The sequence below is a fragment of the Synechococcus sp. 'PEA 65AY6A-5F PE A' genome (assembly GCF_047462575.1).
Classification (GTDB): Bacteria; Cyanobacteriota; Cyanobacteriia; order Thermostichales; family Thermostichaceae; genus Thermostichus.
Genome location: NZ_JAOALE010000021.1, coordinates 1 through 50497, shown reverse-complemented (window position 1 = coordinate 50497; position 50497 = coordinate 1). Strand labels below are relative to the sequence as shown.

Sequence of the window (50497 nt, the reverse complement as noted above, 5' to 3'; positions counted from 1 at the left end):
AGGGGTACAACAAGGAGCTGGCTAGGCTCAAGACTCACAAGCTGCCGGGGTTTTGATTGCAAAAGCTTGGTCGAATTACGGAAAAAAGAAACCGGCGGATGCGGGATGCAATCCACAAAGCTGCGCGCAAGGTCATTGACTTCTGTTTACACCACTCAATTGGGAGAATCGTCTTTGGTTGGAACAAAGAACAAAAACAAGAATGCGGCTTTAACCAAAACTTTGTTTTCATTCCAACAGGTCGGTTCAAGGAGCGTATTGCGCAATTATGTCAGCATTATGGCATGGAGTTTATTGAGGTAGAGGAGGCGTACAGCTCGCAGGCAAGCTTCCTAGATGGAGATGAGCTACCTAATTATGGTGAAAAACCCGACGGGTGGAGACCCTCTAGGCTGAGGCGAATGCTGCCACCAACCTACTTAAGAAAGTCAGCAGAACCTTGGGGCTTTGCGTGAAGGAACTGTCTAGAGGCGCTTTGACAACGCCGTTACGGGTTCTTTTGTGGACTGCGTAAGAATCCCCCGCCTTTAGGCGGTGGGAGTGTCAATTCTGGCTTTCCCGAACTCCTCTTCTTCCACCAAAATCACCGGGATGGGGCTGGTCTCCAACACCGCTTGCGAAGTGGATCCCAGCAATACTTGCTCCCAGCCGCGCTGGCCCCGCTTGCCCATGACTATATCGGTAACCTGACGCTCCTGGGCTAGGCCCACGATGGTCTCTGCCAAAGGCCCGGAGGCCAGGCAAAATTCGTGGCGAATGTCGGCCAAGAGGCGCTGGGCCAGCTGCCGCAACTGTTCTACTCTCTTCCCCTGCGGCTCGTCGGTAACATGGAGCACAATCACTTCCCCGTCCAGCCGCCGCGCCAGATCCGCTGCCTTGCGCAGCACTGCCTCGGCCAAGGGAGAAGTATCGACGGCTGCCAAGAAGCTCACCTTGCCCTGGCTGCCCACCTTGGTGGGATCCACCTCCCCTTTTTCCAGCAGGCGAGGGGCAAAGACCTGGGTCAGCCAAGCCCCTAGGGGTGCTGTGGCCAGAATCGACAAGGCCGCTATGGCCAGGATGGTCTCTCCGCCAGGGATCCCTTGGGCCAAGGGGATGCCGCCGATGGCCGCCTGCACCGTGGCCTTGGCCATGTTGCCCGGCAGCAAAAAGAGCCGCTCCCGCCAGTTCCAGTTGCTCCCTACCGTGGAAAGCCACCAGCCCAGGCCCCGGCCCAACAGCAGGCTCAGGGTCAAAAGCAGCAAGCCGGGCAAGAGCAGGGATCCCAGTACCTGCAGATCCAAAGAGGCCCCCAGCAGGACAAACAGCACGATCTCCGCCACCGTCCAGAGGGCGTCGAACCCAAGCCGCAGCCGCCGCGCCAGCGGCCCATCCAGTTGGACGAGAAAAAACCCCAGGGCCATCACCGCCGGGTAGCCGGAAAAATAGGGCCACACCTGCGACGCCAACACCAGGCCCAGCGCCAGGCAGGCTGCCAGCAACACCTCTTGCGTGCTGTTGCGCGTCCAGTTCTGCTGCACCAGGAGCGCCACCAAAAGCCGCGCCCCCAGGTAGCCGATGGCCACCCCCAGCAGGATCTCCATCCCCACCTGGAACGGCAGCCACTGCAGCGGCGACAGCTCCAGGCCGAACAGGCGAAGGCCCTCTGGAGATCCCTGCCCCAAAAAGCTCAGCAACAGGCTAAAGCCCAACAGCAGCAGCACGTCGGAAAGGGCGCTGCCGGTCAAAATGGCGTCCGGGATCCCTTTGGCCACCCCCCAGCCCAAGCTCTTGAGGCGCAACATCCCCGGCACGATCACCGCTGGCGACTCCGCCCCGATTACACAGCCCAAAAGCAGCCCCGTCGCCCAGTCCAACCCCAGGATCCAGCGGCTCAAGAGCGCCACCGCCAGCGCCTCACAGGCTGCCGGCAAAAACCCCAGCCGCAGCGCCACGGATCCCTGCTGGGCCAGCTTTTCCCGATCCAGCCCCAGCCCGGCCTTCATCAGGATAATCGTGACGGCCACCAAGCGCAGATCCCCGGCTGCCGCCAACAGCTCTGGGGACAAGACCTCTTGCAACAGGATCCCGACCAGGATCATCCCCACTAGCGGCGGCATTCCCAGCCGGCCCAGGATCTGGCCGACAAAAAAGCCCATCCCCAAGATCCACAGCCAACTGCCCAGCATCAACAAAACCTCTCTCCTCGCCGTCCGCGTGTTGAAGGGCAGCCCAGGGAGAAAAAGCCGTTCGCGTTTCTGCGGGGTGAGAACTCAACATCAAAGACTCCCACCCCCTGGATCTGCCCAGAAGAGTAGGAGTCATCAGCCCCAGCTCTAAGTCTTAGAGAAACTTTATCCCTAGGATCTGCCTGAGGCGGTTGCGGCGAACCCCATCGCCCGTTGCCGGGAAGGACCAAGCAGCCTGCCCGCAACACATGTGCCCCTTACCATATCACGCCCCATCTTCCACCGCAACCAAGCGATAGGGGTGATGGGAACGGCCAATGGAGCCATAGAAATCGCTGCAGACATTGTGGGTAAAGCGATCGCTGAGGCCGCGGGTAACCTGCTGCACCACCTGGCTGCCCACTTTCTGAACCAACTTGCGCGGCAGAACCTGCAAAAACTTGGGCAAATGCAGCCGGATATTCAGCTGGAGATCCCAGTGGACGCGGGTGGTGGCCAGGGATCCCGGTAGTTCTTCCAGCCGGAAGCTGGCCCGACAATCCACCCAGTAGGGCAGGGCGGCATCCCCCGGCAGCTCAATGGAAGTCAGCCGAAACAGGTAATCTTCCTCTGGCCAGATCTTCACCCCAAAGCTGGGCTCCAGCTCAAACCCTAGGCCGCCCATGCGGAAGAACTGCAGCCTGTAGGTTTCAGCAGAGAGGGGCTCCACTCGCAACGGCTGGAAGCAGCGCTGGATCCACTGGCCATGGCCGCGCAGGTAACGGGCCAACGTCTCCCGATCGGTTTCCAGATCCACCTGGCCCCGTCGCCCGGCCTGCAACTCCAAGGGGGTCTTAGCTGGGGGCTGATCCATCTCCTCCAAAAGCGGCTCCCCTCCCTTGGACAGAGCACCTTCACTGAGGGGAACGGCGGGCTTGGAGCTGGCGATAGACATCCCGAATATCCACCTGATGATGAGCAAGAGCCACGAGGCAGTGGTACCAGAGATCCGCCACCTCGCGGGCCAGGGCTGCCTTGTCTCCCTCTTTTGCCGCCATCACCACTTCAGCCGTCTCCTCGCCGAGTTTTTTCAGGATGGCGTTGTCTCCCTTGGCCAGCAGGCTGCTGGTGTAGGAATCGGGCCGGGGATCCGCCTGGCGGGCCTTGACCACGGCAAACACCTGCGACAGGGTATCGGCGGCCGGCATGGGATCCCCTTCCTTCTCGGGGAGAGTGCGGAAGAAGCAGCTTCGCGCCCCTGTGTGGCAGGCCGCCTCTCCCACCTGCTCCACCAAGATAACCAGCGCGTCGCTGTCGCAGTCGTAGCGGATTTGCTTGACCCACTGCACGTGGCCAGAAGTTTCCCCCTTGGGCCACAGCGCCTGGCGGGAGCGGCTCCAGAACCAGGTGCGGCCCGTTTCCAAAGTTTTCTGCAGGGACTCCCGGTTCATCCAGGCCACCATCAGCACCGTCCCATCCAGGTAGTCCTGCACGATGGCCGGGATCAAACCCTGTTCGTTGTAGCTGAGGTTGTCTAGATGGGCGATCTCCGCCGGCAGAAGAGTGCGGGGCAGATTTGCTGAAGCAAGAGAGGCCGAAGCAACAACCATCAAAGGCGGCAGAAAATCAGAAAGGTTAAAGATTCCTGAAAGCAGGATAGCAGAACTCGCCCCAGAAAGGATATCTCTCACTCCCCCCAGATCCCAACCCCGCTCGGCCACTTTCACGCGCAACAGTCGCGACCAGCCTGGCTTCTGCCGGGAGAAACTTCACCCTGCAAACCAGGGGGGCCTAGCCTGGCTTTGGCCTCAGCTTGAGGTTAAATCGCTGCGCTCACCAACTCTTTGCAGCTATGGCTGTGGGGAGTATGTCAATCCAGAGCCGCTCTCGGCAGCAGCTTCCGGGTCGGCTTGCGCTCCAGAGGCCAAGTTGGCCGCTCCAGACGGGTATCCACCAACACAGAGGCTGGGGCGAGATTAACCCGCTCCAGTAAGCGTTGCAGCAGTTGAGCATCGATGGCATCCACCCTAAGGACTCCGTCCCACGGACGCGATCGGGACAGGGTTGCCGTTCCCGCCACCAGGGGAGTGGGGGTTGTTTGCGGGGATCCCGTCTCACCGCCCCCAGCTAAGGACTCCGTCCCGCTGACGCGATCGGTCAACAGCAACTCTGCCACTGCCTGGGCCACCTCATTGCCATACACCCCATCGGGGCCAGAGGGGAGCAGATCCAGCCGTCCCTGCTGAGCGGCCAGGCGGCTTAAGCCCAGTTGCACCGCCACCACGGCCGGGCCCCGCTCCCCCCGCTTGAGGGTGCGCTGGCCGGCCAGGATGCTCTCCAGCTGCGCCTTGGCCACTTCCTGGTCGCCGCTGGGGAGCAACTGCACCAGCCCCTCCAGCCGGCTGCCGGGAGAGTTGGCGCTTGCCTGCTGCTGGGGATCCTCCCTCCACAAACGGGTTAGGTCGTAGAGCAAAATGGCATGGGGCACCGGGCGGCTGGGCTGGTTGGGGCCGGCATGGCCAGTGGCCAGAATTTCTCCTCGGTAAACCAACGAAGTGCTAAAGCCAGAGTCCAGCAGCACCGCCTCGCGGATCCCGATTTTGGGCAATAGGCTAGCCAGGATGGCGGCGTTGACGTGGGTTTTGGTAACTCCGATTACCACCTGATCCTGGTCGTCCACCCCAAAAAAGGCGCGGGGTCGGAACTCGGCGGCGCTAGAGAGGCGAAACGAGTCAATCTCCGCTGGCGAAAGGGCCCGGCCATCCTTGACCAGCCACAAGCCCGCCACAAACAGGTCCGTGACATCCGGCATGAGCTGGCGAAGGTTGTCGAGCTGAGTCATCGTGTCGGGATCAAAAGGCACAAAGCGCAGCCGATCCCTGCCCAGCAGCACCAGGGGGCGACCGCGCACCACCTTGTCGTCTTCGGGGCGACCGGGGATGAACGTCTTGTGGTTGGCGGCCATCACCGGTCCCACCATGACGTTGCTGGCGGAGTTGATCCAAGGAATGGAGAAGAAGCTGCCGTTGATGCCGGCATCGGCCTGGTAGCGCTGGGCCAAGGTTCTCACCTCGTAGCGCCGCTCCGCGTGCACCGTGGCTGCCCGTCCGCCGCGGATGGTGAGGATCCTCACCCCGTCAATGACCTCATCGGTCGGGGCCAGGGGCTGAGTCACATCCAGCCAGTAGTCGGGGCTGCGGCTGAGGGTGAAGGTGCGGGCGCCGATGATGGCCTCGGTGATGCGAAACTGGTTAAAGCGCCGTACCTCCAGCAAGTTGGGCGACTGTCCCGTAAAGCCGGGATCCATCGTAAAGGCCATCCAGTAACCCGCCTCGGCCAGGTATTGCTTTACCCGCTCGTCCCGATTGCCTTCCGGATAGGCGAAGTAGTGGATGGGGTGGCCCAGCTCCTCTTCCAGCTTGGTCTTGCAGTCAAACACCTCTCGCCGCAGGCGGGCATCGTCTAGCACCCGTAGGTCAGGGGGATGGTTGACGGTGTGGGCAGCAAAGTCGATCAACCCGCTGGCATCCATCTCCCGCATCTGATCCCAGGTGAAGTGATCTTTGCTGGTGGGCACGCCGACAAAGCCGGTCTGCACAAAGTAGGTGGCGGGGTAGTTGTACTCCTTCAAAAGCGGGTAGGCGTTTTCGTAAAGCCCAAGGTAGGCGTCGTCAAAGGTGAGCAAAATGGCCTTTTCCGGCAAGGGATCCCCATCTCGCAGGTGTTTGTAAAGCTGGTCGATGTGGATGGGAATCAGCCCCGCCTGCTTGATGGCTTCAAAGTGCTGTCGCAGCTCCGCCGCCGTGGTGTCAAACCAAACCTCTTTGCGGCCGGCCACCACATCGTGATACATGATGGCGGGCACGTAGGAGAGGCTGGCCAAGGGATCCAACGCAAAGGGATCCCGCTGCAGTTGCGGCTGTTGGGGGAGGGGCGGGCGCTGTCGGGCTGCCTTGGCCTCGGCCCGAGGCGCTGGCAACTCGGCTGGGGGTGGCAGCAGCCCCGACAGGCGGCTCACCCAACCAGGATGGGCAGTGGCCCAGGCCACCAGGGCTCCCGTCCCAAATCCCAGCACTGTGGTCAACAAAGCCAAGAAGCGGAGCAGCCGGAAGCGCAACTGGGTTGGCGGTCGCTGCGCAGAGCTAGAAAGACTTCGGCCCAGGAAGGGGGATCCCCTTTTTGCCCTAGGAACTGGATGGCCGCCCCGGCGCGTCGGCGGCTGTCGAGACGTCATGTCCTCCTCCTCACCGGCAAAACCAACGTCAGCCTACCACCCCCATCTCCTGGTTGGGGATAGGGAAGCCCTTGCCCGTGGTTCCCTCCAAAACGCCCAGGGATCCCTTTCCTCGCCCAGGTAGCACCCCAGCCCATAGAAGTGGCAGCAGAGCCAAAGCCCACCGCCCCAGATGCCTTCCAGGCAAGTTAGTCGAGGTTGCTCAACAAATTGGACTCCGTAATGCTGACGATCTTGCCCCCCCTTTGGGTAATCCGCTTTACTTCTTGAGAAAGGCGGCTGAAGGGCACTTTGTACTCGACAACGCTTTTGCGCACGCCCCCTCCCACCAGACCGGCTACCTTGATGGTGAAGATCTTGCCGCTGTTGGGCAGGGACGAGGCTGCCGAAGGGGCAACCTGAGCAGGTTTGGTCGCTGGAGCCGCTTCCGCTTGCGGTGCAGCGGCACTCTCCCGCTCCAGAAGCAGCCGCCAACTGCGAGGATAGGCGGGAGCCAGACGATAAACCACCTTGTAAGAGCCGGTTACATGGTCATCTTCCGACTCCACCCTCACCACTGTTCCTGCTGGGATATCCAGTTTGGCGCCCTTGGACATGATTTTAATTCCAGGCCAATTGGTGGGCACATCCGTCAGCAGCTCAACTTCAAAGGACTGATCCCCCAACAACAACTTGGCCATGTGAATAACTCCGTTTTGCTCATCAGCAGGCGGCAGCCGAAGATCTGTGGCCGACCACGGCTTCACCGCTAGACATTTTACCGTTGCGGCTGCACCCCCTGAAGCTTCCCGCCGGCATCTGTCATCGAAAGTGGGTTTGTTGTAGATTTGTTAAGAAGTTGTAGTTGTCCCGAAGGTGGAGGGATCCCTATGCTGAGTGTGGCTCTGTCCGATCTGTCGGCAACTTCGGAGAGGTTGACGGCTGCCTTGCAGCCGGTGGCCCAGTTTTTTGCCGGCTTCAACCTGCCCCAGCCAATCGTGCAATGGGGACATCCTTTGATGATGGGCATTGTGGTAGTGGTCATGGGCAGCTTTGTCGGCCTGACCGGCTGGCGGGGGCGGGTCTTGCGCCTAGCAGCCGAGGGATCCCTGCCGGAATCGGCCCAAAAGCCGCTTTGGGATCACCGCAAGCTGGCCCCTTGGATGGCCACCTTCATTGCCCTAGGCTACACCGGCGGCCTTCTCTCCTTGGTCATGCAGGGCCAGCCCCTGCTGAGCAGCCCCCATTTTTGGACGGGATCCCTGGTGTTGCTGCTGTTGGCAGCCAACGGTGCCCTGTCCCTAAGTGGCTTTGGGGGCAACCGCGAGGCCCTGCGCACCACCCATGCCTACTTAGGCAGCCTCATCCTCTGCGTGCTCTTCGCCCATGCTTTGCTGGGACTGAAGCTGGGCCTATCTCTGTAGGCGATCCCGGCTTTCTTCCTTCCAGTGCCTGGGGTGGGGGCGTTGCTCAGCGAAGTAAGCAGAACCTTAGGGCTTTGCCCTAGAGAACTGTGTAGGGGCGTCTTGACAACGACTTGATGAGTCCGCTTGTGGACTGCGTAGGAATCCCCCGACTTTAGTCGGGGGAGTGTTTCGGGACAAAGAGACGGCCCCAGAAGTTGTAGCCGAGGGATTTTTCTGGAACTTCAAGGGAGATGAGGCTCTGTTCCCGCTGGTTTCCGAAGCCTAACGAATTCGTCTAGCCCACTTTTCAATCCCCTACTTCCAGTTCATACCTCCCTGGCGGAACCTCTGCCCTACCAGATTAGCGCCGTCTATGAAAAAATGCTGACGCGGCAGCCGCTGCGCTTTTTGCTGGCTGAAGATCCCGGCGCCGGCAAGAGAGTTATGGCGGGGCTCTTGATTCGCGGCAATCTGCACCGTTGTCTCATTGTCTGTCCTGGCAGCCTAGTGCTGCAGCGGATTGAAGCTGCGCGAACGGGAAATTTGTTTCAAGAGATCCCTTTGCTGATTGCCCGGCTGGATAAACTGAGCCGAGATGAGGCGCTGCAAGAAAAGCTGAAGGCAACAGATTGGGATTTGATTGCTGTCAATGAGGCTCACAAGCTCTCGGCCTCTTTTTTCGGCGGAGAAGTCAAGGAAACCAAGCGCTATAAGCTAGGTAAGTTGCTCTCCCAGCTAACGCGCCATTTCTTGCTAATGACAGCTACCTCCCACAATGGTAGGGAAGAGGATTTTCAGCTCTTCCTAGCCCTTCCGGGCGGGGATCGCTTTGAGGGAAGATTCTCAAGAAAGTGATGGCAATTATTGCGGAACAACCAGACTTCTACCTGTGGCAGTATCAAGAACTCTTGCGGGAGGGCTTAGCGATTGATGTGAGTACCGTCACGATACACAATCTCTTGAAAAAGCAAGGAATGACTCTAAAAAAAGACTTACCGCAGTGCGAGAGACCAAGAAGAAGAGGTGCAAAGAGAACGACTAGCTTATAGTCAAGAAGTCAGGGATATTCCAGCGGAGGATTTGATTGCCCTCGACCAGACAGGGGTGTGGGAGGGAATGAAACGGGGAGTAGCTCGGAAAAGAGGGCCTATGAGCAGGAGACAGGCACTGGCTAGAGCAGTTCTGGGCGGCTTAGCTTGTGTCGGCTTAGGTTTTGGGTGTGGTCGCGGCCCTTGGCTGCGCCAGTTGGGCACCCCTTCCTCTGACGAAGCCCGCGCCATCGCGATTGATGCCCAGGGAAATGTTTGGGTGGCAGGGGTAACCGAGGGAAACTTTTTTGGCCAAAGCTCGGCGGGGAGCAGCGATGTTTTCTTGCGCAAGTACACAAGAGGATAGCTTGGTAGCCCCGTACTTGAGTGCGGGGCGGAAAAGCCCTTGAGCAACTTTAGTTGCTTCTTTGTTATAGTTAGTACAGAGCTTCTCCAGGAAAACAACCTACTGCGGTGCAAAACCCGCGCGGCAATAACTAACCTGGAGGAACTTAAGTCCGAAGTAAGCAGAACTTTGAGGTTATGCCTCAAAGGACTGTCTAGGGGCGTCTTGACAGCGCCTTCGCGAGTCCATTTTGGGCTGCGTAAGAATCCCCTGGGTGGGAGTGTCAACCAGGGAACTTTCCCCGGCCAGACCAGCGCCGGCGGGCAGGCTGCTTTTGTGCTTAAGTACGGTCGCTAAGCTGAGGTGTACGCTGAGGAGAAGTTACTGGCGGAGCGCTTGGCGCTGGCTCTATGCATCGGATAGCCGCTTTGCCAGGGGGATGGGATCCTTCGCAAGGCGGGGTCGTTTTCCTGGAGCAGGATCCGGCCCCCATCGTTGTCCTGTCGGCAGCCGACACGGATCTGACGGCCTTGAGCGCGGCGATGCGGCTGCTGCCGGCTGATTTTCCAGCGGTGCGGGCGGCCAATTTGCTGCAGTTGCAACAGCCCCTGAGCATCGACGACTACGCCGAGAAAGTGTTGCGGTGGGCCCAGGTGGTGCTCCTTCGCCTTTTGGGGGGAAGGGCCTACTGGAGCTATGGCCTGGAGGTGGCCAAAGAGGTAGCGGCAGCAGCGGGATCCACCCTGATTGTGATCCCTGGGGATGACCGCCCCGACTGGGATTTGGTCAGCCACTCCACCGTGCCCCTAGCGGTGGCAGACCGGGTGTGGCAGTACTGGCTGGAAGGGGGGGCGGCCAATGTGGCGGCCTGCTTGAAACTCTTGGCCAGGGAGTTCCTGGGGCAGGAGTACGCCGTGCCGGAGCCGCAGGTGCTGCCCCGCCTGGGGATCTACCATCCCCCCCTGCCCAGGGATCCCCACGCCCCCAAGGTGGGGATCCTGCTCTACCGGGCCCATGTTTTGGCGGGGAATACGCAGCCCATAGATGCCCTGGCCGAAGCCCTGCAGGAGCGGGGGTTGCAGCCGCTGTGTCTTTATACCTACAGCCTGCAGGAGCCGGACTTGCCCCAGGCCATGCGGGAGCACTTCGGCGGCCAAATTGAACTTTTGTTGAACACCACCAGTTTTTCCCTCGCTCGGCTGGAGAGCGAGCAGCCCGATGTTCGCCTTTGGCAGGAGCTGGATGTGCCGGTTGTGCAGGTGGTCTTGAGCAGCGGGTCGCGGGAGCGCTGGGAGAACGCCACGCGAGGCTTGGGGGCGCGGGATCTGGCCATGAACGTGGTGCTGCCAGAGGTGGACGGGCGCATCCTCAGCCGGGCCATCTCGTTCAAGACGGTTCAACAGTGGGATCCCCACCTGCAGACGGAGATCATGGCCTATGAGGCCGTGCCGGATCGGGTGGCGTTTGTGGCCGAGCTGGCGGCCAACTGGGTAAAGCTGCGGCGCACCCCTGCCGAGCAGCGCCGTCTGGCCTTGATTTTGGCCAACTACCCCAGCCGGGATGGGCGGCTGGCCAATGGGGTAGGGTTGGATACACCGGCAAGCTGCGTCGAGATCCTCAAAGCCCTGGCGCAAGCCGGCTACCGCGCCTGTCCACTGCCCCAGAGCGGAGATGAGCTCATCCGCTGGCTAACCCAGGGCCAAACCTATGATCCGCTGGGATCCCTACGCCCGGCGCGGCAGGTGCTGCCGGCTGCCCTCTATCGGGAGTGGTTTGCCCAGTTGCCTGCCGCTGTCCAAGGCGATCTGCTGCGGCAGTGGGGGGATCCGCCTGCCCACGACATCCCCATTGTCGGCCTGCAGTTGGAGCACGTTTTTGTCGGGATCCAGCCGCCGCGGGGCTACGACCGGGATCCCTCTTTGAACTACCACGCTCCGGATCTGGTGCCACCCCACGAGTACCTGGCCTTTTACCTGTGGCTGCGCCAGGTGTTCGGCGTCCACGCGGTGGTGCATGTGGGCAAGCACGGCAACCTGGAGTGGCTGCCCGGCAAGGGATCCGCCCTTTCCGCCACCTGCTACCCAGAAATTGCCCTAGGGCCTCTGCCCCACTTCTATCCTTTCATCGTCAACGACCCCGGCGAAGGATCCCAGGCCAAGCGGCGGGCCCAAGCGGTGATCCTCGACCACCTCACCCCGCCCCTGACCCGCGCCGAGCTCTACGGCCCCTTGGCAGAGTTGGAGCGGCTGATGGACGAGTACTACGAGGCCCAGCAGATGGATCCGGGCCGCTGCCCCCTGATTCGCGCCCAGATCCAAGAGCTGGTTCGCCGAGAGCAGCTGGACTGGCAGTTCAACCTGGAGAAAGAGGAAGACTGGGGCCGCCTCGATGGCTACCTCTGCGAGCTCAAAGAATCCCAGATCCGGGATGGGCTGCACATTTTTGGCCGCACCCCCACTGGCGAGCAACTGGTGGATCTCCTGTTGGCCCTGGCCCGCTACCCGGGCGCTGGCCAGTTGGGCCTCACCCAGGCCATTGCCCGCGATTGGGGATGGGACTGGGATCCCCTAGCCGTTGACCTGACAGAGCCCTGGCCGGACAAACCGCCGGCTTAGTTGCAAGAAAAGGCTCGTTGTCTCGATCCCCAACCCCCCTCTCCCTCTGGGAGAGGGGCCGGGGGTGAGGGGTTGACGTTTTAATAGCGAGTTAATAGCGAGATTGGAAGTTGCGCCGCCGCTCGCCGCCGTTACCAGAGCGGAAACCGGAGGTGGGGCGTTCTTCCCGCGGGCGAGCCTTGTTGACCTTGAGGTCGCGGCCCATCCATTCCGCGCCATCCAGAGCGGCAATGGCAGCCTGCTCTTCGGCCTCAGAGCTCATTTCCACAAACCCAAAGCCGCGGATGCGGCCCGTCTCGCGGTCGGTGGGGATCTGCACCCGCTTCACAGAACCGTACTCGGCAAACACAGCGGTCAACTCCGCTTCCGTCACCTTAAAGGAAAGGTTACCTACATAAATCGACATCGACGATCTCCGAAAGAGAGAGGAACAAGCGAGATATTCGGAGAGCCGTCTGCCAATACAAAACGTGAAAACCCGTCCAGACCGGAAGAACCGAACGCTACAACCGACATTTATCTCGAGCTAAGCCTTATCGTAACACAGAGATGGGGAATGGCCACTGCAATTTCGCAAAAATAGCCGGTGCCATTAAGCTCGAGGCTACGAAAGTCGGCTGCCCAGGGCAAGAGCCGCCAAGGAGAGCGCTCCCCACTGCTCTAGCCCAACTTTTCCATGCGGGCTTGCAAAAGCTGCATCTGGGCCTCCAGCTCCGCCAGTTGCTCGCGGCTGGCCTGCACCACTTCGGGGTTGGCCCGGCTGAGGAAATTGGGGTTCTCCAGGCGGGCGCGGATCCCTTGGGCTTCTTTTTCCAGCTTGGCCAGATCTTTTTGCACCTTGGCCCGCAGCGCCTCCACATCCACCAGCCCTGCCAGGGGCACCAGCACCTGCACTGTGCCCACTACGGCAGCCGCCACCTGCTTGGGATCCCTGGCCAGGGATCCCGTGATTTCTAAGGACTCCACCTTGGCCAGCTCGCGGATGTAGGCCTGGGCGGTGGTGAGGATCCGCTGCTCGTCCGGATCGGCGGTAACCAGAAAGGCGGCGATGGTCTGATGCGGCTTAAGGCCAGCCTCTGCCCGCAGGTTGCGCAGGCTGCTGATGGTCTGGATCACCAGGCCAAACTCCCGCTCCAGTTGCGGGTTAACCCAGCTGGGGTCGGGGGTGGGATAGGGCTGGACGGAGATGGAGGTGGCTTGGTTGGCCTGGGTGAGGAGCTGCCAGACTTCTTCGGTGATATGGGGCATCCAGGGGTGCAGCAGCCGGAGGATGGTCTCCAGCACGCTGGCCAACACCTGCTGTGCCGTGCGCTTGGAAGCGAGGTCTTCTCCCCGCAGCCGAGGTTTAGCCAGCTCGATGTACCAGTCACAAAAGTCGTCCCAAATTAGGGAATACAGAAGCCGCGCCCCCTCGCCCAGGCCGTAGGCTTCTAGCTCTTCAATAACCTGGGTGGCCGTGGAGTGCAGCCGCGACAGGATCCAGCGATCGGCCAGCTCCAGCGCTTCCGGGACAGGGGATCCCAGTTGGGCGGGGGTTTGCCCCTCTAGGTTCAGCAGCACAAAGCGGGAGGCGTTCCAGATCTTGTTGGCAAAGTTGCGGGCCGCCTCGACGCTGGCGCTCTCGCCAGTCTTGCGGTCGTAGGCCAGGCGGATATCCTGGCCGGCCCCCACCACTTCTTTAACCAAAGCGTAGCGCAGGGCGTCGGTGCCGTACTTGTCCAAAAGCTCGATGGGATCGATGCCGTTGCCCTTGGACTTGGACATTTTCGCCCCGTGCTCGTCCCGCACCAGGCCGTTGATGTAGACATCTTTGAAGGGGATCTGGCCGGTAAACTGCACTCCCATCATGGCCATACGGGCCACCCAGAAGAAGATGATGTCGAAGCCCGTAGACATCAGGGAGGTGGGGTAGTAGCGCTTGAAGTCCTCCGTCTCCTCCGGCCAGCCCAGCGTGGAAAAAGGCCACAGCGCCGAGCTAAACCAGGTGTCCAACACATCGGGATCCCGCTCCAGCCGCTCCACGTCGGGGCCGAACTTCTCCCGCGCCTTGGCCCACGCCTCTTCGGCGTTGCGGGCCACCACAAAAGCCTGCGGATCCTCAGGGAGCTGGCCGTCGATGACCGGATACCAGGCCGGGATCTGGTGCCCCCACCACAGTTGCCGCGAGATACACCAGGGGCGCAGCTTCTCCAGCCAGCCCGTGTAAACCTTGGTCCAGCGCTCCGGAATAAAGCGGGGGTTGTGGTGTTCCCGCTCCTCCTGCAAGCAGCGGGCCGCCATCCCGGAAACATCGCAAAACCACTGAATGGAGAGCAGCGGCTCAATGGGCACACCCCCGCGGTCGCTGTAGGGCACGCTGTGGGTGTACTCCTCCACCTTCTCCAGCAGGCCGTGCTCAGCAAACCACTGCACCACCTTCTCGCGGGCCACAAAGCGATCCAGGCCGGTGAAGGGATCCCCGTTCTCGTTGAGGGTGCCGTCCTTGTTGAGAATGTTGATCAAGGGCAACTGGTGGCGCCGGCCCATCTCAAAGTCGTTGGGGTCGTGGGCCGGGGTGACCTTGACGCAGCCAGACCCAAAGGTGGGATCCACATACTCGTCGGCAATGATGGGGATAAGGCGATCCTTGATGGGCAGCCGCACAAACTGGCCGATGAGATGGCGGTAGCGCTCGTCTTGGGGGTGGACCGCCACGGCTGTATCCCCCAGCATCGTCTCCGGGCGGGTGGTGGCCACCACCAGGTACTGGCCGGGATCGGCGGCCAAGGGGTAGCGGAAATGCCAGAGGTGGCCCTTGACCTCTTTGTTGTCCACCTCGATGTCGGAGACTGCTGACTGGGTGGCCGGACACCAGTTGACCAAATACTCGCCCCGATAGATCAGCCCTGCTTCGTAGAGGCGGACAAAGGCTTCCGTAACTGCCCGGCTCAGGCCCTCGTCGAGGGTAAAGCGATCCCGCGTCCAGTCCAGCGACAGGCCCAGCCGCCGCAGTTGGCTTTTGATGGTGCCCTGGGATTGCTCCTTCCAGGCCCAGGCCCGCTCCAGAAAAGCCTCGCGGCCCAGCTCAAAGCGGCTCTTGCCCTCCTGGCGCAGTTGGTTTTCCAGGATGGTGTGCACGGCAATGCTGGCATGATCCGTGCCCGGCAGCCAGAGGACGTTGTAGCCGCGCATGCGCTTGTAGCGCACCACCACATCGGGCAGGGTAAAGGCAAAGGCATGGCCCATGTGTAGGCTGCCGGTGACATTGGGCGGGGGCAGCACCATGCTGAAGGCTTCTCCCGGCGCCTTGGGATCCGCTACGTAAAACCCCTTTTCCTCCCAAAAGCGCTGCCACTTCGGCTCGGTCTCAAAGGGGTTGTACTGGCTGGGCAGGTTGACAGAGGAAATTGCAGCAGTCATGGGGAGAATAGGCCAACGGCTGAGAAGGATGAATCACTTTGATGAATCATTTTATAGAGTAGCAGTTCAACCCTTTGCCCTTCGGGGTAGAGTGGCCCATCGGTCTTGACCCCGATCACACGGCTAGAGAGGGATTTCGAGCTAGGGTACTACCATCCTCAGCTTTGGGTACGGCGTTATGTCCAGATCATTGACGGCAACGGTCCTGATGGCTCTGATGGCTCTATCCCCTGGGATCCCTGCCTTGGCGCAACAGGACTGGAAGAGATCAGAGAGAGACATCCTACTTTGTCGTGGGGAGCCTTTTGAACCAGGCTCTCTGGCAGGTTATGAAGCTTGCTTCAGTGCTCGCCTTCATCCGGATGAACAATCCTGGCCGCCTTCACTACCCCTGATAGGCCTGTATTTTACCCCGCACTCTGACTACTCTTTTTGCTTTGTAGGTGCAGGAAAGCCCGGTAGCCTGGAGGCAATTCTCGTCGGTCGAAGTGGAGAGTTCGTGTTTGGCCTAGAGCGCCCTCTGGCCCCTTCTGAACTAGAAGTAGAAACCCCCCAGATTATCCAGCGAAAAGCCCGCATTCTCGAGGTAGAGGTAGACAAACATCACACTTTCAGTATCAGCCAACTGGTGGTTTACGACGAAACCGAGTTGAACTTGGAGGGGTTCGTGCCTGTGACTGCGCCTCCAGGGTACCTCATTTTGCCGGACGAGTCTTTAGAGGCTCCCCAGTGCCAAGCCATTTTGAATTGAGGACTCCTCCACTTGTAACTGGTGTGCGTTCTTGGGTTTTGGCAGGCTTACGAGATGGCTCTAGAGCCCAGAGTAAGCGTTGAGCCATTCCATGAAGTAAAACACCAGTGGCGCGGTGAACACATAGCTGTCTCCCCGATCCAAGATGCCACCGTGGCCGGGAATGAGATCCCCGGAATCTTTCACCCCTGCATCCCGTTTCATCAGAGATTCTGTGAGATCTCCCAGCAGGCTGGTTAACCCAATCAAAAACCCCAGAATGCCCCCACTCAACCAGCTCCACGGCCAGCCCAGGTAATAGGCTCCAACCACCGCAAGGGTCATGCTGGCGGCAATCCCGGCTACCGCCCCTTCCACCGTCTTTTTCGGGCTGAGGATGGAGAGCTTGGTGCGCCCAAAGGCCCGACCACACAGGTAGGCCCCTACATCTGCGGCGATCACGCAGCCAATGGCCAACAGCGTAATCCATAGCCCTTCGCCAATGCCCTTGGATAAAGACAAAGCCCTGACCCGAATCCAAAAACTGGGCAGCAGAGCACAGTAAAACAGTCCCAAAATTGAGGTGGCAATATCGGCAATGGTGGCCACCTTGGGCTTAAAGAGCAAATAAAAACAGATGATGGATCCCGCCACAATAAAAGCAGGGCTCGTCCATTCCGGTTTGACCTGCTGTAAAACAACCAGCACCTGGCTGGAAAACATGGTGGTGCGCATGGCCGGCGCATTGCCTTTGGCTTGCACCAAGCGAAAAAACTCCAACTGGGCCAAAAAAATGATTAGCCCAATGGCTGCAGTAAAATACCAGCCCCCTAGCAGGGTGACCGCCAACGCAAACAACACCGCCGCAAAACCGCTAACCCAACGGGCTCCCATGGGCGCACCCCGTCACGTTGGCTGGCCAAATGCCTCTTGCCCCCGGCTCCAGCAGATCGACGTCCAAGCCGAGAGCAGAAGAAACCCCCCCTCTGGTGTTCAAGATTCGCGTCTGCGGGACGAAGTCTTGATGCGGCTGCTGCAATGGAAACGCCTCTTGCCCTAGCCTTTCAGTTTAACTCCCTTGGCCTCAGGACAACCGCTCTTGGCTCTGCAGGATGGGATTTCCGAGAAGGTGGCAGGCAGACTCCAGCAGGTGAGACTCGAGCATGAGATAATGGGCAAACTGCAAAGCTCACAGCTGACCGCCTGAGATACTCCTAATTCGTTGCACTGCAGCATGGTTCAAGAACTCACTTCGCGCTCCACGACTGCTCGCATTTCTGCCGAAGAGGCTCGTCTTCTCTATGAAGACATGGTGCTGGGCCGCCTGTTTGAGGACAAGTGCGCCGAAATGTACTACAAGGGCAAGATGTTCGGCTTTGTGCACCTGTACAACGGGCAGGAAGCCGTCTCCACGGGGGTGATCAAGGCGCTCAAGCCCACCGACTACGTCTGCAGCACCTACCGGGATCACGTGCATGCCCTTAGCACCGGGATTCCCCCACGAGCAGTGATGGCGGAGCTCTTTGGCAAGGCTACCGGCTGCAGCAAGGGCCGCGGCGGCTCGATGCACCTGTTTTCGGCAGAGCACAACTTTTTGGGGGGCTATGCCTTTGTGGCCGAAGGGATCCCGGTGGCGACGGGAGCAGCGTTTTCGGCCAAGTACCGCGGCACCGACCAGGTGACCGTCTGCTTTTTTGGGGATGGAGCCTGCAACAACGGCCAGTTCTATGAATGCCTCAACATGGCCGCCCTCTGGAAGTTGCCCATCGTCTACGTAGTGGAAAACAACTTCTGGGCCATTGGCATGGCCCACAAACGGGCCACCTCGGTAACCGACATCTACCTCAAGGGCCCCGCCTTTGGCATGCCCGGCTACCAAGTAGACGGTATGGACGTGCTGGCGGTGCGGGAGGCAGCCCAGCAGGCCATTGCCCGTGCCCGCGCCGGGGAAGGCCCCACCTTGCTGGAGTGCCTCACCTATCGCTTCCGCGGCCACTCTTTGGCCGACCCTGACGAGCTGCGCAGCCCCGAAGAAAAGGAATTTTGGCGGCAGCGGGATCCCATCAAACGCCTGGAGCGCTACGCCTTGGAACACAACTTGATGACTGAGGCGGACTTCCAGGCCATTCACGAGAAAGTGAGCGCCGTAGTGGAAGACGCAGTCCTTTTTGCCCTGGAAAGCCCAGAGCCCACGCTGGACGAGTTGCACCGCTTTGTTTTTGCCGAAGATGAGTAGCTAGGCATCGGGGCAGTGCAGCTTGCCCTCGGGCCGCCATTGCCGCCCTCTTGCCAAGCCTTGATGCTTACCATCAGAGAAACCTTGTCCAGGTCTGCGCTCTTGCGCAGATTTTTTTGTAAAGGTCGCTTTCCATTTGTTTACATAGCTTCATATCATTGAGATGTTGAGTATAGGTACCTATTCTCAATCATGAGCAGTCCTCTTGAGTTTCCTTGGCTGTCGGCCCTGGTGCTGCTCCCACTGCTGGGTGCCTTTGGGATCCCCCTGCTTCCCCAGAGCCGCTGGGCGCGTTGGTATGCCCTTGCCGTGGGGGCTTTGGATTTGGGCCTGATGGCCTACATCTTTGGGTGGCACTACGACCTGCGGGATTTTTCGCTGCAACTGGCGGAGCGCTACGCCTGGGTTCCCCAGATTGGGTTCCACTGGTCGCTGGCGGTGGATGGCCTCTCCTTCCCGCTGGTGCTGCTGTCGGGCTTGATTACGACTTTGGCGATCGTGGCGGCTTGGAATCTCACCCACAAGCCGCGTTTGTTTTTCTTCCTGCTGCTGCTGATGTACGGCGCCCAGGTGGGCGTGTTCTTGGCGCAGGATCTGCTCCTGTTTTTCTTGATGTGGGAGATCGAGCTGGTGCCCGTTTATCTCCTGATTGCCATCTGGGGTGGGCCACAGCGCCAGTACGCCGCCACCAAGTTTATCCTCTACACCGCTGCCGCCTCTATTTTCATTCTGGTGGGATCCCTGGCGATGGCCTTTGGCAGCGAGGGCTTTAGCTTGGAGATGGCAGAGCTGGGGGCCAAGTCCTATCCGCTGGCTCTCCAGATCTTGGCGTATGCAGCTTTCCTAATTGCCTTTGGGGTGAAGCTGCCGGTCTTTCCGCTGCACACCTGGCTGCCGGATGCTCATAGCGAAGCCTCGGCGCCCATTTCCATGATCCTGGCCGGGGTGCTGCTCAAGATGGGGGGCTACGGCCTGATCCGCCTAAACGTGGGCATCTTGTCGGAGGCGCATGTGTACTTCGCGCCAGTGCTGGCGGTGCTGGGGGCAGTGAACATCGTCTACGGAGCCCTGGCCGCCCTGGGGCAAAACTACCTCAAGCGGCGCTTGGCCTATTCCTCCATTGCCCATATGGGCTTTGTCTTGATCGGCATTGCCGCTTTTACGGAGCTAGGTCTCAACGGCGCCCTCTTGCAGATGATCTCCCACGGTCTGATCGCTGCGGTTTTGTTCTTCCTGACGGGGATCACCTACGAGCGCACCCACACCCTTGCCCTCGACAAGTTGGGCGGGTTGGCTAAGCAAATGCCGAAGGCCTTTGCCCTGTTTACAGCAGGATCCCTGGCCTCGTTGGCGCTACCCGGAATGAGCGGATTTGTGGGCGAGCTGACGGTGTTCTTGGGCTTGATCACCAGCGATGCCTATGCGCCGACCTTCAAGGCAGGAATTGCTCTGCTGGGGGCAGTGGGCATTATTCTGACGCCCATTTACTTGCTCTCTATGCTGCGGCAGGTGTTCTATGGGGCTCAGGATCCCGGCTTGGTGTTGGAAGACTACCTGGGGGATCTGCGCCCGCGAGAAATGGCGGTGGCTCTCTGTCTGCTGTTGCCGATTCTCGGCATTGGCCTCTACCCGCGGCTGGCTACCCAAACCTACGACGTTACAACGGTGGCGGTAGCTGCTCAGTTGCGCAGTGCCCTGCCGACGGAAATTGTGCAACGGCCCCTCCTGCCGGTGCAACCGGCTCAGGTGGCGGCTTTGCCCCCGACAGATTAGGGAGCATCGGGATCCCCGCTTCTCTCTATTGGTCTCGCCTTGAACGGAAGAGCTGTTGCTTGAGAAGTTGCTTACCTCAAGTTTCAGCTCTTCTTTTGTTTTTTTAGCTTGCTTTAACTTTCGAGTTGGACTCGTGAGTGAGGATGTTTTGGGCTGGAATTCCCTTCTAACCGACTCTCCTTGGGCTGTCAATCCTAGCGAGGATCAGAATGAATGGAGTTGTGCTCGCTCAGATTGAGCTGCACCACCAGCCACCAAAGGGTAACGTCGGAGTAAGTTGCCCGCCGCTTCAGCCGGGAAATGGAATGAACCGGATTTTGGCTGTCGATCATCCACTCCGAAGCGATGATTTGGCTCCGTTGCTGAGCATTCATTGCCTCTCCCCCTTCGCAACTGCTCAAGACTTGGAATAGCTAATATTTAGGATGGCGAATTTGTAGGGGAGCGTGTGAAAAAATATATTACGCAGGGATCCCTAAGGACAGCTAACTTTCTTAGCAATTGGGATCTCGACGGCTGCTCAGTTGAGGACCTACTGGCCGAGGAGCCCAAAAAACTTTGCAAAAGATGAAAGATTGAGCAGGGAGATTTGTCTTTGTCTTTACAAGTCTTAAGACCCAGAAAAATTCAATTCTCTCCTTCTCTGCCAGCCTGGAAACATGGGTCTTCAGCAGGGATCCCTCCCTAGGAACCGGCGGCCAGCCGATCCCAAATCTCCTCGTGGGAGAGGCCTTTGCGCACCCATTCTTCACAATTGTGCAGGCGCTGGGCGGTGCCGATGAGGAAGCGGTTGAGGTCGGCCCCCAGGGACTCGCAGGTGGTCTGCACACAGACTAGATCCCGTTCCGAGAGCAAGGAGAAGAGGCCGGCCAGCATGCCCGCCTCCAGATGGCCAGCCGGCTCCCGCCGCGCAGACAGTTCCTCCGGCCTAAGGCTGGCACGAGCAGCCAGGGCAAAGCCGGAGTTGCGGATCTTGGCTTGAACCAGGCCGCGGTCGGCGGCGGAAAAATCCAGCTCCAGGCGGCCCCAGCCGTGGGTGGCCCAGAGATCGCTGAGGGCATCGAGGAAGATCCCCATCGGCAATTCCTGCAACGGCTGTTGGTAGTAGCGGGAGAGTTCGTCTTCAATGCGGCGGAAAAACGCCTCTCCCCACTCGCGACCACAGTTGTAGAGGATGACGCGGGTGGCTTGGCCGGTTTCGTAGCGCAAGCCGGCGTAGATGGCTTCCAAGAGGGGCATGGGAAAGGCCGCCAGGCGGTATCCTCCCCGGCTGTAGAGCAGGCCGCTGTGGATGTCGGGGCGGATGTAGTAGGCAGGGCTGAAGCAGTGTCCGGGCAAGATCTGGTCTTGCAGAATCTCTTGCAGGGAGATCATGGCTATTCTCGCAGTCAGGTGGACAAGAGGGCGGGGATGGATAGATTGGGGAGCGGCTGGAATTTTTGGCGTGAGGGAATGAATGATTAAGGAGTGAGCTGTATAAGCTGTATACAGTAAATCGGGAGAAGGAGGTCGCTATCGGAGGGCGCAGGGAACTTTGGTGAATAGATTGAGGGCGAATGGACTCAGTTAACCAGCATGGATTTGGCCAAAAGCAGATAAGGGCGGATCATCTCGCTCTCTTCTGCCCCAAAGATGTAGGTCAGGGAGTCGAGCATTAACTTGTAGGCAGGCTGGCATTGGTCGCGCATCTTGAACGATTTCAGGATCGTCTCCAGCCAGTAGAGCAATTTATCCCTCAGGTAGTCTTCGTCGTTGAGCAGCATGGCCATGCAGCAGTAGCGCCACACCATGCTCAGATCCCGGCGGCAGCGCTCCCAGGCCAGGTGACCATGCTGGCGGGTCAAATTCGGCATCATCGGCTGAAACTTCTCCATCACCCGATCCAGCAGCTCTTGTTCTTTGGCCTGCAGAACCTGGTAAAGGCGGACCCGCTTCGGGATCCCTTCCACGTAGGCGTGTAGAGTTTTCAACTCGTCCGGGCGCAGATAGCGGCCCTCACTTTGGTGCATCAGCTCGGCAACCCTTGAATTCATAGATAGAGCCTCCTTCAGTGGGCTTCACACAAACATTTCCGCCAAGGTGAGAGCCCTCTCCGGCGGAACTGTGGGCAGGTCAACCTCCATCTCAGAAGAAGAAGGGGAAGGAGATTGGGCCTGAGAAGTGGCGCAGACAGTCTGCAGCTCTTGCCAGTAGGGGGCAAGCAACCCCTGCTGATCCGCCGGCAGGGATCCCTGAACCACTGCCCGTAGCTGAGCGAGCGCTTGCGGCAACCCTAGGTACTGTTCCATCGCACCAAGAGTTACCTGCTGCACAGGGGTGGGATCCCCCAGCAACAGACTCAGGCCCAGGGAGCGCAAACAAAAGGCCAATTGACGAGCCAAGAGGCGCTGAGATGGTGTCAGAGGGGACTCTGTTCCACCGCTGTGCCCCTGCTGTTGCAAAACCTTTTGGATCCAGGTCAGCTCTTGCTGTTGTAAGACTTGGTAGAGCTCCAGCCGTTCTTGAAAAGAGAGAGAGTAGCGAATCAGGTCTTGCAGATCGTCGGGTGTTAAGTAATCCCCTTCTCGCTCGGCAATGCGCTCCGGCCAAGAGTGAAGGTCATCCATGGGTGAAGTCTCCTTAGAGCACGAATCGAGAGAGCACAACTGAGAGCCCTGAACAAACCAGAGCTAGAGCAAAGCTCCGCCAAACAAGGCGGCAAAATCCTCAAGGGTAAAGGGATCCTCTGCCGGCAATTCCGGCAGCGGCTCTGAGCGTGGGCAGATGCCCGACCAATTGAAGCCGGCAAAAAACTGTCCCACCGATTGGGCAAAAAGCATGGGGGACTGCGGCGGCGGCTCTTGAGCAAAGGGAGCCTTGGCTGGGGGTCGATTATCCCAGTTCAACCCCTGCAAAAAGACCGCCAGCGGCTGGGTTAAGTCCAGATCGGTGTCTAAGTTGAAGGTGACCATGGGCGTTTCTCCAAAGTGTCGAGGGATCCCAGAGAGCCTTCAAAAGCCACAAGCAAGCCTCACAACTGGTGCAAACGCTGCTCGATCTCGCGGGCGCTGGCCCCTTCGGTGATCCAAAAATTGGCGGCATCAATGCGTTCTTGCCCGCCCAACAGGAACTTGCAGTAGGTTTCCCCCATGGCGTAGCACTGGATCTCGATGCAGGCCAGCTCGCGGGAAGTCATAGCGGTGAAAAACCCGGCAAATAGCCCGGCATAGAGATGACAAACCGGCTTGCCCACATCCCCAAGGGTGCGAGCCACCATCGAGTCAAACAAGTTGATAAACAGGAAGCCTTTTTGTTTGGATTCGGTTTCCACCTCCCACTTGCCCCAGCCCTGAGCCGTAAAAGGCCACCACCAAGTCTCCAGCAAAAACAAAAGGTTGGACTGTTTTACGCCAATCCCATACTCCCGCTCGTACCACTCGGAGAAGTGCTTGGCATCGCGGATGCCCCAATCTCTGCCAATCGTGTACATCACCGCCGCCGAAGCATCCCCCACCTCCCGTTCCAAGCCTGTTTGCAGGCCCACAATAAAGTCTTCGCTGAGCAGGAGATTTTGCGTGTTGTTCCAGTCGATGATCGTGCCCTGATCTCGGTTGAAGCGGAAGAAATCGCGGTAACTGTAGTGGGCATGCTTGTCGCGGCCCACAGGCAGGGTGACTGCAGGACGGGGATCCGGTCGAGATGGAGTGGTGACCATGGTGCTCTCCTGATAAAAAATGGATAATTTTAGATTGCAAAGCAACAGGATTTGGTGGGATTTGTAGGGATCAACTGGGCCAGATAATGCCAATGAGTCAACAAAATGAATGGCTAAGCATTCGATAAACTTGGTCAGCTATCTGAGGGATCCAACATTGTTCAACTCTTTTTTTGATTGTTTATAAAACAACACCTGCCGAGCCCAAGGGATCCCTGAATATCGACAATCCATCAAACTTCCCGAGTTTGGGCCAGCGTATTGCCAATGATGCGGAAGTCCTCATTTTCTAGCTGCTTAACAGTAGAGCGAGTGATGATCTTGCCCTGCTCCACCAAAACCTTCCCCGTCCGTGGGTGCAGCAGGTCTTGTTCGGCCCGCCGACCGATGAGCACTTCGATATCCCTCAGCGAGTTCACGTACATCCCCGGCGGCAGCTCCACCACCACGCCATCGGAAACCACCCTGGCCTGGCAGGCCAGACGAGAATTGCTGCGGGCGCTGGTAATGGTCTCCAGAGTCTTGGCCTCGCGGGGGGTGATGGGAGTGAGGCTTTCCATTCCCTCTTTGACGTAAACATGACAGGTGGCGCAGAGGCCGCGACCGTTACATTCCCGCGAAACCTGCAGCTCCTCCGACAAAATGGCCGACAGCAGATTGCTGTAGGTATCGACCTCCGAGACACGAGATAAAGGCTCTAGCCGGATTTGTTTAACCATAGACGGGATCCACATTAAGGGCAGACAAAAAACCCCGGCGGGCAGGATCTACTGCATAAGCAACGCAAACCAATCACAAAAATTGATTGATCCCTTCCCCTGCAGCCCCCTTGCAGGTCTACAGCAACACCTGAGTCCCCAGTCAATCAAACCAGAGCACTTCACCAGAGCACTTCAAATGATGAGCCCTGCACCTGTGACCCTGGGAGAGACTGCATTCTTTACTTAACTTATATTCTGGATCTATCTGGAGCAGGTTATTCTGGATGGAAGTGTCATAATACTTATGGAAGTGTCATAATACTTAACTACGAATAAACACGGAATTTTTTTTATCGGCTAGAAAGTTACAAAGTGAAATCACGTAAATTGGAGAAAATGACAACCCTTTCGTAAATATTTATCGCAGATCTCCCCCGGTCGTTCTGTCGGCAAGGTAAATCTTAAGTAGAACCTTCACGGTCTTTTATTGGCAATTTTGTTACAGAAGGATGTGCTGAAGTTTGCCGTAAAAGCGTATTGAGCCATTCGCTACTCTCTTGGCCATTTCTTTAAAGTAGCCCCTCGTTTTGTCTGTTTTTGTCAGTTCTGTCGATTGGGAGCTATTGCCATGGAACCACGCCAGCGGGATCCGCAAACGTTGCAAAACCTGTTGCGGGCCGCCTATCAGCAGCTTTTGGAACGCCAGCCCTACCAGCACGAGAAAGCGGGAGAACTGGAGAAAATCGAGCAGGACTTCTTGCGGGGGCGGATCGGGATCAAGCGCTTGGTTCGCCAGATTGGGGGATCCCGGCTCTACCGGCAACTCTTTTTCAGTGCCGGCTGCAACACCCGCTGTGTGGAGCAGGGTTTCAAGCACTTTTTGGGGCGGGCCCCGGCCAGCAAAGCTGAGGTGGCCACCTACCACGACATTTTGGTGCACCAGGGCTTGCAGGCCATGGTCAATGCCTTTATCGACTCTGAGGAATACCGCCACCAGTTCGGCAACGACCATCTGCCCCACCCCCGCCAACGGCTGAGCGGCCACCCACCTTTGGCCTACTTGCTGACAAACCAAATGCACCGGCGCCATGAGCTGGGGATGCAGGGATCCCCGCTTTTGCACAGTTTGGCGGCGATGGAAGTGGGGATCCCTTAGGCAGTGGGGCCGGGGAGGAAGTCGAGGGTATAGGCTTGGCGAACCTCCAGACCCGCTGCGCCGATCCCCAGGGCCACCATCTCCTGAAAGTAGGTTTGCCAGCGCTGGTGGGTCATGGCGCCGATCCCCAGGGTGGCGGCGTCGCCGCCGGTGAGGAGGTTGTAGTCTTGCAGGGCTTGGTGGGCATAGGCCAGAAGGGCCTCGCTCATGTTGGGGTTGTCCTGGCGGATGAGGCGGTTGCCGGGGCGGGGATCCTCCAGGTAGCTCTGCCAGCCCTGGATGGAGGCGGCCACAAATTTTCGCACCTCCTCAGGGTGTCGTTCGGCAAAGGGGCGGGTGGTCTCCAGGGTGGTAGCATAAGGGGAATAGCCGTAGTCGGCCAGCAGGAAGACGACCGGATCAAAGCCGCCCTCCTGGCGCACGCGGAAGGGCTCGGAGGTGACATAGCCCTGCTGGGCAGAGGATTTGTCCAGCAGGAAGGGGGTGAGGCTGAAGTTGTAGGGGCGCTTTTGCTCGTCGGTAAAGCCAAACTTGGCCCGCAAGAAAGGCCAGTAGGTGAGGTTGGCCCCTGGAGAGACCCAGATGGGCTTGCCCCGCAGGTCTTCTAGGCGCTCGATGCCCACCCCCGGATGGGCCAAAAGACACTGGGGATCCTTCTGGAAAAAGGCGGCCACGGTGAGCACGGGGATCCCTGACTGCAGAGCCGCTAGGGCCTCGGGGCTGCCGCCGAGGACGAAGTCTGCTGCCCCCCCCGCCAGGAGTTGCAACACGTTAACCGCGGTTCCCCCCATGCGGATTTCCACCTGCAGGCCATAGTCGGCGTAGATGCCTAGGGCCAGGGCCTGGTAGAAGCCGCCGTGTTCGGCTTGGGCATACCAGTTGGTTACTAGCCGCAGAGGCCGGGATTGGCGGGATCCCGCTCCCACCGCCAGTAGAGCAGCTCCAGCAGCCAGAAACTGCCGGCGCGGCCAAGGCTTTGCAACGGCGTTAGCCATGGGCTTCCACGCTTTTCCGTCAAGGGGCAGGGCTCTTCTTAGCCTAGCTGGAAGATTGGAGAGAGGGGGCTAAGATCCTGCTTTTGCGGCAGGATGGGATAGTTGAGACCAGAGACAGCAACACATCCCCATGGGCAAGGTGTATCTGGTGGGAGCGGGGCTGGGTGGGCGGGCGGGTCTGACGCAAGGGGCGCTGGAGATCCTGCGGCAGGCCGAGGCGGTTTGGGTGGACGAGCTGGTGGACGAGCGCTTGTTGGCGGAGCTCCCCGCCCAAGCGCAGGTGTGGCGACGTTCAGGAGCAGCGGGTTTGCAGGAGGGCCTTCGCTGGCTCATCCAGCGCTGCCGCGAGGGCAAGCAGGTGGTTCACCTCAAGGCGGGGGATCCCTTGATCTTTGGCCGCGCCCGCGAGGAGGTGCAGGCCCTGCGGGAGGCGGGCTGCCCGTTTGAGATCTGGCCAGGTCTATCTTCGGCCTTGGCCGGCCCCCTGTGGGCGGGGATCCCCCTGACGGACAAGCACTTGAGCCGCGCCTTTGCCGTGCTGACGGCCCACGAGCTGGAGGCCCTGCCCTGGAGCGCCCTGGCCCAGTTGGATACGTTGGTTATTTTGATGGGATCCCGGCAGCGGCAGCAGATTGCAGACCAGCTACAGGAGGCAGGGATCCCACCGCAGCGAGCCGTGGCCTTGATCTGGGGGGCGGGGCAGGCGGAGCAGCAGGTTTGGGTGGGCACCCTGGCAGAGCTGCAACAGGGGGAAGGGCCAGAAGCTGGGGAGAAGTTGCCCGGCCTGCTGGTGGTGGGCGAGGTGGTGCGGCTGCGGCAGGAGTTTGGGCCGGGGATCCCACCGTTGCCGCCACCGGCTCCTTTGGCAGGCAAGACCGTTCTTGTCACCCGTTCCGAAGGGCAGTCGCCGGCTCTGCGCGAGCTGCTGCAGGCTCAGGGGGCGCGGGTGCTGGAAATGCCTGCCCTGGTCATCCAGCCGCCTAGCAGTTGGGATCCCTTGGACGCGGCCATTGCCAACCTGGAGAAGTTCGACTGGCTGCTGCTGACTTCGGCCAATGGGGTGCAGGCTTTCTTCGAGCGGCTGCAGCAGCAGGGGCGAGATAGCCGGGCGCTCCACTCCCTGCAAGTGGCGGTGGTGGGATCCAAAACCGCTTCCGTGCTGGCCCAGTACGGCATTCGCCCGGATCTGATGCCCTCCGAGTTTGTGGCCGAAGCCCTGCTACCCATTTGGCCGCAGCCAGTGCAGGGGCAGCGCATCCTCTTTCCCCGCGTTGAGTCAGGAGGGCGGGAGGAGCTGGTACAGGGGTTGCGGCAGCGAGGAGCAGAGGTGGTGGAGGTGGCCGCCTATCAGTCCGCCTGTCCAGCAGCAGCGGATCCCCAGGTCCTGGAAGCTCTTAAAGCCCACCAGGTGGACATCCTCACCTTTGCCAGCTCCAAGACAGTACAGCATTTTGCCCACTTGATCCAGCAGGCAGGGCTAGGCCCTGAGATCTGGGATCCACCCGTGCAGATTGCCGCCATTGGCCCCAAGACGGCCGCAACCTGCAAGGCTGCATTTGGTCGAGTGGACATCGCAGCCCAGGAGTATACTTTGGAAGGATTGGTGGAAGCCCTCATCCAAGCGACCAACCGTTCTACCTAGCCTTTTCAGGCCGTTCGCGGTAGCGGTGCAGAGTACCCAGGTGCTCCTCATAGTGAGCCCCCATCAGCCAAACGGAACTCTCCTGGCCCGGCATCCCAATAGATACACCCAGACACCATGTGGCAGACGGCCAAGCTCTACGAAGACATTCTTTACGAAAAAACGGATGGCATTGCCAAGATCACCATCAACCGTCCCCACAAGCGCAACGCCTTCCGCCCCAAGACCATTGCCGAGCTGATTGATGCGTTTGCCGATGTGCGAGAGGATCCCAGGATTGGAGTAGTGCTCTTAACAGGCGCCGGGCCCCATACCGATGGGAAGTATGCCTTCTGCGCCGGCGGGGATCAAAGCGTACGGGGCGAGGCCGGTTACCTGGATGAGGCCGGGATCCCTCGTCTCAATGTGCTGGATCTGCAGCGCATCATCCGCTCTTTGCCCAAGGTGGTGATTGCCCTAGTGGCAGGCTACGCCATTGGGGGTGGCCATGTTTTGCATCTCATCTGCGACCTGACCATTGCCGCCGATAATGCCATCTTTGGGCAAACCGGCCCTAGGGTGGGCAGCTTCGATGGGGGCTTTGGGGCCGCCTACCTGGCGCGAGTGGTGGGGCAAAAAAAAGCCCGCGAGATTTGGTTCCTCTGCCGCCAATACACCGCAGCCCAAGCCCTAGAGATGGGTCTGGTCAATGCCGTGGTGCCAGTGGAAGAGCTAGAAGCTGAAGGGATCCGCTGGGCGCAAGAAATTCTCCAGCACAGCCCCTTAGCCATCCGCTGCCTCAAAGCCGCCTTCAACGCCGACTGCGATGGGCAGGTGGGGCTGCAGGAGCTGGCCGGAGATGCGACGTTGCTGTTCTACATGACCGAAGAAGCTGCTGAGGGCAAACGCGCCTTTTTGGAAAAGCGCCCACCTAACTTTCGCCAGTTTCCCTGGCTGCCATAGTTTGTTTGTTTTCATTAATTCCACTTCCCCGAAGGGAAGCGACTTGCCCCCAATTTTGTTGTTCTGGGGGAAACAGGAGGGTTTCCATTAATTCCACTTCCCCGAAGGGAAGCGACCCGCCTGTGCTGTGCGATTCAGCGGCTGTACGACCAGAGTTTCCATTAATTCCACTTCCCCGAAGGGAAGCGACTGCCTATCTACTCTTTTTACTCCTGCTCTTAGCCTTCCCGTTTCTCTGGTTGGTGGTTACCCTAGATGCGGTTCAAGTTGCTGTTGCAAAGCTCGAATTTTCTCCTAACCTATCTCTTGTGCTGCTGACCCTAGTAATTATTGAGAGTACGATTAATATCCCCCTTTATGAGAGAGTTTCCAAAGTAGCTATGGTACCTGATTTGGATCGATTGTGGACGATGCGCTTCTTTTGGGGTATTCCCTTAAGGCGAATTGAACAGAAAACGATTGTGGCGTTGAATGTCGGGGGTGGTCTGATTCCAACCCTATTGGCCATTTATCAGTTTACCTGTGTTTCGCCAATTTTGATTGTGCTTGTCACGGCTGTGGTGACAATAGTTAGTTATTATTCTGTCCAGGTGGTGCCGGGGATTGGGATTCAAATGAATGCCTTGATTGCTCCCCTAACGGCGGCGATGACTTCTGTGCTATTAACGGCGGGGTCTGATGTTGTGGCAGCACCGATTGCCTTTGCTGGCGGTGTATTGGGAACACTAATTGGGGCTGACCTGTTACACCTGCCCCAAATTGAGCGGATGACTCCAGGCATTCTTAGTATTGGTGGGGCTGGGGTTTTTGATGGTATTGCGCTGTGCGGTTTATTCGCCGTTTTGCTGACTTAGAAATTACTCAGAAATTCCAACAATTCACTTAATTGGTACATTCGGTTGGCTCGTAATTTATTCTGAAAAACGTTCTGAACAACACGACTTATCCCTAAAATTGATCCCCCATTAAGATGGTTTTTCTACCCACTCGTACAGTTCTAAATCCGTTGAGGCGCAGGAGTGACAGCCCCCACACTTCCGCTGGTGTACGGGGCGCACCCGCCCTTTGCGAATTAATACATCCAGGATCGGACGCAGGGCATCCGCATCCATTTGCCAGTGTTGACATAATTTGGTCAACGAAACTTGCCGGTGCGTTTGCAGATAACGTTGTAGGTCTTGCAAGAGCATCCCTTACCTCCCGGAGGGTACCCGCCGCAAACGGGGGCTACTGACGGCACGCAATCCCCACAAAACCCCCAACTGTACCAGCATGAGTCCCAATACCCACAACAGGGAACGTGCGGGGTGTTCATTAAAAGTCATGAACTGGTAATAAAAGGTGGCAACCCAATAGGCCAGCCCGGTTGTCCAACAAGCGATAAACACCGTCCAGCCTAGATTGGTTTCCCGATAAACCGCCGCCGTCGCTGATACACAGGGGAAATACAGCAGGACAAACAGCAGAAACGCAATCGCCGCCGTAGTACTGCCAAAGCGGGAAGCCATCTGCCCAAAGGTAGTCGTCTGCACCCCCAACTCCTCCGCCACTGCCTCCTCATCCCCACTCCTGCGGACTACCCCCATCCCCAGCGGGTCCAGCAACTGCTCCCCTAGGGCGGCAAAATTTTGGGGAATGCTGGCAACTGCTTCCTGGAGACCACCCCACAGGTCAAATGCCGCCGGTGGTTCCCCACTATCTGCCGCTTCCGCCTGCGCCAACTGCCCATAGAGGGAATTCATGGTTCCCACCATCACCTCCTTGGCAAACGTCCCGGTAAATATCCCCACCGTTGCCGGCCAATTCTCCGGTCGCACGCCCATCGGTGCAAATACCGGCGTAATCTGCCGCCCAACCGCACTGAGCAGGGAATCGGTACTGTCCTGTTTCCCAAAGGAACCATCCGTTCCCACCGAATTTAAAAAGCCCAAAATCACCACCATCACGATAATCATCCGCCCCGCTTTGGTAATAAACGCTTGCAACCGTCCCCAGGCGTGGATGGCTACCCCCTTGAGCGTGGGCAAATGGTAGGGCGGCAATTCCATAATGAAGGGAGCCGCTATCCCCTGTAGCAGGGTGCTTTTCATCACCAAACCCGTAAACACCGCCGCCCCAATACCAATCAGGTAAAGCAGAAACACCACATTTTGGGCATTTTTCGGAAAAAACGCCGCCCCAAACAGGGCATACACGGACAGCCGCGCCCCGCAGGACATAAACGGGTTCATCAGAATCGTCATCAACCGATCCCGCCGATTTTCCAGGGTACGGGTCGCCATAATGGCGGGGATATTGCACCCAAACCCCAGCAGCATCGGCACAAAGGACTTCCCCGGCAAGCCAATCCACCGCATCAGCCGGTCCATCACAAACGCCGCCCGCGCCAAATACCCGGAATCCTCCAACACTGATAAAAAGACAAACAATAAGCCAATTTGGGGAATGAAGGTCGCCGTCGTTTGAATGCCACCCCCCACCCCGTCCGCCAACAGCCCAATCAACCAGCCGGGTGCATGGAGTTGGGTCAACAGATGCGCCGTGCCCTTCACCGCAATCGTGCCCACCCCTATATCAAAAAAATCCACAAAGGCTCCCCCCACATTCATCGCCACGAAGAACATGAGGTACATCACCCCGAGGAAGATGGGAATCCCCAGCCACCGGTGCAGCACCCAGCGGTCAATCCGATCCGAAAGCGTTTGGCTAACCTGCCCAGCGAAAGTGACCGTCGCCCCCATCACCTCCCGAATCCAGGTGTAACGGACATCGGCAACCAAGAGGTCAATGTCTTCCCCCAAGGTTTGAAAAATCTCCTGCCGATGGGTTTCTAACACCGGTGCAACGTTCGCCCCATCCACCGCTTGCAACCCGTACAGCACCGCCCAAGGGGAACCCAGACCTGCTGTATGGGAAAGTTCGGTAAAGGCTTGCTCGATCACCGGGGGATAAACAGGGCGCACCCCCGCCCCCTGCGGCTGGGTCAATGCCTGCCGGATGACTGCCTTAAGTTCTGCCACCCCCCGCCCCCGATGGGCACACAAAGGCACGACCGGACAGCCCAACCGCTGTTGCAAACCAGCCACGTCAATCCGTATCCCCCGCCCTTCCGCTTGATCCATCATGTTCAGGGCAATTACCAGCGGCACCCCCATTTCCAAAAGCTGGGTCGTCAGGTAAAGATTCCGCTCCAGATTGCTGGCATCCAGGATATTCACCACCAGGTTGGCTTCACCGCTGAGCAGGTAATCCCGTGCCACCTGTTCATCCAGCCCCGTGCCCCCCGCTGCCACATCCAGGGAATAAATCCCCGGCAAATCCACCACCGTCACCGTTTGCCCCTGATCCCGGTAGGTGCCCTCCTTGCGTTCCACCGTCACCCCGGGCCAATTCCCCACCCGTTGGCGCGCCCCCGTCAAGGCATTGAATAGGGTCGTTTTCCCACAGTTGGGATTTCCCAGTAAGGCAATCGTCCGCTTGCTCATTGCCCATCGCTCCCTAAATTTGCTTCTCCCTCCACCGGCACTACCTGTAATGCCGCTGCTTCCCCTTTGCGCAGACTCAGGGCAAACCCCCGCACCTCAATTTCCGTCGGGTCTCCCAAGGGCGCATGGCGTTTCACCTGCAGGATCGTCCCCGGCGTTAAGCCCATCCCCAGCAATTTCCGCTTGTAATCCCCCGCTCCCGGCGCATAGCCCACCACCCGCACCCGACTGCCAATAGTCGCCTCCCCCAAGGTCATCCTGGGCATTGCCGCCTCCCATCGCTCGACACCAATCCGTTCCGCCATACCCGCCCCCAACCCCCACCGCTGACCTTGACATTCCACCAGCACCGACCCGGAATCCAGATGGCTCAGCACCGTCAGCACCGCCCCCTGGGTAATGCCCATGCCCACCAACCGGGGATTGGCATCATCACAATCCACCCGCACCACCCGCACCCGTTCCCCTGCCCGCATTTGAGATAGGGGCATTATTTGCAAATTACCTTCACTAGCAATTCCCGGCTTAGCCCGGCTCACTGCCGCCTCGTTGACATAGGTAAAACCCAGTTTTTGACCGTTATTTCCCGGCTGACTCCCTGAATGTGGCACCAGAACCTCCTTGATTATTAGTGGCGTTTGTAATAACTTTAGACCTGAACATAATAAATATTATTCTCAATTCAATTAAATTAAAACGCAAAGGCAACCCGACGGCGCCCCTGCCTTAAGCAAGTTTTAATGCTCAGGACGCCAAATTGTTATCAAATATTACGGATGGGATGGATTATAACTGGTCTGCAGCGCCTCATCCGCTCCTTGCCCAAGGTGGTGATTGCCCTAGTGGCCGGCTACGCCATTGGGGGAGGCCATGTTTTGCATCTCCTCTGCGATCTCACCATTGCCGCCGACAACGCCATCTTTGGCCAGACCGGGCCTCGCGTGGGCAGCTTCGACGGCGGCTTTGGGGCCAGCTACCTGGCGCGGGTGGTGGGGCAGAAGAAAGCGCGCGAAATCTGGTTTCTCTGCCGCCAGTACACAGCCGCCCAGGCGCTGGAGATGGGCCTGGTCAATGCGGTGGTGCCCGTGGAGGAACTAGAGGCAGAAGGGATCCGCTGGGCGCGGGAGATCCTCCAGCACAGCCCCCTGGCCATCCGCTGCCTCAAGGCCGCCTTCAACGCCGATTGCGACGGCCAGGTGGGGCTGCAGGAGCTAGCCGGGGACGCGACACTGCTGTATTACATGACCGAGGAAGCGGCCGAGGGCAAACGGGCTTTTTTGGAGAAGCGCCCCCCCAACTTTCGCCAGTTTCCCTGGCGGCCCTAGGGAGGGATCCTCTGTTGGATCCCTTTTGGATAGGCTGGACTCAGTTCTTGGTCTGGGCCGATGGCTTCCCAAACTCCCCGGCTGCTCTTGGTCGATGGCCACTCCCTGGCCTACCGCTCTTTTTATGCCTTTGCCTACAGCCGCGAGGGGGGCTTGCGCACCTCCACGGGGATCCCGACCAGTGTCAGCTTTGGCTTTTTGAAATCGCTGCTGGAGGTCTTGGAGAAATACCCCCCCACCCATGTAGCTGTTGCCTTTGATACCCGGCAGCCCACCTTTCGCCACGAGGCGGATGAAACCTACAAAGCAGGCCGTCCGGAAACACCGCCGGAGTTCGTTGAGGATGTGGAGAACCTCCAGCAGGTGTTGGCGGCGCTGCGCATTCCCATTTTGGCGGTGCCTGGCTTTGAGGCCGACGATATTCTGGGTACTCTCTGTCGGCTTGCTCCCCACGAGTATCGAGTGCAGATCTTAAGCGGCGACCAGGATCTGTTTCAACTCATTGACCGCGAGGGAAGGATTCGGGTTTTGCACCTCAACAGCAAAGATCGCGTCAGCGAATTTGGCCCCCAAGAGGTCAAAGAGAAACTCGGCATCTGGCCTTGGCAGGTGGTCGACTACAAAGCCCTCTGCGGTGACCCTTCCGACAACATTCCCGGTGTCAAGGGGATCGGCCCCAAGCGAGCGGCGGAGCTCTTGCAGCGCTATGGCAGCCTGGAGGAGATTTTCAACCATCTGGGGGAGATCCCTGGCAAAATCCAGCAGTACCTCAGGGAAGGGATCCCAGCAGCCCAGCACTCCCAATTTCTGGCTCGAATTCACTGCGATGTCCCCCTTTCGCCTGACTGGGAGAGCATGAGGTTAACTGGGTTTGACCCAGAGGAAGTGCTGCCGCTGCTGGAGAAATTGGAGTTTCGCAGTTTCATTGCTCAAGTGCGCCAACTGCAGGCCACTTTGGGCGGGATCCCAGCCCAAGCCTCTCAAGCAAGGACAACTTCAAAGGATGGCTCTACCTACGACGAGGCTCTTTGGTTTGATTTTCCCGCTGCTCCCGCTCCCTCTTTGCCAGCAGTGTGCATCGTGGATACAGCGGAGAAATTGGAGCTGTTGCGGCAGGAGCTGTTGGCCTGTTCCGGGATCGTAGCCTGGGACACAGAAACCACGAGTCTGGATCCCCGCGACGCCCAACTGGTGGGGATTGGCTGCTGCTGGTCAGAACGGGATGTTGCCTATTTGCCCATTGGCCACCGCCAGGGATCCAACTTGGACTGGGACCTGGTCAAACAGAGTCTACAGCCCATTTGGGAGGATCCCAATCGGCCCAAAAGCCTGCAAAACTGCAAGTATGATCTCAGCATTTTTCGCGCCCATAGCATCCGCCTGCAAGGGATCCAATTTGATCCCATGCTGGCCAGCTACGTTCTCAATCCAGAGGCCAGCCACAACTTGGCCGACTTGGCAGCTAGCTATTTAAATTTGCCCACCACCAGCTACGAAAAGTTGCTGGGCAAAGCAGAGTCCCTCGCCGATCTGCCCATTGCCAAAGTGGCAGAATACTGCGGCACCGATGCCTACTGCGCCTATCGTTTGGTGCCCATCCTCACCGAAAAGCTGCAACAGACTGACCCACGCCTCTGGAATCTTTTTGTCCAAGTGGAGTTGCCTTTGGCCCATGTTTTGGAAGAAATGGAGTGGGTCGGCATCCGCATCGACACTGAGTTTCTTCGGCAGTTTTCCCAGGAGCTGGAAAAAGAGCTACACAGTCTAGAGCAGAAAGCCTATGCTCAAGCAGGCGAGGTGTTTAACCTCAACTCTCCCAAACAACTGGGATCCCTGCTTTTTGAAAAGCTAAAGCTAGATATCCGAAAAACTCGCAAGACAGCCACCGGCTACTCCACCGATGCTTCGGTTTTGGAGAAGCTGGAAGGAGATCACCCAGTTGTTGAAACCATTCTCCAGTACCGCACCCTGGCCAAGCTCAAATCCACCTATGTGGACGCGCTGCCGGCTCTGGTAAGACGCGATACGGGTAGGGTGCACACCAGCTTCAACCAGACCGTTACTGCCACTGGCCGGCTCAGCTCCTCCAACCCCAATTTGCAAAATATCCCCATCCGCAGCGAGTTTAGCCGCCGCATTCGCCAGGCCTTCGTTCCCCAGGAGGGATGGCTGTTGGCCTCGGCTGACTACTCGCAAATTGAGCTGCGCATCCTGGCCCACCTCAGCCAAGAGCCAACCCTCATCGAGTGCTTTCGCTCTGGGGAAGATGTGCATACCCTTACCGCTCGCTTGCTCTTTGAAAAACAAGAAGTAACCAGCGAAGAACGCCGCCTGGCCAAGACGATTAACTATGGGGTGATCTACGGCATGGGGGCGCAGCGTTTTGCCCGCACTGCCGGCGTCTCTCTAGCGGAGGCGAAGGAATTTTTGCGGCGATTTAACGAGCGCTACGCCGGCGTTTTTGCCTATCTCCGCGCCACCCAAGCCTTTGTGGAAGAACATGGCTATGTGGAAACCATCTTGGGCCGCCGTCGCTATTTCCCCAATTTGTCTCAGCTATCCGGCCATCGCAAACAGGCCGAGCTGCGGGCTGCGGTGAACGCCCCCATTCAGGGATCCGCCTCAGACATCATCAAAGTGGCCATGGTGCGCTTGCAGGAAAAGCTGCAGCATTTTCGCTCGCGTTTGCTTTTGCAGGTTCACGACGAGCTGGTGTTTGAAGTAGAGCCCTCCGAATGGCAGGACTTACGGCCCCTCATTCAAAGAGAAATGGAAGAGGCAGTGCCCCTTTCCATACCGCTGGTGGTGGACATTCAAATTGGCCACAACTGGAAGGAGGCCAACTAAAGGATCCCGGCCTCGGAGAAATGTTAAGCTATGTAAAAGTGTGTGAAAGTGTTGGTTATCTCCCTATGGCCGTTGAGATCTACACGTGGCGTTTTTGTCCCTTCTGCATTCGCGCCAAGCAACTGCTAGACCGCAAGGGAGTCAAGTACATCGAATACGCCATCGATGGGGACGAGGCAGCGCGAGCGGAGATGGCCAAGCGGGCCAACGGGCGCCGTTCGGTACCCCAGATTTTTATCAACAACCAGCACATCGGCGGCTGCGACGACCTCTACGCCCTTGAGGCCCAGGGCAAGCTGGATTTGCTCCTGCAGCAGGCCAGCTAGCTGCCTGCTTTCCTGCTAGCCTGGGCGGGATCCAAACCCGTTAACTTGTGGCTAACCGGCGGCCTGCCTGAGCTGGGCACGGGCTTGTTTGAGCATGGCAATCAGGGTGTGGTGGGCATCTTCAGAATCTTTGAGAGGGTGATCAAAGGGGATGCGCAGCTTCCGCACAGCCCCATCCACCTCCACCTGTAAGTCCATTCCTTCCGCGTCGATGGCCTCCATACGGGCCTGGACCACTCCTTCCACCTGGCCGAAGACCCTGGCGTAGAGGGCCACGGCATCGGCGTGGTCTTCGTTCATGTGCTTGCAGATGCGCTTGCTAACTTGAGGGGTGAGAGGATCGCCCATAGAAGGTGGGAATTGCCAGGTACAGGTTTTAGTCTAGCGGAGTCTTGACCGAAACCTTGGCGGCGCAGATCCCGCTCTTCCCCTTTCCCCCCGTATACGGGGGATGAAAGGGGGGAGAACGCCAATCAAAGAGCTAGTTGAGGGCAGGCTAACGGTTGCCAGGGCCAGCCATATCTCGGTCTAGGTTGCAGCCATCTCCGATCGCCCTCTGGATAGGGTTGAGACGCCTTTGCCAGCTTTGCACCTGGGGATCCGGGCTGAGGCCGTGCTCGAGAAAAAACAGCTTGCCCCCCACCCGCAGCACCCGCCGGATTTCCCCCAAAGCCTTGGCCAAATCGGGGATGCTACACAGGGTCCAGGTGCTGACCACGCTGTCAAAACTCTGGTTCGAAAAAGGCAGCTCTTGGGCGTCCGCCACCAGCCAATCGACGGCGATGGAGGAAGCCGCGATGCGGCGGCGGGCCAGGGATCCCATGCCGGGGTTGGGATCTGCCACTGTAATTTTTTGAATGTGCTCTGGGTAGCAGGCCAGGTTGAGGCCGGTGCCAAAGCCGATCTCCAAGACCGCTCCCCGCACCTGGGCCAGAAGCTGCCGCCGATAGCTCTCCAGACGCTCGCTGGCCAGAGCCCAATCCAGCAACCTCGGAAAAAGCACCTGCCGGTAGAAAGCCTTCATAAGCCGGGCTCAAGAGGTTCGCGATCTATTTTCGGGCCGTTCGAGCGTAGCGGGGTTGGGGGCCAGCTTCAGGGAGTAGAGGCCGTAGCAGGCCAGCAGCCAATTGAGCAGACGGGCCACCACGCGGGCGGTTGGCCGCGTCGCCGCTCCCACCGCCACTCCTCCCAAGGAAAGGCCGATCACAGGGCGGGCGGCGAAGATGGCCTCACAGGTTGTTAACAGTTGAAACCAACTCAGCCCCCCCGGCTCCGGGTGGTGCACCGCCGGCGCCAAAGAGGGATCCAGCACACTGCAGTCCACCACCAAAAACACCGGCTGCTCCGGCAAAGCCTCCACCACCTGCTGCGGATCCCAGCCATCCTGGGCCCAAAAGATCGGGCTGGCGTGGTTTTTCAGCCAGGCGTAGGCGCGGGCACTGCCGCTGCGCAGCCCCACATGCACCACCGGCAGCCTATGCTGGTAGAGCAACTCCACCCAGGCAGCGTTGCCATAGCCCATATCTTGCTCCGGCTGGGTCATCTCCTCGGGCGGCATCAGGTTGGCATGGGCGCTGCAATGCACCACACTCAGGGCGAGGTAGTGCTTCCAAAGGGCACGAATGGCTCCCCAACTGGCCGCCAAGACCGAAGGCAACAGCACCGGCCACTGTTGTCGTCGCCAAGCCTGAATAACCGCCGCCTCACACATGCCATAGGGCGGCTCATCCACCAGCCCCGGCAACTGCGCCACTGCTATCTCATCCACATTGATCCCCAACCGCGGCTCAAAAGCACACAGCTCAGCACCGGCGTTGAGGATGGCCAGCGGCGCCTGCGTATCTGGGCCAAAGGCAGTGGGAATGAGGACAACCCTGGCGTTGGACTGGGAACTGGGATGGAGGGACCACTGGGCCATGGGCGTCGTTCCTGTTGCAAACGTGGGGCTCTGCCGCCTGCTTCTATGGTGGCTCAGAGAGTAAGCCGGGTCCGCCCGCGCCAGAGCTGGATCTGCTACGAAAAATTACAGTTCGCCGGCAGATCTGGGGTCAAAAATCGGGCCGATGGTACATTCAAAGTGCTCCGCGCCTCAACCCCAAGCGCGGCCCAACAACGCAAACGACGACGAGAAGGTAGGCTATGGCTGTGATGGAAGGCGATCCCCGTCAGGGGGCAAAGTTGCCCCTATTCGGGGGATCCACCGGAGGGCTGTTGAGCGCAGCCGAAACCGAAGAAAAATATGTGATCACCTGGACAGGCAAGCCGGGGCAAGTGTTTGAAATGCCCACCGGCGGCGCCGCCGAGATGGTGGAGGGCAAAAACTACCTCACCTTCGCCCGCAAAGAGCAGTGCCTGGCGCTCGGCGCTCAGTTGATCTCCGAGTTCAAGATCAAGGACTACCAGATCTTCCGCATCCCGGCGGGTGGACAGCCGGAACTGGTGCATCCCAAGGATGGTGTCTTTCCCGAGAAGGTCAACGAGGGGCGCCAGCCCGTCGGCAAGGTGGATCACAACATCGGCAAGAACAAAGAGCCGGTTACCTACAAATTCACCAACGGGAAACCCTGGGACTAATTCCGGCGACCTTTGTCTTTCTGTCTTGTCGGATCCCCTGGCCAGCCCAGGGGATCTTTATTTGTTCGTCTCCACATTTGTTCGTCTCCACTGGCAACCGGTTTGAAAGGGTTCGGCGCTGTTAGCCCTCACCCCCGGCCCCTCTCCCCGAGGGAGAGGGGAGGCGGAAGGTCATGTTGAGAAGAGTCGGATCCTTTGTCGGGCTGCCTTTTGCTAAAAAAAAAGCTCCAGCAAAGCATACCTACACGGAACTGTCTAGAGGTGTCTTGACAGCGCCTTTACGAGTCCGTTTATGGACTACGTGAGAATCCCCCGCCTTCAGGCGGGGGAGTGTCAAAACCGGGATCCCTGACAGGGCCTGGACAAGCCTACTTGGCAACCGCCGCGAAGAACTCCTTGGATTTCACCGGGTCGGGGTTCAGGGTTCTCTGGCCGGGCTGCCAGTTGGCCGGGCAAACTTCATCGGGGTGAGCTTGCACGTACTGGATGGCCTGCAGGGTGCGCAGGGTTTCATCCACGCTGCGGCCAAAGGCCAGGTTGTTGATGGTGGCGTGCTGGATGATCCCTTCCTTGTCGATGATGAACAGGCCGCGCAAAGCCACCCCTGCCGCCGGATCCAGGACATTGTAGGCGGCGCTGATCTCCTTTTTCAGGTCGGAGACCAGCGGATACCTCAGCTCGCCCACCCCTCCGGCTTTGCGGTCGGTCTGAATCCAGGCCAGGTGAGAGTACTCGCTATCCACCGAGACGCCGAGGATCTCCGTGTCCAGCTTGGCAAACTCGTCGTAGCGATCGCTGAAAGCCGTGATCTCCGTCGGGCAGACGAAGGTGAAGTCCAAGGGGTAGAAGAACAGCACCACGTACTTCTTGCCCCGGTAGTCGGAGAGCCTCACCGTCTTAAATTCCATGTCGTAAACGGCAGTGGCCGAAAAATCGGGAGCGGGCTGCCCCACCCGCAGACATCCTTCCTGAGACATCAGTCGACGCTCCTTACGGTAAAGTACAAATGTAAACTAAACCTAACATACCATACTCATAATGACTTTGTCTTACTGGCTGGCTAAGCTGGAGCGCCGCTATCCAGGGGATCCCCATTTCTTTCCGTTTTTCGGCTCTGCCAGGTCAGGGAGTCGGTTGCCATGAGGGTGGCGCTGGAGTTTCTCTACCACTTCTGTTGTGACCGCTGCCGGCGGTGGTGGAGCCCCAGCCAGGGGATCGCCTCTATTGCCCCTACTGTGGCTATCACAATTGCGTGGAGCGCATCGATACCTTTCGCGACGCCGCGCGAGGCAGTTGCCTCACCCGTCCTCCCGATCCCCCCTCTGCCGAGCTGCCCTGCGAGGAAACCGAGGCTCGGCCTCAGGAGCCGGGATCCCCAAGCTGATTCATCCGTTCACTGCATCTGCCAGCCTGTCCAGGTGGGGGTCAGCCTCAGGCAGTGAGGAGTCCAACAAACGGCGGCAGGGGTGGCGCTCTTCCAAAATGGTGGTAGAACAGCAGCAGCTATAAACCTCCAGGTAGTCGTCCGGCTCTGCCTCGAAAATGGCATACTGGCCGGGGAAGAGGGTGCGCTCCCAGTGGCCGGGAATTGTTCGGATGACCTGAACCTGCTGAGAACGGTTGACGAAAACGTATCTTTTCATTGCGTTTTTTTTAATCGCCTTAAGAAAAACTTATTGGCTTTAAGCCAGGCTATCACTCTTGATCCCCAGCCGACAATAGCCAACGGGCAAGACGGGGATCGCTCTTTCTGCTTGACTTTGGCCGATTTGTTTTCTCAGCTTATGAAAGCTGAGGCAAGGGGATCCCGAGAAGAAGCCCGCCTGGTAAACTGAGGGGAAGAGTCTGAAGATATCCTTAATTGGCCTTCATCGTTCCGACATACCAAGGGGGCACGCCGTGGACAACAAGTTGGGGCTAGAGATCATCGAAGTGGTGGAGCAGGCTGCCATCGCCGCCGCCCGTTGGATGGGCAAAGGCGACAACAAGACCGCCGATCAGGTGGCCGTCGAGGCCATGCGGGAGAAACTGAACCAGATCCCCATGCGCGGCCGCATCGTCATTGGGGAGGGAACCCGCGATGAGGCCCCCATGCTCTACATCGGGGAAGAGGTGGGCATCTGTACGCGCCCGGACGCCGAGCAGTTCTGCCGCGTGGAAGAGCTGGTGGAAATCGATATTGCCGTGGATCCCTGCGAAGGCACCAACCTGGTGGCCAAGGGCCAAAACGGCTCCATGGCGGTGCTGGCCATCTCCGAAAAAGGCGGCCTTCTGCACGCGCCGGACATCTACATGCAGAAGCTGGCGGCTCCGCCCCAGGCCAAGGGCAAGGTACATCTCGACTATCCGCCGGAAAAGAATCTTCAGATTATCGCCGAAAGCCTGGATCGGGAGGTCTCCGATCTGACGGTGGTGGTCATGGACCGCAAGCGCCACGTCGATCTCATTCGCCAAATCCGGGAGGCGGGGGCGCGGGTAAAGCTGATTACCGACGGCGACATCTCGGCGGCCCTCTCGGCAGGCTTCAACGGCACCGGCATCCACGCCCTGATGGGGATCGGGGCAGCCCCAGAGGGGGTGATCTCGGCGGCGGCGCTGCGCTGCCTCGGCGCCCACTTCCAAGGTCGGCTGATCTACGACCCCGAGGTGGTGCAGGCGGGCACCTACCTGCCGCCGGTGGAAGAGACACGACGGCAACTGAAAGAACAGGGCATCGAGGATCCCGACAAGGTGTGGGAATGCGAAGAGCTAGCCAGCGGCAAGGAAGTCCTCTTTGCGGCCACCGGGATTACTGATGGCGACCTGATGCGCGGGGTGCGTTTCTTCGGCGGCGGGGCACGCACCGAGACCTTGGTGATCTCCAGCCAGTCGCGCACGGTGCGCTTTGTGGATACCATCCATATGAAAGACGGCCAACAGCCCCGCAGCCTGCAACTGCGCTGACGGATCCCCGGCCCGACATCTCCCTCGGCAAGGGCGGCTTTCCTCTGACGAAGGTCGCTCTTGTCCTTTGGGAAGTTAAGAAATCTATCAGTCAGTCGCCCGAAAAAACGTAATAACTCTTCAGCAAAATCCTGCAAAACCGGCTCGATACTGTTCTTAGGGTTTAGGTAGGCTGAGAAAAGTTACCTAAGCTTGCTGCAGCCGAGACAAGGCAATCCCTTGACATCGGTCTTGCCTTCCTTGTCCTAGCTAGGTGAGTTTGCTTTTGTTCATAGTTTCTGTTTTTAATAACTGTTGCTGTACAGACGACGGAGAGGCATGTTTATCGCGGTTGTCGGTCTTAGCCATCGCACAGCTCCTGTGGAGATCCGGGAGCGCCTCAGCATTCCCGAGGCCGAGGTGGGGGAGCGGATCCAGCAGCTCCGTGCCCACCCCCACATTGAGGAAGCGGCGATCCTCAGCACCTGTAACCGGCTGGAGGTCTACATCGTCACTCCAGAAATGGAAAGTGGTGTCCGACAGACGATGCAGTTCTTGGCCGAGGCGAAAGGGATCCCGCTGCCCCAACTGCGCCCGCACCTGTTTACGCTGCTCTACCAGGATGCGGTGACGCACCTGATGCGGGTGGCCGCCGGGCTGGACAGCTTGGTATTAGGGGAAGGGCAGATCCTGTCGCAAGTGAAAAAAGCGCAGCAACTGGGCCAGGCCTGCAACGGCATGGATCGCATCCTCAACCGCCTCTTCAAGGCGGCCATCACCGCCGGCAAGCGCATCCGCACCGAGACGGGGATCGGCACTGGCGCCATGTCCATCAGCTCGGCAGCGGTGGAGTTGGCCTTGCAGGAGCAGGGATCCCTTTCTCAGGGCAAGGTGACCGTGGTGGGGGCGGGGAAAATGGCTCGCCTGTTGGTGCAGCACCTCTTGGCCAAAGGGGCGGTGGATATCACCGTGGTCAACCGCTCCTTGGAGCGGGCAGAAGCGCTGGCCAAGCAATTTGAGCAGCCAATTCAAGTATTGCCTTGGGAGTCGCTGCTGAGTAGCATAGCGGAGTCCAACCTGGTCTTCACCAGCACCGGCGCCACCCAGCCCATCCTCACCTACGAGCAACTGGCGGGGGTGCTGCAGCCGGATCAGCCGCTGCTGTTGGTGGACATCTCGGTGCCCCGCAACATCGATCCCGGCGTGGAAAAGCTAAGAGGGGTACAGGTGTTCAACGTGGATCACCTCTCCCGTATCGTGGAAGAAAACCGCGCCCAACGGCAAAAGCTGGCCCTGGCCGCCGAAGCCTTGGTGGAAGAAGAAGTAGAACAGTTTATGGAGTGGTGGCGCTCCTTGGAGACGGTGCCCACCATTTCCAGCCTGCGCCACAAGGTGGAGTCCATCCGCGAGCAGGAGATGGAAAAAGCCCTCTCCCGCCTGGGCAAAGACTTCGCTGAAAAGCACCTGGAGGTCATCGAGGCGCTCACCCGCGGCATTGTCAACAAGATCCTGCATGATCCCATGGTGCAACTGCGGGCCCAGCGGGACATCGAGGCGCGGCGCAGGGCTATGCAAATTCTGCAGGAGCTGTTTAACCTCGATCCAATGCCGTTTCAGGCGCAGCAGGAGCGCTAGGGATCCCCAGGGGGTGAAGTGGGGTCAGGTGTTGAAGAATTGTAACAGCTCTCTCATCTCAGGGGGAGAGCTGCCCTTAGGATACAAAACGTAAGCGCTGGGAGTTGGGGGCATGTTCGGACAGTACGAAGTGTTTGTGCAGTTGCTGCTGTTGGCCTTGATCGTCCTGGCAGGGCCAGCGGTCATTCTGCTGCTTTACCTGCGCGGCGCCGATATGTAGGCGAGCCAGGCTGGTTGCCGGCGCAGTTGACAGAACCCCCTGAGCAGCCCCTGTCGGCATCGACCAGGGAGTTCGGCTTGTTTCTTTGTTATCTCTTAATGTAACGCTTCTTTGCGCTACAGTTATAGAGACAGCCCTAGGGCAAACTCGCCTGTAGGGCAATACTTTATGGGTTGATTATTTATGTCACTCCCCATCCGCAACGTCGCCATCATCGCCCACGTCGACCACGGCAAAACCACACTTGTGGACGCCCTGTTGCGCCAGGCGGGCACCTTCCGCGAGGGAGAGGACATTCCCGCCTGCGTGCTGGACTGCAACACGCTGGAGCGGGAGCGGGGCATCACCATCCTGGCCAAAAATACAGCCGTCCGCTACGGCGAAACCCTGATCAACATTGTCGATACCCCCGGCCACGCCGACTTCGGCGGGGAGGTGGAGCGGGTGCTGGGCATGGTGGAGGGCTGTCTGTTGGTTGTGGACGCCAACGAAGGCCCGATGCCGCAAACCCGCTTTGTGCTGCGCAAGGCGTTGGAAAAAGGCCTGCGCCCGCTCGTAGTGGTCAACAAAATCGACCGCCCTCGCGCCGAGCCCTACAAAGTTGTCGACAAGGTTCTGGATCTGTTTTTGGAGCTGGGGGCAGACGAAGACCAGTGCGATTTCCCTTACCTCTTTGCCTCGGGGCTGCAGGGCTTTGCCCTGGAAGAAGCCGACCTGAAAGCCTTTTTGGAAGGGAGGTACAGCGGCCCCTTGGACATGAAGCCCCTCTTTGAAGCCATCCTCAAGCATGTCCCACCGCCGATTGGGGATCCGGCCAAGCCGCTGCAACTACAGGTCACCACGCTGGAGTACTCGGAGTACTTGGGCCGGATCGTGATCGGCAAGATCCACAACGGCACCATCCGCCTTGGGGATCAGTTGGCGGTGGTCAAAGAAGATGGGTCGATTGCCAAGGGCAAGGTAACCAAGCTGTTTGGCTTCCAGGGCTTGCAGCGTGTTGAGCTGACCGAGGCTACTGCCGGCCATATCGTCGCCGTGGCGGGGTTTGCCGAGGCCAACATCGGCTACACCCTCACCTCTCCCGAAAACCCGCAGGCCCTGCCGCTCATTAAGGTGGACGAGCCGACGTTGCAGGTGATGATCTGCGTCAACGACTCTCCCTTTGCCGGCCAGGAGGGCACCTTTGTTACTTCGCGGCAATTGCGGGAGCGCCTGCTGCGGGAGCTAGAAACCAACGTGGCGCTGCGGGTGGAAGAAACCGACTCCCCCGATTGCTTTTTGGTCTCCGGGCGGGGCGAGCTGCACCTGGGCATTTTGCTGGAGACCATGCGGCGGGAGGGCTACGAGTTTCAGGTGGGGCAGCCGAAGGTGATCTTCCGCGAGGTAAATGGCCAGCCCTACGAGCCCTACGAGTGCTTGGTGCTGGATGTGCCGGAATCCACGGTGGGCGCCTGCATTGAACGGCTGGGGCAGCGGCGGGGAGAGATGCAGAACATGATGGTAGGCGCGGACGGACGGGCCCAGTTGGAGTTTGTCATCCCGGCCCGAGGGCTGATCGGCTTCCGCAGCGAGTTCATCCGCATTACCCGCGGCGAGGGGATCATGAGCCACAGCTTTTTGGAGTACCGTCCCCTGACGCCGGGGATCGAGACCCGCCGCAACGGCGTGCTGATCGCCTTTGAAGAGGGGGTGGCCACCACCTATGCCCTGAAAAATGCGGAAGACCGAGGGGTGTTCTTTATTACGCCAGGTACCCGCGTTTACAAGGGCATGATCGTGGGCGAGCACAACCGGCCGCAGGACTTGGAGTTGAACGTCTGTAAAACCAAGCAACTGACCAACCACCGCGCTGCCGGCGGGGAGGAGCTGGTGCATTTGCAGGCGCCGGTGGAGATGAACCTGGAGCGGGCGCTGGAGTACATCGGCGAGGACGAGCTGGTGGAGGTTACACCGAAGTCGGTGCGGCTGCGCAAGGCGCAGTTGACGGCCTCTCGCCGCTAGCGGTCGGCTCCTACCGTCGCAGGTAGAAGCGCAGGTTGGGAAAAGAGAAGGCCCCCCAGACGCCGAACAAGACGACTCCCAGGCCGAACAACGCCAGCCACAGGCGGGGACGGCTGTGGAGCTGCTGGGATCCCGCCTGGACGTAGGCCAGATCCACCCAGGCGGTGTTGCCGCGGCGGAACCAGCCCACCACCTTGACGCGCTGACCCATGAGGGCGCGGAGCCGCTTCAGGCCGGAAAAGACATTGCCCACCGGCCCCAGGGAAGAGGTGAAGCGCAGCGGCATCAGCCCAGTGGCATCTTGCAGCTTCAGCTCTGCCCCCAGTTGGTAGCCAGCCTGTCCCAGCCCCACCAATTCCCCCTCCAACTCCACCGGCTGGCTGCGGCAGGGATCCGCCTCGGGATCGGCCAGCAAGTGCAGCACATCGGTCGGCTGGGGCGACAGGGATCCGCGGTACATCAAGACCGCCTTGGATCCCAGGCCCAGGCCATAGCCCACCACCGCTGTTGCCGCAATCACCTTGGGATCGAGGCGATCTGGCAGCGCCAGATAGAGGATCAGCCCCAGGAGCCAGCCAATTACCATCCCGCTCACTTCGGCAGCATAGATAGCCAGATCCAGCCAGAAGCGGCTTTGCAGACGGGCCCCATCCAACTTGGGTCCGGATCCCAGGCTCAACTCTGGCAGCAGGCGCAGCCGTTGGGCATACCCCGCCAAGACCTGGAAGCGGTGCCCCAGCAACGGATGGCTGGAGTTGACCTGCATCCAGCGGGCCCAGGGGTTGAGCTGATCCCAGAGAAAGACTTGGCCGGCTTGGGCGGGATCCCGCAGGCGGCTGGCGGCACTGGCGGCGGCGGTGGTTTTGAAGTCCAAGAAGCTGAAGAGGCGGGTGCAGTGCAGCAGCGAAGAGGGGCGGCGGTCGTTTTTGTGGGCCTCCTGCAGGCCGGCAGCCGCTTTGAGCAGAGCGGCCATCAGACCGTTGGGATTGCCCGTCGCTTCCACTGCAAAATGGTCGGCGTGGTAGGTGCCGAGGCGACAGAGGAAAAACAGGGGATAGGAGAGCACCGTGTAGATCAGGTAGAGCAGCGGAGCCACATGCCCGATCAGATCCCGCCGCTTGTTTGCCAGTTGGCTCACCTGCTCCAGGGCCAAGTAAACCAGTTGAACGGGGGATCCCAGTAGGGTCAGGATCAAGATGTCGCCGTTGAGGATGCGCCCCAGGGCTTGGGCATAGACGGCGGCAATCTCATCCGGGGCAAGCTGCTGCAACAGGGCCTGGGTGACCACGATGCGGCCGCCGTCGGGAAGCGTGCCATAGACAAAAGCCAGCGGCCCCCCTTCCGGGATCACCCCCAGCCGAGGCAGTTTTAGCTGTTTTTGGGCGCAGAGGCGCTGCAGCAGACGGGCAGTCTCGGGACTGTGGCGCTCGATTTCCCCCAAGGTGGCCCAGCGCAGCTTGTGCAGCCGCCGGTGCAGGTGATCCATCAGCCAGGGGGCAAAAAACAAAAGGCCGACGCCAAAGTTGACCGCCAGGCTGCCGGCTACCAACCAGCGCAGGCCATTGCGCAGCCAGGGCAGCAACCCCTGCAAAAACCAAAGCTGCCGCGGAAAACTCAGCCGTCCGAAATCCAGGTGAGCGCCCACCAGCACAAAACTCAGCCACCAGAGGAACAGAATGCCCACCCCCAGGGATCCCCACTTGGCCCAGCGCAGAGGGCCGGCCCGCTCCGGCAGGGGGATCTTCAGGCCCAATTGACCGGCCCGTTGGCGGCTGGAGAGCGGCTGAGCCTCAGGAGCTGGCTCTGGGGAGGGTGGGGAAGCAGCGGGTTTTTCCACCGTTTGGGGCAGGCGGGGCAGGATTTTTTGGGCCCAGCCTCGCGCCTGCGGATCCGGGTGCTGCAGCAGTTCCAGACAAAGCGCCCGCGCCTTCTCCGTCTCGCCCAACTGATGGTAGGCCCGCACCAGGTTCATCTGGGCCTCCAGGGCTTGGCTGTCGGATGCGCCTGCTTCGCCCCGCTGGCGAGACTGCGCCAAGTAGGCCTCCAGCAGTTGGATGGCTTCTTGGAAACGGCCCTGCTGCAGCGCCTCCCTGCCGGCCTGAAGGGCATCGGGGGTCATCAGCCTGCTCCGAGATCTGCCTGCTCCCCCAGCTTACTCAAGGATTTGGCCTTGCTGAGGTGGATCCCCCCGAAAGGGGGTAGTGGAGCAAGCGCCGCCGCAGGCAATCCAGCGCCGTCTGGGCGCTCCACCAGCGCACCCCCTCTCGGCCCCGCAAGCTGCCGAAGCGGTACTCGTGGACTTCCACTTTCCCCTCCGGGTCGGCCAAGCCCAGATAGACCAGGCCAACCGGCTTGGTGGATGTTCCCCCCTCTGGGCCGGCAATGCCGGTAATGCTCAGGGCCCAGTCGGAGCCGAGGACTTGCTTGGCCCCCAGGGCCATCTGGGCCGCCACCGGCTCGCTCACGGCCCCGTGCTGCCGCAGCGTCTCTGGATCCACCCGCAAAAGCTGCTCCTTGATGCGGTTGTCGTAGGCAACAATCCCGCCGACAAAATAGCGGGAGCTGCCCGGGATCCCGGTCACCAATTGCCCCAGGAGCCCGCCGGTGCAGGATTCCGCCACCGCCAGCGTTTGCCCCCGCTGCAGCAGCAGCTCCCCCACCACGCTGGCCAAGGTGGCCTCGTCGCTGCCGAAGTAGTCTTCCCCAGAAACCTGTAAAATCTGCTCCACCACCGGGGCAATCAACGCTTCCGCCGCCTCGCGCGTGGGGGCGCGTCCGGTAACCCGCAGGCGCACCTCCCCCTGGCTGGCGTAGGGTGCCACGGTGGGATTTTCCCCCGCCAGCAGGGATCCCACCCGTTCGGCCAAGGTCGATTCGGGAATGCCCCAGTAGCGCAACACGCGGCTGTAGAACACCTCCTGGCCCCAGCCCAGGGAGCGCAAATAGGGCACAGCCGTCTCCTGCCACATCTGCTGCATCTCCCGCGGCACCCCGGGAAAGGTGAGGATGTGCAGGTCGGGCCGCGGCTGCCAGATGAGGCCACAGGCGCTGCCGACCGGGTTGGGCAGGACGGTTGCCCCCTGAGGCAAAAAGGCCTGCTTGCGGTTGCTGGGGGAGGGCTCCATACCTCGCTGGCCGTACTTCTGCCGGATCTCCTCCCAAACCTGCGGGTGCTCCACCATCTCCACCCCGAAGAAAGAGGCCAGCGCCGCGTGGGTCAGATCATCAGGGGTCGGCCCCAGGCCGCCGGTGATCAAAATCAAACGGGAGCGGTTGCAGGCCACCTCCAGGGCGTGGTGGATGCGGGCTTCGTTGTCCCCCACCACCGTTTGGTAATAATGGGGGATCCCCAGCTTGGCCAGCTCGGCTGCCAGATATTGGGCGTTGGTGTTGGTGATCTCTCCCAAGAGCAACTCTGTGCCAATGCAGAGGATCTCAGCCCCCTGGGGAATAGCGGTTTGCGGTGGGCTCATGCTTGGCCTTGAGCTCAGCTCAGCCGCAAGTATACAAGCATAGAGGTCTCGGCCCCCCTTCACGCCCTCAGATTTTTGGCTGGTCGTCGGCCATTCCGAATTGCGATCCCAGAAGACTTGCTCAAGCTCGCCAGGGATCCTCGGCCAGCCGAGCCAAAGCTTCCAAATCAGCACCCACCACGCGGTGCAGGATCCACTCGGGATGTGGCTTGGCGCCCAGGCGCCGGTAGAACTCCAATGCCGGCTGGTTCCAATCCAAAACCATCCACTCCAGCCGCCCGTATCCTTTGGCCACCGCCTCCTGGGCCACCCGCGCCAAGAGCGCCCTGCCGATGCCCCTGCCCCGGAACTCCGGCAACACGAACAGGTCTTCCAGGTAGATTCCCGGCCGGGTGAGGAAGGTGGAGAAATTGCGAAAGTAAAGAGCAAAGCCCACCGCCTGCCCTTCTACCTCCGCCAGCAACGCCGAAACGAAGGCCTCGGGGCCAAACAGATGCTGTCGCAGCAGCTCAGCGGATCCCGTTACCAAGTGGCTCAGCTTCTCGTACTCGGCCAAAGCACAAATGAGATCAAACAGAACGGGCGCATCCTCAGGGGTGGCAGGGCGGATTTCCATCAGAACCTCTGGGGTACTCCCGCCACAGCGCAGCTTGGCGGGATGGGGGA

General features: G+C 59.5%; 47 protein-coding genes, 2 pseudogenes and 1 riboswitch. Of the genes and pseudogenes, 22 read left to right on the top strand and 27 right to left on the bottom strand.

What is annotated here, in order from left to right:
- Nucleotides 1–98: 98 nt before the first annotated feature.
- On the top strand, nucleotides 99–455 hold the full coding sequence (locus GG26_RS08595; RefSeq protein WP_049749708.1) for an IS200/IS605 family accessory protein TnpB-related protein: 357 nt from the start codon (nucleotides 99–101) through the stop codon (nucleotides 453–455).
- 72 nt (nucleotides 456–527) lie between these two features.
- Here GG26_RS08595 and GG26_RS08590 read toward each other — a convergent pair whose 3' ends face one another.
- From GG26_RS08590 to GG26_RS08570, 5 genes are all read right to left on the bottom strand, one after another.
- On the bottom strand, nucleotides 528–2168 hold the full coding sequence (locus tag GG26_RS08590; RefSeq protein ID WP_099812450.1) for a cation:proton antiporter: 1641 nt from the start codon (nucleotides 2166–2168) through the stop codon (nucleotides 528–530).
- Between the two features lie 119 nt (nucleotides 2169–2287).
- Nucleotides 2288–2388, bottom strand: a riboswitch (Fluoride riboswitch).
- A 45-nt stretch (nucleotides 2389–2433) separates the two neighbouring features.
- Nucleotides 2434–3021 carry a DUF1997 domain-containing protein gene (locus GG26_RS08585; protein WP_414389990.1) on the bottom strand — a complete coding sequence of 196 codons (588 nt, stop codon included), beginning with the start codon at nucleotides 3019–3021 and terminating at the stop codon, nucleotides 2434–2436.
- 40 nt (nucleotides 3022–3061) lie between these two features.
- On the bottom strand, nucleotides 3062–3757 hold the full coding sequence (gene hisIE / locus GG26_RS08580) for a bifunctional phosphoribosyl-AMP cyclohydrolase/phosphoribosyl-ATP diphosphatase HisIE (RefSeq protein ID WP_414389988.1): 696 nt from the start codon (nucleotides 3755–3757) through the stop codon (nucleotides 3062–3064).
- Between the two features lie 260 nt (nucleotides 3758–4017).
- On the bottom strand, nucleotides 4018–6381 hold the full coding sequence (locus GG26_RS08575) for a polysaccharide deacetylase family protein (RefSeq protein WP_414389985.1): 2364 nt from the start codon (nucleotides 6379–6381) through the stop codon (nucleotides 4018–4020).
- A 188-nt stretch (nucleotides 6382–6569) separates the two neighbouring features.
- Nucleotides 6570–7061, bottom strand: coding sequence for a phycobilisome linker polypeptide (locus tag GG26_RS08570; RefSeq protein WP_414389983.1), 492 nt, complete (start codon nucleotides 7059–7061; stop codon nucleotides 6570–6572).
- A 189-nt stretch (nucleotides 7062–7250) separates the two neighbouring features.
- Here GG26_RS08570 and GG26_RS08565 point away from each other — a divergent pair, with 189 nt between their 5' ends.
- The 5 genes and pseudogenes from GG26_RS08565 (at nucleotide 7251) to cobN (ending at nucleotide 11755) form a co-directional block, all read left to right on the top strand.
- Complete coding sequence (locus GG26_RS08565; protein WP_414389981.1) at nucleotides 7251–7784, top strand: DUF4079 domain-containing protein; 534 nt, start codon at nucleotides 7251–7253, stop codon at nucleotides 7782–7784.
- A 489-nt stretch (nucleotides 7785–8273) separates the two neighbouring features.
- Nucleotides 8274–8621, top strand: coding sequence for a hypothetical protein (locus tag GG26_RS08560; protein WP_206336911.1), 348 nt, complete (start codon nucleotides 8274–8276; stop codon nucleotides 8619–8621).
- Nucleotides 8612–8903 (top strand): annotated as a pseudogene (locus GG26_RS08555) (IS630 family transposase); the annotation flags it as partial. The gene GG26_RS08560 and the pseudogene GG26_RS08555, both read left to right, overlap by 10 nt.
- 12 nt (nucleotides 8904–8915) lie before the next feature.
- The gene (locus GG26_RS08550) at nucleotides 8916–9161 is read left to right on the top strand and encodes an SBBP repeat-containing protein (RefSeq protein ID WP_071813496.1); all 246 of its coding nucleotides are present in this window, start codon (nucleotides 8916–8918) and stop codon (nucleotides 9159–9161) included.
- Nucleotides 9162–9550: 389 nt separating this feature from the next.
- A complete protein-coding gene (gene cobN / locus GG26_RS08545; RefSeq protein WP_414389979.1) occupies nucleotides 9551–11755 on the top strand; it encodes a cobaltochelatase subunit CobN in 2205 nt (734 codons plus the stop codon).
- Nucleotides 11756–11846: 91 nt separating this feature from the next.
- Here cobN and GG26_RS08540 read toward each other — a convergent pair whose 3' ends face one another.
- Both GG26_RS08540 and GG26_RS08535 read right to left on the bottom strand, forming a co-directional pair.
- Complete coding sequence (locus tag GG26_RS08540; protein WP_011429415.1) at nucleotides 11847–12161, bottom strand: RNA recognition motif domain-containing protein; 315 nt, start codon at nucleotides 12159–12161, stop codon at nucleotides 11847–11849.
- Nucleotides 12162–12415: 254 nt separating this feature from the next.
- On the bottom strand, nucleotides 12416–15154 hold the full coding sequence (locus tag GG26_RS08535) for a valine--tRNA ligase (protein WP_414389975.1): 2739 nt from the start codon (nucleotides 15152–15154) through the stop codon (nucleotides 12416–12418).
- Nucleotides 15155–15653: 499 nt separating this feature from the next.
- On the opposite strand from GG26_RS08535, the gene GG26_RS08530 reads away from it, so the two are divergent.
- A complete protein-coding gene (locus tag GG26_RS08530) occupies nucleotides 15654–15905 on the top strand; it encodes a hypothetical protein (RefSeq protein ID WP_414389972.1) in 252 nt (83 codons plus the stop codon).
- Between the two features lie 60 nt (nucleotides 15906–15965).
- Here the strand turns inward: GG26_RS08530 and GG26_RS08525 are convergent, their stop codons facing one another.
- Nucleotides 15966–16778, bottom strand: a complete 813-nt coding sequence (locus GG26_RS08525; protein ID WP_414389970.1) for a phosphatidate cytidylyltransferase — start codon at nucleotides 16776–16778, stop codon at nucleotides 15966–15968.
- A 340-nt stretch (nucleotides 16779–17118) separates the two neighbouring features.
- Here GG26_RS08525 and pdhA point away from each other — a divergent pair, with 340 nt between their 5' ends.
- On the top strand, nucleotides 17119–18120 hold the full coding sequence (pdhA, locus tag GG26_RS08520) for a pyruvate dehydrogenase (acetyl-transferring) E1 component subunit alpha (RefSeq protein WP_414389967.1): 1002 nt from the start codon (nucleotides 17119–17121) through the stop codon (nucleotides 18118–18120).
- A gap of 192 nt (nucleotides 18121–18312) precedes the next feature.
- On the top strand, nucleotides 18313–19893 hold the full coding sequence (locus tag GG26_RS08515; protein WP_414389965.1) for an NAD(P)H-quinone oxidoreductase subunit 4: 1581 nt from the start codon (nucleotides 18313–18315) through the stop codon (nucleotides 19891–19893).
- Nucleotides 19894–20087: 194 nt separating this feature from the next.
- Here the strand turns inward: GG26_RS08515 and GG26_RS08510 are convergent, their stop codons facing one another.
- The 7 genes from GG26_RS08510 to GG26_RS08480 all read right to left on the bottom strand — a co-directional run bounded on the left by GG26_RS08510 (nucleotide 20088) and on the right by GG26_RS08480 (nucleotide 24306).
- On the bottom strand, nucleotides 20088–20267 hold the full coding sequence (locus tag GG26_RS08510) for a hypothetical protein (protein ID WP_011429425.1): 180 nt from the start codon (nucleotides 20265–20267) through the stop codon (nucleotides 20088–20090).
- Between the two features lie 310 nt (nucleotides 20268–20577).
- The gene (locus GG26_RS08505; protein WP_414389962.1) at nucleotides 20578–21267 is read right to left on the bottom strand and encodes a V4R domain-containing protein; all 690 of its coding nucleotides are present in this window, start codon (nucleotides 21265–21267) and stop codon (nucleotides 20578–20580) included.
- Nucleotides 21268–21455: 188 nt separating this feature from the next.
- Nucleotides 21456–21926: a phycobilisome protein gene (locus tag GG26_RS08500; protein ID WP_414389959.1), complete on the bottom strand. Its 471-nt coding sequence runs from the start codon at nucleotides 21924–21926 to the stop codon at nucleotides 21456–21458.
- A 24-nt stretch (nucleotides 21927–21950) separates the two neighbouring features.
- Nucleotides 21951–22499, bottom strand: coding sequence for a hypothetical protein (locus GG26_RS08495; protein WP_414389957.1), 549 nt, complete (start codon nucleotides 22497–22499; stop codon nucleotides 21951–21953).
- A gap of 63 nt (nucleotides 22500–22562) precedes the next feature.
- On the bottom strand, nucleotides 22563–22844 hold the full coding sequence (locus GG26_RS08490) for a hypothetical protein (RefSeq protein WP_414331880.1): 282 nt from the start codon (nucleotides 22842–22844) through the stop codon (nucleotides 22563–22565).
- Between the two features lie 59 nt (nucleotides 22845–22903).
- A complete protein-coding gene (locus GG26_RS08485) occupies nucleotides 22904–23587 on the bottom strand; it encodes a V4R domain-containing protein (protein WP_414389955.1) in 684 nt (227 codons plus the stop codon).
- Nucleotides 23588–23820: 233 nt separating this feature from the next.
- Nucleotides 23821–24306, bottom strand: a complete 486-nt coding sequence (locus GG26_RS08480; protein WP_414331883.1) for a 2Fe-2S iron-sulfur cluster-binding protein — start codon at nucleotides 24304–24306, stop codon at nucleotides 23821–23823.
- 610 nt (nucleotides 24307–24916) lie between these two features.
- Between GG26_RS08480 and GG26_RS08475 the strand changes: the two genes are divergently transcribed.
- A complete protein-coding gene (locus GG26_RS08475; protein WP_414389952.1) occupies nucleotides 24917–25444 on the top strand; it encodes a phycobilisome rod-core linker polypeptide in 528 nt (175 codons plus the stop codon).
- On the opposite strand, the gene GG26_RS08470 is transcribed toward GG26_RS08475, so the two are convergent.
- The gene (locus GG26_RS08470) at nucleotides 25441–26439 is read right to left on the bottom strand and encodes an ABC transporter substrate-binding protein (protein WP_414389949.1); all 999 of its coding nucleotides are present in this window, start codon (nucleotides 26437–26439) and stop codon (nucleotides 25441–25443) included. The two genes, GG26_RS08475 and GG26_RS08470, sit on opposite strands and share 4 nt — an antisense overlap.
- A gap of 130 nt (nucleotides 26440–26569) precedes the next feature.
- Here GG26_RS08470 and cobA point away from each other — a divergent pair, with 130 nt between their 5' ends.
- The 3 genes from cobA to GG26_RS08455 all read left to right on the top strand — a co-directional run bounded on the left by cobA (nucleotide 26570) and on the right by GG26_RS08455 (nucleotide 29877).
- The gene (gene cobA / locus GG26_RS08465) at nucleotides 26570–28081 is read left to right on the top strand and encodes a uroporphyrinogen-III C-methyltransferase (RefSeq protein ID WP_414389947.1); all 1512 of its coding nucleotides are present in this window, start codon (nucleotides 26570–26572) and stop codon (nucleotides 28079–28081) included.
- 117 nt (nucleotides 28082–28198) lie between these two features.
- On the top strand, nucleotides 28199–29023 hold the full coding sequence (gene menB / locus GG26_RS08460) for a 1,4-dihydroxy-2-naphthoyl-CoA synthase (protein WP_011432215.1): 825 nt from the start codon (nucleotides 28199–28201) through the stop codon (nucleotides 29021–29023).
- Between the two features lie 122 nt (nucleotides 29024–29145).
- Nucleotides 29146–29877: a DUF1614 domain-containing protein gene (locus GG26_RS08455; RefSeq protein ID WP_414389944.1), complete on the top strand. Its 732-nt coding sequence runs from the start codon at nucleotides 29146–29148 to the stop codon at nucleotides 29875–29877.
- 111 nt (nucleotides 29878–29988) lie between these two features.
- Here the strand turns inward: GG26_RS08455 and GG26_RS08450 are convergent, their stop codons facing one another.
- Genes GG26_RS08450 through GG26_RS08440 form a run of 3 tightly spaced genes read right to left on the bottom strand, consistent with a single transcriptional unit; the run spans nucleotide 29989 to nucleotide 32999 of the window.
- Nucleotides 29989–30213, bottom strand: coding sequence for a FeoC-like transcriptional regulator (locus tag GG26_RS08450; RefSeq protein ID WP_099812439.1), 225 nt, complete (start codon nucleotides 30211–30213; stop codon nucleotides 29989–29991).
- 3 nt (nucleotides 30214–30216) lie between these two features.
- A complete protein-coding gene (gene feoB / locus GG26_RS08445; RefSeq protein ID WP_414389940.1) occupies nucleotides 30217–32508 on the bottom strand; it encodes a Fe(2+) transporter permease subunit FeoB in 2292 nt (763 codons plus the stop codon).
- Nucleotides 32505–32999 carry a ferrous iron transport protein A gene (locus GG26_RS08440; RefSeq protein WP_099812437.1) on the bottom strand — a complete coding sequence of 165 codons (495 nt, stop codon included), beginning with the start codon at nucleotides 32997–32999 and terminating at the stop codon, nucleotides 32505–32507. Before GG26_RS08440 ends, feoB begins: the two co-directional genes overlap by 4 nt.
- Nucleotides 33000–33296: 297 nt before the next feature.
- Between GG26_RS08440 and GG26_RS08435 the strand changes: the two are divergent.
- The 3 genes and pseudogenes from GG26_RS08435 to grxC all read left to right on the top strand — a co-directional run.
- Nucleotides 33297–33833, top strand: a pseudogene (locus GG26_RS08435) (enoyl-CoA hydratase-related protein); the annotation flags it as partial.
- Between the two features lie 60 nt (nucleotides 33834–33893).
- Nucleotides 33894–36680 (top strand): DNA polymerase I, encoded by a 2787-nt coding sequence (gene polA, locus GG26_RS08430; RefSeq protein ID WP_414389938.1) that lies wholly within the window; start codon nucleotides 33894–33896, stop codon nucleotides 36678–36680.
- Nucleotides 36681–36745: 65 nt separating this feature from the next.
- Entirely contained in the window at nucleotides 36746–37006 is a 261-nt protein-coding gene (gene grxC, locus GG26_RS08425; RefSeq protein WP_011429436.1) for a glutaredoxin 3, read from the top strand.
- A gap of 51 nt (nucleotides 37007–37057) precedes the next feature.
- Here the strand turns inward: grxC and GG26_RS08420 are convergent, their stop codons facing one another.
- The 3 genes from GG26_RS08420 to GG26_RS08410 form a co-directional block, all read right to left on the bottom strand.
- Nucleotides 37058–37354: a DUF2470 domain-containing protein gene (locus GG26_RS08420; RefSeq protein ID WP_414389935.1), complete on the bottom strand. Its 297-nt coding sequence runs from the start codon at nucleotides 37352–37354 to the stop codon at nucleotides 37058–37060.
- 148 nt (nucleotides 37355–37502) lie between these two features.
- Nucleotides 37503–38030, bottom strand: a complete 528-nt coding sequence (locus GG26_RS08415; RefSeq protein ID WP_011429438.1) for a class I SAM-dependent methyltransferase — start codon at nucleotides 38028–38030, stop codon at nucleotides 37503–37505.
- Nucleotides 38031–38039: 9 nt separating this feature from the next.
- Nucleotides 38040–38924 carry an arginase family protein gene (locus tag GG26_RS08410; protein ID WP_011429439.1) on the bottom strand — a complete coding sequence of 295 codons (885 nt, stop codon included), beginning with the start codon at nucleotides 38922–38924 and terminating at the stop codon, nucleotides 38040–38042.
- A 221-nt stretch (nucleotides 38925–39145) separates the two neighbouring features.
- Here GG26_RS08410 and GG26_RS08405 point away from each other — a divergent pair, with 221 nt between their 5' ends.
- Nucleotides 39146–39580 (top strand): photosystem I reaction center subunit II PsaD, encoded by a 435-nt coding sequence (locus tag GG26_RS08405; protein WP_369781438.1) that lies wholly within the window; start codon nucleotides 39146–39148, stop codon nucleotides 39578–39580.
- Between the two features lie 368 nt (nucleotides 39581–39948).
- Here the strand turns inward: GG26_RS08405 and GG26_RS08400 are convergent, their stop codons facing one another.
- A complete protein-coding gene (locus tag GG26_RS08400) occupies nucleotides 39949–40557 on the bottom strand; it encodes a peroxiredoxin (protein WP_011429441.1) in 609 nt (202 codons plus the stop codon).
- Between the two features lie 218 nt (nucleotides 40558–40775).
- Between GG26_RS08400 and GG26_RS08395 the strand changes: the two genes are divergently transcribed.
- Nucleotides 40776–40964 carry a hypothetical protein gene (locus GG26_RS08395; protein WP_414389932.1) on the top strand — a complete coding sequence of 63 codons (189 nt, stop codon included), beginning with the start codon at nucleotides 40776–40778 and terminating at the stop codon, nucleotides 40962–40964.
- 1 nt (nucleotide 40965) lies between these two features.
- On the opposite strand, the gene GG26_RS08390 is transcribed toward GG26_RS08395, so the two are convergent.
- Nucleotides 40966–41223, bottom strand: coding sequence for a DUF1830 domain-containing protein (locus GG26_RS08390; protein ID WP_011429444.1), 258 nt, complete (start codon nucleotides 41221–41223; stop codon nucleotides 40966–40968).
- A gap of 256 nt (nucleotides 41224–41479) precedes the next feature.
- On the opposite strand from GG26_RS08390, the gene glpX reads away from it, so the two are divergent.
- The 4 genes from glpX (at nucleotide 41480) to typA (ending at nucleotide 46358) form a co-directional block, all read left to right on the top strand.
- On the top strand, nucleotides 41480–42523 hold the full coding sequence (gene glpX, locus GG26_RS08385) for a class II fructose-bisphosphatase (protein WP_011429446.1): 1044 nt from the start codon (nucleotides 41480–41482) through the stop codon (nucleotides 42521–42523).
- Nucleotides 42524–42841: 318 nt separating this feature from the next.
- Nucleotides 42842–44137: a glutamyl-tRNA reductase gene (locus GG26_RS08380; protein ID WP_011429447.1), complete on the top strand. Its 1296-nt coding sequence runs from the start codon at nucleotides 42842–42844 to the stop codon at nucleotides 44135–44137.
- 112 nt (nucleotides 44138–44249) lie between these two features.
- The gene (gene psb30, locus GG26_RS08375) at nucleotides 44250–44357 is read left to right on the top strand and encodes a photosystem II reaction center protein Ycf12/Psb30 (protein WP_011429448.1); all 108 of its coding nucleotides are present in this window, start codon (nucleotides 44250–44252) and stop codon (nucleotides 44355–44357) included.
- Nucleotides 44358–44540: 183 nt separating this feature from the next.
- Nucleotides 44541–46358: a translational GTPase TypA gene (gene typA, locus GG26_RS08370; RefSeq protein ID WP_011429449.1), complete on the top strand. Its 1818-nt coding sequence runs from the start codon at nucleotides 44541–44543 to the stop codon at nucleotides 46356–46358.
- A 10-nt stretch (nucleotides 46359–46368) separates the two neighbouring features.
- Here the strand turns inward: typA and GG26_RS08365 are convergent, their stop codons facing one another.
- The 3 genes from GG26_RS08365 to GG26_RS08355 all read right to left on the bottom strand — a co-directional run bounded on the left by GG26_RS08365 (nucleotide 46369) and on the right by GG26_RS08355 (nucleotide 50447).
- Nucleotides 46369–48477, bottom strand: a complete 2109-nt coding sequence (locus tag GG26_RS08365; RefSeq protein WP_011429450.1) for a zinc metalloprotease HtpX — start codon at nucleotides 48475–48477, stop codon at nucleotides 46369–46371.
- 37 nt (nucleotides 48478–48514) lie between these two features.
- Nucleotides 48515–49831 carry a competence/damage-inducible protein A gene (locus tag GG26_RS08360; RefSeq protein WP_011429451.1) on the bottom strand — a complete coding sequence of 439 codons (1317 nt, stop codon included), beginning with the start codon at nucleotides 49829–49831 and terminating at the stop codon, nucleotides 48515–48517.
- Between the two features lie 121 nt (nucleotides 49832–49952).
- Nucleotides 49953–50447: a GNAT family N-acetyltransferase gene (locus GG26_RS08355; RefSeq protein WP_011429452.1), complete on the bottom strand. Its 495-nt coding sequence runs from the start codon at nucleotides 50445–50447 to the stop codon at nucleotides 49953–49955.
- Nucleotides 50448–50497: the final 50 nt, after the last annotated feature.

What these genes read in the sequence shown, in the direction of transcription:
- GG26_RS08470 (WP_414389949.1), bottom strand. Translation starts at nt 26,439, where the DNA reads ATGGCTAACGCCGTTGCAAAGCCTTGGCCGCGCCGGCAGTTTCTGGCT.
- GG26_RS08595 (WP_049749708.1), top strand. Translation starts at nt 99, where the DNA reads ATGCGGGATGCAATCCACAAAGCTGCGCGCAAGGTCATTGACTTCTGT.
- GG26_RS08415 (WP_011429438.1), bottom strand. Translation starts at nt 38,030, where the DNA reads ATGAAGGCTTTCTACCGGCAGGTGCTTTTTCCGAGGTTGCTGGATTGG.
- typA (WP_011429449.1), top strand. Translation starts at nt 44,541, where the DNA reads ATGTCACTCCCCATCCGCAACGTCGCCATCATCGCCCACGTCGACCAC.
- GG26_RS08540 (WP_011429415.1), bottom strand. Translation starts at nt 12,161, where the DNA reads ATGTCGATTTATGTAGGTAACCTTTCCTTTAAGGTGACGGAAGCGGAG.
- GG26_RS08525 (WP_414389970.1), bottom strand. Translation starts at nt 16,778, where the DNA reads ATGGGAGCCCGTTGGGTTAGCGGTTTTGCGGCGGTGTTGTTTGCGTTG.
- cobN (WP_414389979.1), top strand. Translation starts at nt 9,551, where the DNA reads ATGCATCGGATAGCCGCTTTGCCAGGGGGATGGGATCCTTCGCAAGGC.
- GG26_RS08565 (WP_414389981.1), top strand. Translation starts at nt 7,251, where the DNA reads ATGCTGAGTGTGGCTCTGTCCGATCTGTCGGCAACTTCGGAGAGGTTG.
- GG26_RS08420 (WP_414389935.1), bottom strand. Translation starts at nt 37,354, where the DNA reads ATGGGCGATCCTCTCACCCCTCAAGTTAGCAAGCGCATCTGCAAGCAC.
- GG26_RS08505 (WP_414389962.1), bottom strand. Translation starts at nt 21,267, where the DNA reads ATGATCTCCCTGCAAGAGATTCTGCAAGACCAGATCTTGCCCGGACAC.
- GG26_RS08380 (WP_011429447.1), top strand. Translation starts at nt 42,842, where the DNA reads ATGTTTATCGCGGTTGTCGGTCTTAGCCATCGCACAGCTCCTGTGGAG.
- GG26_RS08475 (WP_414389952.1), top strand. Translation starts at nt 24,917, where the DNA reads ATGGAACCACGCCAGCGGGATCCGCAAACGTTGCAAAACCTGTTGCGG.
- GG26_RS08450 (WP_099812439.1), bottom strand. Translation starts at nt 30,213, where the DNA reads ATGCTCTTGCAAGACCTACAACGTTATCTGCAAACGCACCGGCAAGTT.
- GG26_RS08440 (WP_099812437.1), bottom strand. Translation starts at nt 32,999, where the DNA reads ATGCCCCTATCTCAAATGCGGGCAGGGGAACGGGTGCGGGTGGTGCGG.
- GG26_RS08500 (WP_414389959.1), bottom strand. Translation starts at nt 21,926, where the DNA reads ATGAATTCAAGGGTTGCCGAGCTGATGCACCAAAGTGAGGGCCGCTAT.
- GG26_RS08400 (WP_011429441.1), bottom strand. Translation starts at nt 40,557, where the DNA reads ATGTCTCAGGAAGGATGTCTGCGGGTGGGGCAGCCCGCTCCCGATTTT.
- grxC (WP_011429436.1), top strand. Translation starts at nt 36,746, where the DNA reads ATGGCCGTTGAGATCTACACGTGGCGTTTTTGTCCCTTCTGCATTCGC.
- GG26_RS08405 (WP_369781438.1), top strand. Translation starts at nt 39,146, where the DNA reads ATGGCTGTGATGGAAGGCGATCCCCGTCAGGGGGCAAAGTTGCCCCTA.
- psb30 (WP_011429448.1), top strand. Translation starts at nt 44,250, where the DNA reads ATGTTCGGACAGTACGAAGTGTTTGTGCAGTTGCTGCTGTTGGCCTTG.
- GG26_RS08585 (WP_414389990.1), bottom strand. Translation starts at nt 3,021, where the DNA reads ATGGATCAGCCCCCAGCTAAGACCCCCTTGGAGTTGCAGGCCGGGCGA.
- GG26_RS08575 (WP_414389985.1), bottom strand. Translation starts at nt 6,381, where the DNA reads ATGACGTCTCGACAGCCGCCGACGCGCCGGGGCGGCCATCCAGTTCCT.
- menB (WP_011432215.1), top strand. Translation starts at nt 28,199, where the DNA reads ATGTGGCAGACGGCCAAGCTCTACGAAGACATTCTTTACGAAAAAACG.
- GG26_RS08535 (WP_414389975.1), bottom strand. Translation starts at nt 15,154, where the DNA reads ATGACTGCTGCAATTTCCTCTGTCAACCTGCCCAGCCAGTACAACCCC.
- GG26_RS08480 (WP_414331883.1), bottom strand. Translation starts at nt 24,306, where the DNA reads ATGGTTAAACAAATCCGGCTAGAGCCTTTATCTCGTGTCTCGGAGGTC.
- cobA (WP_414389947.1), top strand. Translation starts at nt 26,570, where the DNA reads ATGGGCAAGGTGTATCTGGTGGGAGCGGGGCTGGGTGGGCGGGCGGGT.
- GG26_RS08590 (WP_099812450.1), bottom strand. Translation starts at nt 2,168, where the DNA reads ATGCTGGGCAGTTGGCTGTGGATCTTGGGGATGGGCTTTTTTGTCGGC.
- GG26_RS08570 (WP_414389983.1), bottom strand. Translation starts at nt 7,061, where the DNA reads ATGGCCAAGTTGTTGTTGGGGGATCAGTCCTTTGAAGTTGAGCTGCTG.
- hisIE (WP_414389988.1), bottom strand. Translation starts at nt 3,757, where the DNA reads ATGGTTGTTGCTTCGGCCTCTCTTGCTTCAGCAAATCTGCCCCGCACT.
- feoB (WP_414389940.1), bottom strand. Translation starts at nt 32,508, where the DNA reads ATGAGCAAGCGGACGATTGCCTTACTGGGAAATCCCAACTGTGGGAAA.
- pdhA (WP_414389967.1), top strand. Translation starts at nt 17,119, where the DNA reads ATGGTTCAAGAACTCACTTCGCGCTCCACGACTGCTCGCATTTCTGCC.
- GG26_RS08410 (WP_011429439.1), bottom strand. Translation starts at nt 38,924, where the DNA reads ATGGCCCAGTGGTCCCTCCATCCCAGTTCCCAGTCCAACGCCAGGGTT.
- polA (WP_414389938.1), top strand. Translation starts at nt 33,894, where the DNA reads ATGGCTTCCCAAACTCCCCGGCTGCTCTTGGTCGATGGCCACTCCCTG.
- GG26_RS08495 (WP_414389957.1), bottom strand. Translation starts at nt 22,499, where the DNA reads ATGGATGACCTTCACTCTTGGCCGGAGCGCATTGCCGAGCGAGAAGGG.
- GG26_RS08355 (WP_011429452.1), bottom strand. Translation starts at nt 50,447, where the DNA reads ATGGAAATCCGCCCTGCCACCCCTGAGGATGCGCCCGTTCTGTTTGAT.
- GG26_RS08360 (WP_011429451.1), bottom strand. Translation starts at nt 49,831, where the DNA reads ATGAGCCCACCGCAAACCGCTATTCCCCAGGGGGCTGAGATCCTCTGC.
- GG26_RS08390 (WP_011429444.1), bottom strand. Translation starts at nt 41,223, where the DNA reads ATGAAAAGATACGTTTTCGTCAACCGTTCTCAGCAGGTTCAGGTCATC.
- GG26_RS08485 (WP_414389955.1), bottom strand. Translation starts at nt 23,587, where the DNA reads ATGGTCACCACTCCATCTCGACCGGATCCCCGTCCTGCAGTCACCCTG.
- GG26_RS08365 (WP_011429450.1), bottom strand. Translation starts at nt 48,477, where the DNA reads ATGACCCCCGATGCCCTTCAGGCCGGCAGGGAGGCGCTGCAGCAGGGC.
- GG26_RS08550 (WP_071813496.1), top strand. Translation starts at nt 8,916, where the DNA reads ATGAGCAGGAGACAGGCACTGGCTAGAGCAGTTCTGGGCGGCTTAGCT.
- GG26_RS08510 (WP_011429425.1), bottom strand. Translation starts at nt 20,267, where the DNA reads ATGAATGCTCAGCAACGGAGCCAAATCATCGCTTCGGAGTGGATGATC.
- GG26_RS08515 (WP_414389965.1), top strand. Translation starts at nt 18,313, where the DNA reads ATGAGCAGTCCTCTTGAGTTTCCTTGGCTGTCGGCCCTGGTGCTGCTC.
- GG26_RS08490 (WP_414331880.1), bottom strand. Translation starts at nt 22,844, where the DNA reads ATGGTCACCTTCAACTTAGACACCGATCTGGACTTAACCCAGCCGCTG.